This window comes from Larkinella sp. VNQ87 (genome assembly GCF_049445795.1).
In the GTDB taxonomy this organism is placed as follows: domain Bacteria; phylum Bacteroidota; class Bacteroidia; order Cytophagales; family Spirosomataceae; genus Larkinella.
Genome location: NZ_JBMSDT010000009.1, coordinates 284,675 through 342,345, shown reverse-complemented (window position 1 = coordinate 342,345; position 57,671 = coordinate 284,675). Strand labels below are relative to the sequence as shown.

The 57,671-nt window shown below is 51.3% G+C and carries 51 protein-coding genes (1 of these 51 cut by a window edge); 22 read left to right on the top strand and 29 right to left on the bottom strand.

The genetic code is table 11. From position 1 onward, the window contains the following. The first annotated feature begins 45 nt into the window (after nt 1–45). The 11 genes from ACO2Q8_RS17865 to ACO2Q8_RS17815 all read left to right on the top strand — a co-directional run bounded on the left by ACO2Q8_RS17865 (nt 46) and on the right by ACO2Q8_RS17815 (nt 13,380). Nucleotides 46–372 (top strand): hypothetical protein, encoded by a 327-nt coding sequence (locus ACO2Q8_RS17865; protein WP_423346211.1) that lies wholly within the window; start codon nt 46–48, stop codon nt 370–372. A 405-nt stretch (nt 373–777) separates the two neighbouring features. After that, complete coding sequence (locus ACO2Q8_RS17860; RefSeq protein WP_423346210.1) at nt 778–1,917, top strand: FIST signal transduction protein; 1,140 nt, start codon at nt 778–780, stop codon at nt 1,915–1,917. A gap of 4 nt (nt 1,918–1,921) precedes the next feature. After that, on the top strand, nt 1,922–3,445 hold the full coding sequence (locus ACO2Q8_RS17855; RefSeq protein WP_423346209.1) for an ATP-binding protein: 1,524 nt from the start codon (nt 1,922–1,924) through the stop codon (nt 3,443–3,445). A 27-nt stretch (nt 3,446–3,472) separates the two neighbouring features. Continuing rightward, on the top strand, nt 3,473–3,850 hold the full coding sequence (locus ACO2Q8_RS17850) for an Hpt domain-containing protein (protein ID WP_423346208.1): 378 nt from the start codon (nt 3,473–3,475) through the stop codon (nt 3,848–3,850). A gap of 297 nt (nt 3,851–4,147) precedes the next feature. Further along, entirely contained in the window at nt 4,148–4,561 is a 414-nt protein-coding gene (locus ACO2Q8_RS17845; protein WP_423346207.1) for a response regulator transcription factor, read from the top strand. Nucleotides 4,562–4,580: 19 nt separating this feature from the next. Further along, nucleotides 4,581–5,750 (top strand): sugar transferase, encoded by a 1,170-nt coding sequence (locus ACO2Q8_RS17840; RefSeq protein WP_423346206.1) that lies wholly within the window; start codon nt 4,581–4,583, stop codon nt 5,748–5,750. After that, nucleotides 5,729–6,682, top strand: a complete 954-nt coding sequence (locus ACO2Q8_RS17835; RefSeq protein WP_423346205.1) for a glycosyltransferase family 2 protein — start codon at nt 5,729–5,731, stop codon at nt 6,680–6,682. The genes ACO2Q8_RS17840 and ACO2Q8_RS17835 overlap by 22 nt, the downstream gene beginning before the upstream one ends. Before the next feature lie 11 nt (nt 6,683–6,693). Then, the gene (locus ACO2Q8_RS17830; RefSeq protein WP_423346204.1) at nt 6,694–7,902 is read left to right on the top strand and encodes a glycosyltransferase family 2 protein; all 1,209 of its coding nucleotides are present in this window, start codon (nt 6,694–6,696) and stop codon (nt 7,900–7,902) included. Nucleotides 7,903–8,469: 567 nt separating this feature from the next. Further along, nucleotides 8,470–12,291, top strand: coding sequence for a carbohydrate-binding protein (locus ACO2Q8_RS17825; protein WP_423346203.1), 3,822 nt, complete (start codon nt 8,470–8,472; stop codon nt 12,289–12,291). A 212-nt stretch (nt 12,292–12,503) separates the two neighbouring features. Next, entirely contained in the window at nt 12,504–12,923 is a 420-nt protein-coding gene (locus ACO2Q8_RS17820) for a hypothetical protein (RefSeq protein WP_423346202.1), read from the top strand. A 64-nt stretch (nt 12,924–12,987) separates the two neighbouring features. Then, entirely contained in the window at nt 12,988–13,380 is a 393-nt protein-coding gene (locus tag ACO2Q8_RS17815; RefSeq protein WP_423346201.1) for a response regulator transcription factor, read from the top strand. 129 nt (nt 13,381–13,509) lie between these two features. Here ACO2Q8_RS17815 and ACO2Q8_RS17810 read toward each other — a convergent pair whose 3' ends face one another. The 8 genes from ACO2Q8_RS17810 to ACO2Q8_RS17775 form a co-directional block, all read right to left on the bottom strand. Beyond that, on the bottom strand, nt 13,510–14,283 hold the full coding sequence (locus ACO2Q8_RS17810) for a glycosyltransferase family 2 protein (RefSeq protein WP_423346200.1): 774 nt from the start codon (nt 14,281–14,283) through the stop codon (nt 13,510–13,512). Between the two features lie 44 nt (nt 14,284–14,327). Next, on the bottom strand, nt 14,328–15,113 hold the full coding sequence (locus ACO2Q8_RS17805) for a glycosyltransferase family 2 protein (protein ID WP_423346199.1): 786 nt from the start codon (nt 15,111–15,113) through the stop codon (nt 14,328–14,330). 47 nt (nt 15,114–15,160) lie between these two features. Continuing rightward, nucleotides 15,161–16,453 (bottom strand): gliding motility-associated C-terminal domain-containing protein, encoded by a 1,293-nt coding sequence (locus ACO2Q8_RS17800; RefSeq protein ID WP_423346198.1) that lies wholly within the window; start codon nt 16,451–16,453, stop codon nt 15,161–15,163. Nucleotides 16,454–16,463: 10 nt separating this feature from the next. After that, on the bottom strand, nt 16,464–17,369 hold the full coding sequence (locus ACO2Q8_RS17795) for a glycosyltransferase family 2 protein (protein WP_423346197.1): 906 nt from the start codon (nt 17,367–17,369) through the stop codon (nt 16,464–16,466). A 23-nt stretch (nt 17,370–17,392) separates the two neighbouring features. Further along, complete coding sequence (locus ACO2Q8_RS17790; RefSeq protein ID WP_423346196.1) at nt 17,393–18,184, bottom strand: PKD domain-containing protein; 792 nt, start codon at nt 18,182–18,184, stop codon at nt 17,393–17,395. A 130-nt stretch (nt 18,185–18,314) separates the two neighbouring features. Continuing rightward, nucleotides 18,315–19,751, bottom strand: coding sequence for an MOP flippase family protein (locus ACO2Q8_RS17785; RefSeq protein WP_423346195.1), 1,437 nt, complete (start codon nt 19,749–19,751; stop codon nt 18,315–18,317). Nucleotides 19,752–19,772: 21 nt separating this feature from the next. Continuing rightward, entirely contained in the window at nt 19,773–21,983 is a 2,211-nt protein-coding gene (locus tag ACO2Q8_RS17780) for a GumC family protein (RefSeq protein WP_423346194.1), read from the bottom strand. 79 nt (nt 21,984–22,062) lie between these two features. After that, a complete protein-coding gene (locus ACO2Q8_RS17775; RefSeq protein WP_423346193.1) occupies nt 22,063–22,869 on the bottom strand; it encodes a TolC family protein in 807 nt (268 codons plus the stop codon). Nucleotides 22,870–23,258: 389 nt separating this feature from the next. On the opposite strand from ACO2Q8_RS17775, the gene ACO2Q8_RS17770 reads away from it, so the two are divergent. Both ACO2Q8_RS17770 and ACO2Q8_RS17765 read left to right on the top strand, forming a co-directional pair. Next, nucleotides 23,259–24,482: a glycosyltransferase gene (locus ACO2Q8_RS17770; RefSeq protein ID WP_423346192.1), complete on the top strand. Its 1,224-nt coding sequence runs from the start codon at nt 23,259–23,261 to the stop codon at nt 24,480–24,482. 15 nt (nt 24,483–24,497) lie between these two features. Then, nucleotides 24,498–25,118: an acyltransferase gene (locus ACO2Q8_RS17765; protein WP_423346191.1), complete on the top strand. Its 621-nt coding sequence runs from the start codon at nt 24,498–24,500 to the stop codon at nt 25,116–25,118. A gap of 90 nt (nt 25,119–25,208) precedes the next feature. Here the strand turns inward: ACO2Q8_RS17765 and ACO2Q8_RS17760 are convergent, their stop codons facing one another. Further along, nucleotides 25,209–26,672 carry an O-antigen ligase family protein gene (locus ACO2Q8_RS17760; RefSeq protein WP_423346190.1) on the bottom strand — a complete coding sequence of 488 codons (1,464 nt, stop codon included), beginning with the start codon at nt 26,670–26,672 and terminating at the stop codon, nt 25,209–25,211. Nucleotides 26,673–27,239: 567 nt separating this feature from the next. Between ACO2Q8_RS17760 and ACO2Q8_RS17755 the strand changes: the two genes are divergently transcribed. Further along, nucleotides 27,240–27,689 carry a response regulator transcription factor gene (locus ACO2Q8_RS17755; RefSeq protein ID WP_423346189.1) on the top strand — a complete coding sequence of 150 codons (450 nt, stop codon included), beginning with the start codon at nt 27,240–27,242 and terminating at the stop codon, nt 27,687–27,689. Between the two features lie 279 nt (nt 27,690–27,968). Further along, a complete protein-coding gene (locus ACO2Q8_RS17750) occupies nt 27,969–29,162 on the top strand; it encodes a glycosyltransferase (protein WP_423346188.1) in 1,194 nt (397 codons plus the stop codon). Between the two features lie 79 nt (nt 29,163–29,241). Here ACO2Q8_RS17750 and ACO2Q8_RS17745 read toward each other — a convergent pair whose 3' ends face one another. Then, on the bottom strand, nt 29,242–30,954 hold the full coding sequence (locus ACO2Q8_RS17745; RefSeq protein ID WP_423346187.1) for a GMC oxidoreductase: 1,713 nt from the start codon (nt 30,952–30,954) through the stop codon (nt 29,242–29,244). Between the two features lie 15 nt (nt 30,955–30,969). Continuing rightward, nucleotides 30,970–31,524 carry a gluconate 2-dehydrogenase subunit 3 family protein gene (locus ACO2Q8_RS17740; RefSeq protein WP_423346186.1) on the bottom strand — a complete coding sequence of 185 codons (555 nt, stop codon included), beginning with the start codon at nt 31,522–31,524 and terminating at the stop codon, nt 30,970–30,972. A gap of 350 nt (nt 31,525–31,874) precedes the next feature. On the opposite strand from ACO2Q8_RS17740, the gene ACO2Q8_RS17735 reads away from it, so the two are divergent. The 4 genes from ACO2Q8_RS17735 to ACO2Q8_RS17720 all read left to right on the top strand — a co-directional run bounded on the left by ACO2Q8_RS17735 (nt 31,875) and on the right by ACO2Q8_RS17720 (nt 36,308). Then, nucleotides 31,875–32,414, top strand: a complete 540-nt coding sequence (locus ACO2Q8_RS17735; RefSeq protein ID WP_423346185.1) for a DinB family protein — start codon at nt 31,875–31,877, stop codon at nt 32,412–32,414. A gap of 229 nt (nt 32,415–32,643) precedes the next feature. Beyond that, nucleotides 32,644–33,096 carry a carboxypeptidase-like regulatory domain-containing protein gene (locus ACO2Q8_RS17730; protein WP_423346184.1) on the top strand — a complete coding sequence of 151 codons (453 nt, stop codon included), beginning with the start codon at nt 32,644–32,646 and terminating at the stop codon, nt 33,094–33,096. After that, nucleotides 33,093–34,982 carry a TonB-dependent siderophore receptor gene (locus ACO2Q8_RS17725; RefSeq protein WP_423346183.1) on the top strand — a complete coding sequence of 630 codons (1,890 nt, stop codon included), beginning with the start codon at nt 33,093–33,095 and terminating at the stop codon, nt 34,980–34,982. Before ACO2Q8_RS17730 ends, ACO2Q8_RS17725 begins: the two co-directional genes overlap by 4 nt. 57 nt (nt 34,983–35,039) lie before the next feature. Then, complete coding sequence (locus ACO2Q8_RS17720; RefSeq protein ID WP_423346182.1) at nt 35,040–36,308, top strand: PepSY-associated TM helix domain-containing protein; 1,269 nt, start codon at nt 35,040–35,042, stop codon at nt 36,306–36,308. 1 nt (nt 36,309) lies between these two features. Here the strand turns inward: ACO2Q8_RS17720 and ACO2Q8_RS17715 are convergent, their stop codons facing one another. From ACO2Q8_RS17715 to ACO2Q8_RS17700, 4 genes are all read right to left on the bottom strand, one after another. Then, on the bottom strand, nt 36,310–36,948 hold the full coding sequence (locus ACO2Q8_RS17715; RefSeq protein ID WP_423346181.1) for a hypothetical protein: 639 nt from the start codon (nt 36,946–36,948) through the stop codon (nt 36,310–36,312). Between the two features lie 339 nt (nt 36,949–37,287). Further along, a complete protein-coding gene (locus ACO2Q8_RS17710) occupies nt 37,288–37,737 on the bottom strand; it encodes an Hsp20/alpha crystallin family protein (RefSeq protein ID WP_423346180.1) in 450 nt (149 codons plus the stop codon). Between the two features lie 211 nt (nt 37,738–37,948). Further along, complete coding sequence (locus ACO2Q8_RS17705) at nt 37,949–38,677, bottom strand: LytR/AlgR family response regulator transcription factor (RefSeq protein WP_423346179.1); 729 nt, start codon at nt 38,675–38,677, stop codon at nt 37,949–37,951. A gap of 15 nt (nt 38,678–38,692) precedes the next feature. Beyond that, the gene (locus ACO2Q8_RS17700; RefSeq protein ID WP_423346178.1) at nt 38,693–39,823 is read right to left on the bottom strand and encodes a sensor histidine kinase; all 1,131 of its coding nucleotides are present in this window, start codon (nt 39,821–39,823) and stop codon (nt 38,693–38,695) included. Nucleotides 39,824–40,098: 275 nt separating this feature from the next. Here ACO2Q8_RS17700 and ACO2Q8_RS17695 point away from each other — a divergent pair, with 275 nt between their 5' ends. The 3 genes from ACO2Q8_RS17695 to msrA all read left to right on the top strand — a co-directional run bounded on the left by ACO2Q8_RS17695 (nt 40,099) and on the right by msrA (nt 44,101). Continuing rightward, nucleotides 40,099–42,564 (top strand): TonB-dependent receptor domain-containing protein, encoded by a 2,466-nt coding sequence (locus ACO2Q8_RS17695; RefSeq protein ID WP_423346177.1) that lies wholly within the window; start codon nt 40,099–40,101, stop codon nt 42,562–42,564. 116 nt (nt 42,565–42,680) lie between these two features. Continuing rightward, on the top strand, nt 42,681–43,358 hold the full coding sequence (locus ACO2Q8_RS17690) for an SGNH/GDSL hydrolase family protein (RefSeq protein ID WP_423346176.1): 678 nt from the start codon (nt 42,681–42,683) through the stop codon (nt 43,356–43,358). Between the two features lie 86 nt (nt 43,359–43,444). After that, nucleotides 43,445–44,101, top strand: a complete 657-nt coding sequence (gene msrA, locus ACO2Q8_RS17685; RefSeq protein WP_423346175.1) for a peptide-methionine (S)-S-oxide reductase MsrA — start codon at nt 43,445–43,447, stop codon at nt 44,099–44,101. Between the two features lie 98 nt (nt 44,102–44,199). Here the strand turns inward: msrA and ACO2Q8_RS17680 are convergent, their stop codons facing one another. From ACO2Q8_RS17680 to ACO2Q8_RS17615, 14 genes are all read right to left on the bottom strand, one after another. Continuing rightward, nucleotides 44,200–44,511: a hypothetical protein gene (locus ACO2Q8_RS17680; protein ID WP_423346174.1), complete on the bottom strand. Its 312-nt coding sequence runs from the start codon at nt 44,509–44,511 to the stop codon at nt 44,200–44,202. Nucleotides 44,512–44,589: 78 nt separating this feature from the next. Next, nucleotides 44,590–45,798, bottom strand: coding sequence for a glycosyltransferase family 4 protein (locus ACO2Q8_RS17675; RefSeq protein ID WP_423346173.1), 1,209 nt, complete (start codon nt 45,796–45,798; stop codon nt 44,590–44,592). Nucleotides 45,799–45,935: 137 nt separating this feature from the next. Next, complete coding sequence (locus ACO2Q8_RS17670) at nt 45,936–46,688, bottom strand: glycosyltransferase family 2 protein (protein ID WP_423346172.1); 753 nt, start codon at nt 46,686–46,688, stop codon at nt 45,936–45,938. After that, nucleotides 46,685–47,260, bottom strand: a complete 576-nt coding sequence (locus tag ACO2Q8_RS17665; protein WP_423346171.1) for a WcaF family extracellular polysaccharide biosynthesis acetyltransferase — start codon at nt 47,258–47,260, stop codon at nt 46,685–46,687. The genes ACO2Q8_RS17670 and ACO2Q8_RS17665 overlap by 4 nt, the downstream gene beginning before the upstream one ends. Continuing rightward, nucleotides 47,220–48,143: a glycosyltransferase family 2 protein gene (locus ACO2Q8_RS17660; protein ID WP_423346170.1), complete on the bottom strand. Its 924-nt coding sequence runs from the start codon at nt 48,141–48,143 to the stop codon at nt 47,220–47,222. Before ACO2Q8_RS17660 ends, ACO2Q8_RS17665 begins: the two co-directional genes overlap by 41 nt. After that, the gene (locus tag ACO2Q8_RS17655; protein ID WP_423346169.1) at nt 48,140–49,291 is read right to left on the bottom strand and encodes a glycosyltransferase; all 1,152 of its coding nucleotides are present in this window, start codon (nt 49,289–49,291) and stop codon (nt 48,140–48,142) included. The genes ACO2Q8_RS17660 and ACO2Q8_RS17655 overlap by 4 nt, the downstream gene beginning before the upstream one ends. Continuing rightward, nucleotides 49,288–50,469 carry a glycosyltransferase family 4 protein gene (locus ACO2Q8_RS17650; protein WP_423346168.1) on the bottom strand — a complete coding sequence of 394 codons (1,182 nt, stop codon included), beginning with the start codon at nt 50,467–50,469 and terminating at the stop codon, nt 49,288–49,290. The genes ACO2Q8_RS17655 and ACO2Q8_RS17650 overlap by 4 nt, the downstream gene beginning before the upstream one ends. A gap of 17 nt (nt 50,470–50,486) precedes the next feature. Further along, the gene (locus ACO2Q8_RS17645; protein WP_423346167.1) at nt 50,487–51,833 is read right to left on the bottom strand and encodes an O-antigen ligase family protein; all 1,347 of its coding nucleotides are present in this window, start codon (nt 51,831–51,833) and stop codon (nt 50,487–50,489) included. A 153-nt stretch (nt 51,834–51,986) separates the two neighbouring features. After that, entirely contained in the window at nt 51,987–52,955 is a 969-nt protein-coding gene (locus tag ACO2Q8_RS17640; RefSeq protein ID WP_423346166.1) for a hypothetical protein, read from the bottom strand. Between the two features lie 7 nt (nt 52,956–52,962). Beyond that, the gene (locus tag ACO2Q8_RS17635; protein ID WP_423346165.1) at nt 52,963–53,991 is read right to left on the bottom strand and encodes a glycosyltransferase family 2 protein; all 1,029 of its coding nucleotides are present in this window, start codon (nt 53,989–53,991) and stop codon (nt 52,963–52,965) included. Continuing rightward, entirely contained in the window at nt 53,975–54,787 is an 813-nt protein-coding gene (locus ACO2Q8_RS17630) for a DUF5672 family protein (RefSeq protein ID WP_423346164.1), read from the bottom strand. Before ACO2Q8_RS17630 ends, ACO2Q8_RS17635 begins: the two co-directional genes overlap by 17 nt. Nucleotides 54,788–54,911: 124 nt before the next feature. After that, nucleotides 54,912–55,892 carry a glycosyl transferase gene (locus tag ACO2Q8_RS17625; RefSeq protein WP_423346163.1) on the bottom strand — a complete coding sequence of 327 codons (981 nt, stop codon included), beginning with the start codon at nt 55,890–55,892 and terminating at the stop codon, nt 54,912–54,914. Beyond that, nucleotides 55,889–56,956 carry an acyltransferase family protein gene (locus ACO2Q8_RS17620; protein ID WP_423346162.1) on the bottom strand — a complete coding sequence of 356 codons (1,068 nt, stop codon included), beginning with the start codon at nt 56,954–56,956 and terminating at the stop codon, nt 55,889–55,891. The genes ACO2Q8_RS17625 and ACO2Q8_RS17620 overlap by 4 nt, the downstream gene beginning before the upstream one ends. A 28-nt stretch (nt 56,957–56,984) precedes the next feature. Then, nucleotides 56,985–57,671, bottom strand: the 3' portion of a protein-coding gene (locus ACO2Q8_RS17615; protein WP_423346161.1) for a glycosyltransferase family 4 protein. The gene runs 513 nt beyond the window's last position; 687 of the gene's 1,200 nt are visible here — the last part of the coding sequence; the start codon falls outside the window, past its right edge; it ends in the stop codon at nt 56,985–56,987.

Genomic DNA, 57,671 nt, shown 5'->3' with positions numbered 1-57,671 from the left:
AATTCCGCTTATCTTGCAGACTTGTTCGTTGTCCCCTTCCATGCCATGAAAGTCAGCTCACCCCAGGTTGGCCGCTATTACTACGTCGGCAATGAACCGACGCTGTTCACCGAAAGCCTGCTGCGGGAGATTTTACCGCATCATAAACCGCAGCCTATTCGCCTGACGAAGCAGTGGTTGGCGAATTTTGGTTTCCAGCCGGATGCTTTCCGCCATTTCTGGTATTATCAGGACCTGAAGCTCGTGCCGGGACTGAACTGTTGGCTGTGTGTCAGCACCCGACGCTATCTGTACTATGTTCATGAATTGCAGGAATACTTGGCCGACATGAATCAGGCGGAATCACCGTTGGATACCCGAATCATAAATTGACCCACCCATACCACTCCTGGAAAAGCTCCTGAAAGCTGTTTCTACAAAATAGCACGATATTTGTTAGTTGAATAATTGTCTGGTAATTGAAGTTTCCGTTTCGGTTTTGCCATTTTCCCGTTTAGATTTTTAGTCTTCGATAAGGCATTGGATTAGGGTCTCCATTCTTGGGAAATTCTTTTTGATTTTTGTCTGATAATTTTACTTTCTTTGCAAAAAGACAGACTTTTCGCTGCTTTAAAGTTCTTCATTTAATCATACTAAGGGGCATATAGTATTTTTTTCTTAGATGATGTTACCAAAAAGTATCAACTAGTATATTTTTTGCTTGGAAATACTTATTATTTTTTGTCTTGCAATAAGTATAATTTCTTAGGCCCACCGTAGCTTTTTTTGCAAAAAAAGATGAAGGTTAATCAATCAATGTATAGCGGCCAGACGTGGAAGTCGCTTTCGGAGACCCCCGGTTTTAGGACTGACAATGCTCAGTTGGTTTTGGCTTTCGGTGAACGGCATTTACTGGAAACCGGTGATTTTTACGGGCAGCTCCGTTTGACTTACCCAATGGCGGATATCATTGTCAATTCGACCTCGGGTGAAATTTACCTCGATAAGGTGCACGACGATTCGGTGATCGTGACGGCGATTGAATTTGAGAAAACCCGCGTACGGGCCGTACAGATTGATATTCAGAAATATACCGAAAGTTATCAGGCTGGAGAAACGATTGCGCAATTGCTTGATGAACCGGACCTGGCAGCCCTGTTCCTGATTTCGGACGGCAGTTGGGTCAATGGGAGCGAACTGACCAGCGCACTGAACCAGTGTTTACACCGCCCTATTCCGATTTCGGGTGGCCTGGCGGGCGATGGGGACCGGTTCGAGCGTACAGTGGTGGGCCTGAACCAAAATCCGGCGGTGGGCAAAATTGTCGGGATTGCCTTTTACGGGGCACATTTAAAGGTTGGGCATGGGTCGATGGGTGGCTGGGATGTATTTGGACCGGAGCGCGAAGTAACCCAATCCAGCTATAATGTCCTTTATCGGATCGACGATAAACCCGCGTTGGATTTATACAAAGAGTATTTGGGAAAATACACGGAGCGGTTGCCCGGAGCGGCCTTGCTCTTTCCGCTTTCGATGCGGACAACGGCCGATTCAGAGCCTCTCGTACGCACCATTCTGACGATTGATGAAGAAGCCCGGAGTATGACGTTTGCGGGAGAGATGCCCGAGAAGGCCCTCGTCCGGTTTATGAAAGCAAATTTCGACCGGCTCATCGATGCATCGGCAACGGCGGCTCATACCTCCCTGAGCCAGTTGAACTTTGCCCCCGAACTGGCGATCCTGATTAGCTGCGTAGGCCGAAAACTCGTGCTGGGGCAACGAACGGAAGAAGAAGTGGAAGTAGCCCGGGAGGTATTCGGAAAGGATGCGGTCATAACGGGCTTTTACTCCTACGGCGAGATTTCGCCCCTGCAATCCAATGCCCGCTGTGAACTGCACAATCAAACCATGACCGTAACGGTCTTTTCTGAGAACTGATTCAATGGACGCTAATAACCTCCACAAACTGCTTGCCCGCCAGATTAACCGGTACCTTACGGAGGATTGTCTGAAGCATGATCGTTTTCAGCAATTTGTAAAAGCCGTCAATGAATCGTACCACAATTTTGACCGCGACAAGGAGCTGTTTGAACATTCGTCGTTTCTGAACGAACGCGAGTATGCTGCGATCAATCTAAAATTGAAGGAAGAGATTAGCCAGCGTCGGCAGTCGGAAGAAAAGCTGATCGAGGCCATCAAATCGATGGAGATTCCGGAAGGGGAGGAAATGCCGGAGTTTGGCCCTGAAAACCTCGTGACGCTGGTCGACTTCCTGCAAAAGCAGATCGATTACCGCAAACAGATTGAACAGGAACTGCGGACGGCCAAGGAAATTGCCGAAAGCGCCACCCTGGCCAAATCGGATTTTCTATCGATGATGAGCCACGAAATCCGGACGCCCCTCAACGGGATTGTGGGCATGACGTACTTGATGAGCCAGGAAGAGGTGCCGCCGTCGCTGGCCGAAAACATCAAAACCCTGCAATTTTCGATTGAACATTTACAGGCTCTGATCAACGACATTCTGGATTTTAGCAAGATTGAGGCCGGAAAAGTGGAACTGGAGGAAGCCGCTTTTGATTTCAAGCACCTCGTGTCTAACATCAAGCGGGCTCATCAATTTAAAGCGGAAGAGAACGGTACACGCATCAAACTGATGGTTGACGACGATATCCCGGATTCGCTCATCGGCGATTCCCTGCGGATCGGCCAGGTGTTGTCGAATCTGGTTTCCAATGCCATCAAGTTTACCAAAAAAGGGACGGTAACGATTGAACTGTCATTGCAATACAAAGACGATGATTATGCATCGATTTATGTGTCGGTGCAGGATACCGGAATTGGGATTGCGCTTGAAAAACAGAAAGCTATTTTTGAATTGTTCACCCAGGCGAATTCCGCGACCACCCGTCAGTTTGGCGGTACGGGCCTGGGGCTGGTGATTACCAAGCGATTGCTGGAATTGCATGGCAGCGAAATTGGGGTGGAGAGTGAAGAGGGGAAAGGGGCCAAATTCTATTTTACGCTCAATTTACGGGTCAGTTCGTTGCAAAAAACGGTATTCAATACTGTCGATGTCATCAATGAGCATACATTACGGGGTGTGCGGATTTTGCTGGTCGAGGATTACCCGGTGAATGTCAAGGTGGCGCTTAAATTTCTGCACCGCTGGGGCGTCCTGGTGGATGTGGCCGAGAACGGGCAGGTTGGCCTGGACAAATTCCGATCAGGTACCTACGACCTGATTCTGATGGACCTGCAGATGCCAATCATGGACGGGTATACCTCAACGGAACAAATTCGGGAAACGAACACCAACATTCCGGTGATCGCCCTGACGGCATCGGCCACCTACAGCAACCGCGACCGGGCGATTAGCGCCGGAATCAACGATTATGTAACGAAACCGTTTAATCCGAACGATCTGTTCCAGAAAATTGCCAAGTATTGCCACCGGCTAAACTAACGTTCTGCCAACACACCTTTTCCTAAAATGGACTCTTCTGTCACGCCCCGATCCGACGATCTGGATCGGCGACGGCTGTACCAGGTGTATGGCGACGATACCGACACCATCGCATCGTTCATTGCGCTCTTCCTGAGCGACGTGATTCCTCATTTTACAGACTTGGAAAACGAGCTTATCGGGAAGGAGTGGGGAGCGCTGGCCGAGAGGGCTCATCAACTCCGGTCCTGGCTGGCGATGGTCGGGCTGACAAAACTGGAGAACCAGTTACTTCACATCGAGGAACAGGCCCGTAACAACCCGGATGAGTGCGGCATCCGGCAGACATACACCACCTTCAGGGAGCAACTCAACCAGATGATTCCAGTCCTGATCCAGGAGGTCGAGCGGTTGAACCGGCGGTAACGCAGCTTTTCTGCCGGCCTTTCAAAACCCTTCGAGGTCCATCTGATTCGCTGAATAAATCAACGGCAAAAAAGATGGTGAATTTTTAATTGCCCCATTTAATAGCTTCCTGCTACTATTATTCAAAATTATTGGTAAATTTATCAGACAAAAAGTCGCTCGGTTTAGAAGTGTAGTACAGTTTTTGTAGTAGTCCTATCGGCCCACAGTCAACGAGGAATGAATTTATCAAACTGGTTTGTGATTGGCCATCTTTAACGCTGTTATCCCATCTTTATTCATTGCATTGATACGTTTATGGAAAACCAATACCATGTCCTGGTTGTCGAGGATGATACTTACATTCGGAAAGTTCTGCGCCATACGTTAAAGTCGGATTTTGAAGTCACGACCCTGACTAATGGGATTGAGGCCATGGATTGGCTGGAGTCGGGCAACGCGGTTGATATCATCATCACCGATTTGCAGATGCCGTACCTGAGCGGCCAGGATCTGATCCGGACCATCCGGGCCAGCACCCTGTTCCGGCAGGTTCCGATCATTGTTCTATCGACATTTACCGACAGTGCTACTAAAATTGCTTGTCTGGAACAGGGAGCGGATGATTACATGATCAAACCCTTTAATCCGCTGGAAGTACGGGCTAAAATTACCGCCATTCTGCGCCGGATGGGTGATAAAAACAGCCCGGCCCTGCCTACGTCTTTCTGATCCTTAGCATTCAACGCCCATGATGACGGCTTTAGTGAATGAAACCACATACCGGGTCTTATACGTTGAGAACGACCCCCAAATGGCCTCGACGTTTTACCAGGCCTTCCGCGAAACGGCGTCGATTACGGTTGTTAACAGTTTAGAAGAAGCCCTTTTTTGCCTGGAAGCCGACCACGATATTGATCTGGTGGTTTTTAATGATCGCCTGAACAGTACGTCCTTTCTCAACGCAATCCGGGACAATCCGAAGGCTGAAAAACTGGCAACTATCCTGCTGACGGCCCAGCCTGCAATCGACATCAGCGCCGAACCTTATCGGGGGCGGGTAATCGATGTCTTTCAGTATGGCTATTCGGAAGCGGCTTTCCAGACGCGGCTTTCGTACCTGAAACGGAAAAAGCAGTATACCGAGAGCGGGGCTAATATCCACAAATCGGCTCCGGTTCGAATGCCATTTGGCAAGCGGCTTTTCGATATTGTGGTATCGTTTACCCTGTTGCTGCTGATCTCACCGATCCTGCTCGTTGTCGCCATCCTGGTGAAACTAGACTCGAAAGGGCCGATCTTCTACGGCTCAAAGCGGGTCGGAATGGGGTATAAGGTATTCAATATGTACAAATTCCGGACCATGCGGACCGATGCCGACCAGATGCTGGCCAGCATGGCATCGCAGAATATGTACAACAAGCAGAAAGTGGAAGAACCGGCCGACCAGCTTTGCGAAGCTTGCCGACAAGCCGGGACTGCCTGCCAGCGGCCGCTTTTTCTGGACGATAAACAGGTCTGTGAAGAAATCCATTTCCGTAACGAGAAGGCCAAAGCCATGTTCTCGAAGTTCAAGGAAGATCCCCGCGTCACGCGGCTGGGGAAGTTCCTGCGCAACACGAGCATCGATGAACTCCCGCAGTTTTATAACATCCTGCGCGGGGATATGTCGTTTGTTGGAAACCGACCCTTGCCACCTTATGAAGCCGAAAAGCTCACGGCCGCCGGTTACGCCCGGCGATTTGCTGCTCCGGCGGGTTTGACGGGCCTCTGGCAGGTCACCAAAAGGGGGGGGGCGGCTGTTTCGGATCAGGAACGGATTCAGCTCGATGTTCTGTACGCCAAAAAATTCTCGTTTAAAACGGATTTGATGATTGTGATTCGAACCCTCAAAGCGGTATGGCAGAAGGAAAACGTGTAGGGGACGTACCGCTGGTTTCGTTGATTACCATCAATTACAACCAGGCTGCCGTCACCTGTGAAATGCTGGAATCGACCCGGCGGCTGAAATACCCTAATTTCGAAGTGATTGTCGTCGATAATGCATCGGCTGAAGATCCGACCGAGCGCATCCGGCAGGGCAATTACCCCAATGTGAAAGTGGTGGTCAGCCCTGAAAACCTCGGTTTTTCGGGCGGCAACAACCTGGGCATGAAACATGCTGCGGGGGAATATTTCTTTTTTCTGAACAACGATACGGAAGTGACGCCTGATTTGGTGGATCAGTTGCTGGCTCCGTTTCAGACCAATTCCCGCATCGGGATCGTTTGCCCCAAAATTCGTTATTACAGCCACCCGACCGTGCTGCAATACGCGGGTTATTTCCCGCTCAACAAATACACCGGACGGACCTGGGCGATTGGTCTGGGCGAAACCGACCGGGGACAGTACGATCAGTCCGGCCCGACCGACTTTGCCCACGGAGCGGCTATGATGGTCAGCCGCCGGGCGGTCGAACAGGGTGGTGCGATGGATGAATCGTACTTTCTGTATTACGAAGAACTGGACTGGTCGCTGCAAATTCAGCGGGCCGGTTTTCTGATTTATTACCAGGCCTCGGCCCTGATTTATCACAAGGAATCGATCAGCGTTGGGAAAGCCAGCCCAATGAAAGTCTATTACCAAACCCGCAACCGGCTCCTGCTCATGCGGAGGAACGTAAGCGGATTTCCCCTGTACGTCTTTGTGCTGTACTACTTCTGCATGGCCATTCCGAAAGCGGCTTTGGTCTACGCCCTAAACCGGCAGACACCGTACCTGGTAGCCCTGAAAAATGCCGTTCTGTGGCATTTTCAGCATAAAATTCGTCGCCCCGTCCAGGCCGTTACCCCGTCTGCCGTGGCGGTTTCTTAATTCAGATCATTATGGAAATCATTCTGATTGTTTGCGTAGGATTGGTGTTCTACACCTATTTTGGGTACGGCATCCTCGTCTGGTTGCTGGTAAAAATCCGGGGGCGCCGGCCAACGCCAAATTCCGGGCAGCTATTTACACCGGACGTTACGCTGATCGTTCCCGCCTACAACGAACTGCCTTGTTTACCCGACAAAGTCGCCAACTCGTTCGGGCAGGATTACCCCGCCGACCGGATTCAGTTCATGTTTGTTACCGAAGGCTCGACGGATGGCTCGGCGGAGTATCTGCGGAAAACCTACGGCTCCCGGGTCAGTCTGGTCGAGGGCAGCGAACGCCGGGGCAAGGTAGCCGCCATGAACCGGGCCATGCTGGAGGTGAAAACGCCACTGGCCATCTTTACCGATGCCAACACCATTCTGAACACCCAGGCCGTTCAGCGACTGGTCAGCCATTTTCGTGATCCGAACGTGGGCGCGGTGGCGGGTGAAAAACGCATTCTGACGAACGACAGCGAGTCGGCGGCTGGTTCGGGCGAAGGGTTGTACTGGAAGTATGAGTCGTTTCTGAAGCGGCTGGATTCGGAACTGCACACGATTGTGGGCGCGGCCGGTGAGTTGTTTGCCGTCCGGACCGAACTGTACGAACCCGTCGAAACCGATACCATCCTGGACGATTTCATCATTTCCCTGCGCATTGCCGGGCGCGGTTACCGGGTGGCTTACGAACCGGATGCCTACGCGATGGAACGCCCGTCGTTTTCGATTCTGGACGAACAGAAGCGCAAAGTCCGAATCGCAGCCGGCGGTTTTCAGTCCATCGCGCGGCTGAAGTACCTGCTGAACCCGTTTCGGTACGGCTGGCTAACGTTCGAATACGTTTCGCACCGGGTGATGCGCTGGGCGGTTGCTCCGCCTTGTCTGCCGCTAATTTTTCTGGCCAACGCCGGTCTGGCGATTCGTGAGTGGATGACTGAGTCGTCGGGCGGCTATGGCTGGACGGTTTTGTTCGGTCTTCAGGTTTTATTCTACGCGGCTGCCTGGCTGGGATATCGGTTGGAACAAAAAAATCTGCGCTGGAAACTGCTGTTTGTTCCGTTTTATTTTACGTTCATGAATGTCTGCGCCCTGGCGGGGCTGGTTCGGTATTGGAAGGGAAACCAGTCGGGAACCTGGGAGAAAGTTCGTCGGGCAGGTGAAGTAGAACTGAAAGCGCCTTAGTATAAATGTCATAAGAAGGCTGGCTATTAAATAGGGAATTTTCCGGGTGGCCGTGAGTAATAACCGCACAACCCACAGCATTCAGAATGCTTCTTCGATACTATTGTTTGATCTTCTAAAAATAGTCTCCGGATTTGGAGACTATTTTTTTTAACCATGCAGAACAGACATCGACTTTAATAGACAAATTAGTTGGTTTAATAGGTCACTATTTCCGATGATTTCCAATTAAAATGTACTTTTAGATGAAACTTTTCGGTTACTTAAGGAAAAAATAGGATTATTATAATTTATTTTTAAAAAGAAGCGGAAATAATTTACCATTTTATAATTAAGTATAGTTTTTTAATTTTAATATTTGACGCTGTTTTGTTTAACTTTACTTAAAAAAAGCAAAAATATTTTCCTGAAAGACCAAATTTTGTCAGGGTAAATCCTGATCAAAATCAATTAAGTATGGCCCTGATTTTGAGGTATGTCTGATAGGTTATTTGAATAGCCGTACCAATTTTTTATTCAATAACTCTAAAATTTAATCGTCTAGCTTACCACTCAAAATCACAAAACATGAAAAGAATTATACTGTCTCTACTGTGTATTCTTTCTTCCTACCTAACGTTCGCACAAAATGAAGAAAGAGTCCAATTTGTATCGGTAACACCCAGTGAGGAAACCGGACAAGATTATTCGCCCTGGCTCGATGATAATACCGCCAATCTGGTGGCTCCGGTCTGGACCAATAATTTTAAATGGGTCGATGTGACTCTGAAACTGGAAAAGAAAACGATTTTAACCCGTCTATCATTTTACGACGGTGAAGGGGTTTTTACCGACAAACCAGCATCGATCTACGCCATTAACGGAACAGAAAAGATTCTCCTGGGCACGTTCGAAGGCCCGACCTATATGACCTGGATCGATATGCCGCTCACGAAAGCGGTTTTTGCCGATGCCATCGTCATTCACAAATATTCAAATAACATTCCCCAGAAAATCAAGGCGTTTGGAAAACCCATAACCTCAATGGCGGCCTTTACGCCGGTTCCGGGCAAAGTGGAAGCCGAGAATTACGCGGGCATGAGCGGGATTCAGACCGAGAATACGTCCGATACCGGAGGTGGAAAAAATGTGGGCTGGATCGACGATAACGACTGGATGGACTACCACGTCAACGTAGCTTCGGCCGGAGTTTATACCTTGAAATTCCGGATTGCCAACGGCTGGGGGAACGGGCAGATCGAGCTGAAAACCTTCAACGGTACGGTTTTGGCCATGCTCAATGTGCCGCAAACCGGTGGCCTCCAAAGCTGGCAAACAATCTCTACGACGGTTAGCCTGAATGCGGGCGAACAGATCCTGCGGCTGCGGGCCATTGCCGGAAACTTTAATTTCAACTGGTTTCAGGTGGAAAGCCCCATACCAATACCCGGCAAGATTGAAGCTGAAAACTATTCCGCCATGTTCGGCATTCAGACCGAGAATACGACAGATACCGGGGGAGGAAAGAATGTGGGCTGGATCAATGACAACGATTGGCTGGATTACGCCGTCAATGTTTCGTCGGCCGGATCGTATGCTTTCCAGTTCCGGGTTGCCAAGCAGTACGGCGATGGAAAGATTGAAATCCGCAATGCCGCCGGAACGGTTTTAGGGTCCGTCAGCATCCCGTACACCGGGGGCTGGCAAAGCTGGGCGACGGTGGCCGATACGGTTTCGTTACCGGCGGGCAGTCAGGTCCTGCGCATCCACGCGGCAAAAGGTGACTGGAATTTCAACTGGTTCGAGGTCAAGTCGGTAGCTCCTGTAGCCGTTCAGTCGGTCATTACGTTTGCCGCCGTGGCCGACAAAACCGTGGGCGATGCGCCGTTTGATCTGGTCGCCACCAGCAACAACACTCAGACTCCCATTACGTTTGCCTCGTCGAACCCGGCAGTGGTAACAGTTTCAAATCAAACCGGAACCTGGAAGGCGACGCTGACGGGGGCGGGATCGGCAACGATTACGGCTTCGCAAACCGGAAACGCCAATTATCTGGCCGCTCAGAATGTGGCCCGGACGCTGCTGGTAAATCCGACCCCGACGACGCCCCCAACTTCGTCGACCGCCGTGAAAATTCCGATCGAAGCCAAACGCTGGTACCAGCTCAATAACGTGAGCAACGGGCTGGAAGGGCTGTTCGATGGCATTACGAACGTCGATGTCAACACCGGTTATGGGAAGGTGCTGAGCAACTTCGATGCGTATTATCCGCTGCTGCCGGGCGAAACGATGACGATTGAAAGCATTAAATTTTTTGATGGAGCCGGTACCTTGGGTGATAACCCCATGACTTTATCGGTCATTACCGACCAATGGCAACGCATTCCGATTGCGACGTTCACCGGACAGGAATACAACGGCTGGGTAGGACCGTATCCGAACCGCTCCATTTCCGGCGATGCCAAATTTAAGCTTGATGTGCCGATCAGCAACGCCCGCTACCTGGTGATCAACGCCTGGTGGGGCTACCCGACGGAAATTGAATTGTACGGTAGTTATACTCCGACAACCGTTCCGACGACACCGGTTCCGCAGAAATCCATCAAACTGAAAGACATGATGGGCGTCAATGCTTTCGAGTGGGATTTTGAAGACGGCCGGACGCCGGAGTTGATCGATGAAACCCGGATGAAGATGGTCAAAACCTTCCGGGGTATTCGGCACTACATGGACTGGGAAAAGCTGGAAGCGAATGAAGGGAAGTACACCTATAACCCGACGCACAGCGGAGGTTGGAATTACGACGCCATCTATGAACGCTGCAAAGCCGAGGGCATCGAGGTGCTGGCCTGTCTGAAAACCATACCCGCCTGGATGCAGGCGACATATCCGGCCGATCAGCGAGACTCAGAAAATGTACCGGTGCGTTATGGCAAAGATTTCTCCGATCCGCTTTCGTACCTCGAACAGGCCAAGGTGGGATTCCAGTACGCAGCTCGTTACGGGTCTAATCCGAACGTCAACCCGGCGCTGGTAACCGTCAACAGCGCCCAGCGCTGGAACGGCGACGGCATCAACACCGTCAAAATCGGGCTAGGGCTGATCAAGTACATCGAGTGCGAAAACGAGCGCGACAAATGGTGGAAAGGCCGGAAAGCGTACCAGACCGCCCGTGAATATGCGGCCAATCTCTCAGCTTTTTACGACGGTCATAAAAATACAATGGGGCCGGGCGTCGGGGTTAAAAATGCCGACCCAAACATGAAAGTGGTGATCGGCGGGCTGGCTTCGGCCTACGCCGGGACCGACTACCTGCGGGGCATGATCGACTGGTGTAAGCAATACCGGGGCTACAATCCCGACGGAACCGTCAACTTGTGCTGGGATGTGATCAACTACCACCTGTATCCCGACAATGCCAATTCCTCGCAGAGCGGAACTGCAAGCCGGGGCGTTGCGCCGGAGATTTCAGCGGCTGTAAACGTGGCGAAGGAGTTTGTCGAAACCGCCCATAAGTATTCCTATGATATGCCCGTCTGGATCACCGAAACCGGTTACGATGCCAACCAGGGTAGCCCGATCAAAGCCATTCCGATCGGGACTAAAAACGAGTATGACACCCAGGCCGACTGGATTCTCCGGACGGCGCTGTTCTACGCTCGTTCGGGTGTGGAGCGGGTATTCTTTTACCAGATGTACGACGACAACTTCCAGAGCCCGGTTCAGTTCAGTTCGTCGGGGCTGATCAACGCGAACTTTACCCGCAAACCGGCTGCCGATTTTATCCTTCAGGCCACGAAACTGCTGGGTGCGTATACTTACAAACAGACGATCAGTACCAATCCCATTGTCGACCGGTATGAGTATCAGGGAAAATCCGCGTTTGCGCTCGTGGTTCCTGACGAGGTAGGCCGGACGGCGCAGTACACGCTGAATCTGGGTACGGCGACATCCGCGAAGGTTTACACACCGAAGGCCGGGCGCGACACGGCTGATGTGCAGACGCTGACTACGGTTGGCGGGAAACTGACATTGACAGTGACGGAAACGCCCATTTTTGTAATTGCGTCCGATCAGGTGGTTACTTCATCTGCGTCGACCACCGCTACGTCCCGGCTTGGTTCTGCCGAAACGACGGCGATTTCTCTGCACCAAACCGTTCGGGTGTATCCCAATCCGGTGGTTGATCAGGTAACGATCAATCTGGAAAATGACAATACGCAGCCGCTGGAGATCAACCTGTTCAATGCCAGCCTGGGAACTTTGCACAAACAGGTAACGTCCGAGAAAACATCGGCCCGGTATTCCGGGACGCTCAACCTGGCGGGCTTGCCCGCCGGAATGTATATTCTGGAAGTCAAGCAGGGGAACGATCGGGCTTTTCGGAAAGTGATTAAAGCAGATAAATAAGGCAAAACAACGGTTAGAAAATGACAAAAACCGACCACGTCTGGTCGGTTTTTGTCATTTTTAGGAAATTACTTCGTGAAAAAAGCCATCCGGAAAATTACTTAACGGAATGCTTTGAAGATAAGAAAAAAAATAGTTATTTCCGCCTGATAATTGCCTGATAGAAATTTGATAATCAGGTTGCTAGTAAAGATATTACCACCGTACTAAGCATGAGCATTTCCGCGAACGCTGATCGACAGCAGAACTCCCCAGTACCCCCGACCGAATTACCTGAAAAAGACCGACCGCCCAGTCGATTAGACAAAGTCCTTCTGGCGGATTTATACGGAGGTGACTGGCCTTTTATCCAGGAACAGTATGCCTACTTTCAGGAAGAGTGGCCCGTATATCGTCAGGAAATGACTACCAGTCTGACAAACGGCCAGTCTATTATATTTGGGCAGCAGGTTCACAAATTCTCTTCCTCCCTTTTTGCTTTGGGAATAACAAGAACGGCCGACCGGTTGAAGCTCTTGAGTGAGCGCTTCGACCAGCTAACGGCTATTGAGCGAAGCGTCCGCTGGGCAGATCTTGTACAAGAGGTTGAAGAGGCCATTAGCGAGATGGTTCTGGAACAACAACCGGGCTAATGTTCAGCCAGAGTACCATTTCAGCTAATGGGTAGTTACCCCGTACCTCTTTTTATCCTCAACAATGGAAAACGCTTCACTTAAACCCCGCATTCTGGTCGTGGAAGACGATGCTCCTCTGCGCCGTTTACTCATTCATCGTCTTTCCATCGCCGGATACGGCGTGATGGCCGCTCAGAATGGCCTGGAAGCCGTCAGTTGGCTTGGCAACCCCGGCCATGCTCCCGATGTGGTGCTGCTGGATATATTTATGCCCATCTACAGCGGGCTGGATGTTCTGGCTAAAATCAAATCGATGGCCCAGAAAATGCCCGTTATATTGATGTCACAGGCCGAAATGCCCATTGCCCGCGAAGCCGTGCGGCAGGCTTCGCCGGATGCTTTCTTGGCCAAACCGTTTAAAATGGAGGAGTTGCTGACCCTGCTTGGTCAGTTCGTGGCTCCCGTTCCGGCTTAGAACAAGTTTTTTGGTTTAAAGTATAAAGTTTATCGTTTAAAAATCTATTGTGCTCATTATAAACCAAATCAATAGCCCGAAAAACAATAACCTTATACTAAAAACTATAAACTACTTTTGTCTGATTACTCAAAAGAGCAATTCGTAATTGTATTTAATTTGTCGGTAAAGCGCCCGGCCCCAGATCACAAAGAAGTTCGTGTTTTGGTGTCGCCAGTTGCTGCGGGTTACCGTGCTCGGTTCATCTTCGGAGTTCTTCTGCTCGAACATGGCATTAAAATCCGTTAGAAAGAGCCCTTTACCCTTCTTTTTAATGAAGGACAGACACATTCGATACTCGGTTTTATCTGACTTGATCCCCTCGACGTACCGGCCGAATTTATCCAGAAACGAGCTTCGCCGTAAGTGCGGATGGTCGCTGTAGTAGTAAATCTTGTTATAATCGCCGTACCAGGGTTTGTATAACATCCGGGAGTAGCCATTTTTGTACGGTTCCAGATACGGATAAGCGAAGTAGGCATAAAACCGGACAATGTCCAGCGTATCGTCTTCATTCATCATGGCTAAAGCATCCCGGAAATGTGTGGCAAATGCCGATTTTGGTATAAAATCTTCCTGAACGTATAGCGTATAGGGTGTTTTTACAGCTTCCTGGCCTTTGTTAATGTTATTGGCAAGGCCTTTGTTCTGGGGGGTTGTAATCAGACGGAATTTATACGGTTTTGCCAGCGATCGAAGGACCGTCAGATGCTCGGGTTTACTGCCATCGTCGGAAACAACAATGTCATCGAACGTACAGTTTAATTCTCGGAACGTACGTAACAATCGTTCCAGCGAACTGCTGCGGTTATAGTGCGTAATGAGCAGGGTTACACCCGGAAAATGCGTTGAGTCGGTCGTCATGGTATTCGGAAAAAAGCGGTGGGGAACGCGGGATAGAAAGGTGGTTACTCTTTCAGCATGGCCAATTCAAAGGTGTTTTTTAAAAGCCGGTATTTTAAATACCACCAGCGGGCAAAAAGCATCATGGGGTTCGTGCTTTCCCGCCAGTTAGCGCGGTTTAGGGTGCTTGGTTCGGAAGACGTATTCTTCTGGTCGAACATGCTCGTAAAATCGTTCAGAATGAGTCCCTTTCCTTTCTTTTTAATGAACGACAGGCACATCATAAATTCACTTTTATCGGAATGAATGCCTTCGATATAGCGACCAAATTTGGTTAAAAACGAACTTCGGCGCAGGTGCGGATGATCACTGTAATAGTAGAACTTCAAATGATTGGCATAAACCGGCCAAGATTTGAAAATCATTTTCGAAAAGTTCTGGTTGTATGGTGTCACATACGGGTACGGAAAGTAGGCATAAAACCGGATAATGTCCAGTGCGTTATCGCTGTTCATGATGGCCAGCGCTTCGTTGAAATAAGCAGCAAACGTCGCTTTCGGTACGAAATCTTCCTGTACATACAGCGTATACGGTGTCTTGACGGCTTCTTGCCCTTTATTGATGTTATTGGCAAGTCCTCTGTTTTTGGGCGTCGTCACCAATTGAAAATCAAACCGGTTATTTAGCGCCTGAAGCGCATTTAAATGCTCCGGGCGACTCCCGTCATCCGAAACGACAATGCCGCCGAAGGTACAGTTTAACTCCCTGAAAGCGTGCAATAACCGTTCCAGTGAACTGCTGCGGTTGTAATGCGTGATCAGTAAGGTTACTTCCGGAAAATGCGTTTCCATCGTGGTATCAACTAGTAGGTAAAATCAATCACTCTTGACCTATTTAATCAGCGTTGCAACAGCACCTGCCCGGTTTTTCGGTAATTTTTTACTTCGCGCGTAACATCGCTGCTTCGGTAGGTTATTTCCCAGGTATAAATGCCTTCCGGGCATGGTTTATCCCGGAATGTTCCATCCCAGGTAAGTTCCCGTGAAGTGGTCGAAAACATGACGCTGCCCCAGCGGTTGAAAAGCCGGAATTCGAACGTGAGCGTTTCATCCAAGTAAAGGGACAAGTCATCGTTAATCCCGTCGTCATTGGGCGTAAAAACATCGGGGATAAAAACCCTTGGGCTGGTGCATTCTTCCGGTGATAAAACCGTCAGGCTTACCGTATTGGAAACCGATCGGCAATGGCTGTCCGGGTCGGATAAGACATTCGGCGATTCGGTGCTTAGCAAGCGATAAAACCGCTGGCCGGTGTACGTAGCAACCAGCCGGTAAGTGGCATTAGTCGCGTTGGGCAAGTTTTGCCAGGTGCTTCCGTCTTCACTTTCCTGCCACTGGTAAACCGGGTTCGTATAGCCTGCGCCCAGCTCAGATTGTAGCCACTGGGACGAATTCTGGCAAATTTCCAGACTGGTTTGTTCCGTGCCCTCATAGGCTATTCCGAGGGCAGGATGACAGGGCCGGAACTGGATATCATCCAGCGCCAGATCGTTCCCGCAGCCGCCCGGCCCCTGGTTGATCAACTTGACCACTACCGTATTTTCGGCAGGAGGCATCGTAAACAGAATCGAATACCGCAGCCAGGTAGGGCTTGCCGACCGGCCGATTGAACCGGTCGTAAACATTTGCAGGGGTCGGCCATCGGTTCGGGCGATAGTCATGGTAATGTTCGGGTTGAGCGGGACCGGTTCGATGGCGTTGCAGCCGTCAGTTTGCATGGGACTCATCAGGTTCATCACCCACACCGAAAACTCGTAGGTGATGCCGCTGCACAATCCGCTAACCGACTTGCTGTAAAATTCGCCGGGCTCGAACGACGCATTGACGACGAGCATGGTTCCGTTCTGATCGCCGGGCGTGTGGTCTTCGGTGATCGGGTGCCAGCTTGTGGCGTAACACTCCGTGGAATGCACGACGATGTATTCTCCGTCGCCGGGGCAGCGGTCCGAGACAAACCGGTAGGTGGTCTGGCCCGGTTCAAGGGGTGTGGCGATGCGGTTTCCGAAGGTTTCGTTGATGATGGGTTCGCCTAAGGTGCCGGTGCAGGTTTGCGCAAAACCAACCAGGCTACGGGTTAACAGGGCCGTTAGCAACAGGAATGGAATTAGCAAACGGGCATCGGAACCAGCCATAGGAAATCCGTCACGAAGGCGTCGAACCGGACGCGGAAAATGAGAAACCCAGGTCCCGAATGGCCTGCCGAACGCGGCTCGTAAAGGCTTTGCCCAGGCTGCCGTCGGCCAGCAGTCGGCGGTCGCTCGTCCAGACCCGGGCCGCCGGATCGGTCACCCGCAACGTGCGGCCCTTGCCCTGTTGTTGCAGGGAAAGCGCCATCCACCCGTCTTCACACTTGCCCGACGGCGGGGGCTTGATCCCGGCAGCAATCAGTTCGGCCACCGAGCCTTCACGACCACTGTCGAGCGCAAAACCGCCGACCGCCAGCGCGTCGGCTCGCCGGAAGGCAAAATTGAACCCGTACACGTTCATGAATTCCTTGTCGCTGTACCGAATCTGGTTGATCCACTGCGCCGTTTTTTCGTACCCCAGTAGCGCCAGTCGGGAGGAGCGTGGGCTGGGCAGGAACGAATACAGCCCGTACGTACAGGCGATATCCGGGTTTTGCAGGGGGGCCGTCAGGGCTTCCACCCAACCCGACGGATACAGACAGTCGGCATCGGCATTGGCCATGTAGATGCCCCGGGCGGCTTCCAGACCGGCCTGCCGCGCAAACGCAACGCCAGGTCGGCGTTCGAGAATGGACCGAACCCCGCAGTAATCGAGGAGTTCCTGGGTGCGGTCGGCCGAGTTATTATTGACCACCAGCAGTTCCGTCGGGCGGGAAATCCGCTGTTCGGCCAGCGACGACAGCGTGTGCAGCAAATTGGCTTCTTCGTTATAAGCCGGAATCACGATGGATACTTCCGGCTTATCCACCGTAAAGCGAGCCAGACGAGCGCGTAGTTCCTGGAGCTGCCCCACCGCTACATGCTTGGGATCATAAACAAACGAATGTTTAGAGAGCCAGTTCGGTAAAAGAAAATTGCTCACGGCTTTGAAGCTTTAAGGCTGATTTATTGGGGTAATAATTTCATCCGGCACTCGCCATTTTTCACGGTGATGACCCCAGACCACGAACGGCTGGCGGTTCTTGCGTGAAAATTGTAGGTCCCCTCGGGCCCCTGGAATGTTACATAACCGTCCTGTCCGCAACTCGCCGGGGTACCGGATGCCTGGAAGGTGTTGATGACGCCCTGCATCGTACTACCGACGTACACTTCAATATCGCTGCTCCGACCGTTGGTCCAGAACATGACGCTGCCCGTGGTCGGAATTCCCGAAACCGACATACTGCGCGAAACCTGGTCGGTGCTGTTGCCATTTTTGGCGATCAGCCGGGCTGTAAAAACCCCGTTACTCTTGAAATCGATCAGAGGGTTGGCGTCGGTCGATGCCTGTCCATCGCTAAACTCCCACTGGTAGCGGTCGGCGTTGACGGATTTGTTGGTAAACTGAATGCGGCCCGGCACTGCGCTCACCGGCGCAAAGTCAAACGCGGCCGTCACGTATTTGACCAGGCCGGTAATCTCCACGCTGTTCGACACTTCGTCTTCACCGACGCCGTTTTTGGCCGTCAGGACGATGGTAAACGTTCCGTCGGTTTTATATTCAATTTCCGGCGACTCCTCGGTCGACGCGCGTCCGTCGCCGAACGTCCACTGGTAGCGGTCGGCGTTCTGGGATTTGTTCGTCAGCTTGATTTTGCCCGGCGAACCCTGCACTTTTTCTACCGAAAATTCGGCGATAGGCTGAGGGGTAATGTCGGGCTGACAACTGAGCGTAACCGTGATCAGGGCGATCAGCAATAAAAATCTATTAAGAATACTATTCGGCCTCATTTTTATTTTACCAGTATGTTGAATACGAAAGGTGATCTTGTTTTCCGGAACGGTTTTGAATAAACACGGACGCCATAACAAGTTTATATCGACAGTTTTATAAGGATTGTCGAAACGTTCTAATCTCCGGGAGTGACACTTTAAATTTCAGCGTTAATGCCAGGTAAATTACGCCACCGAGTACAATTTGAATACCGGTATTGACCACGCCGACGTAACCAATCAGCTCCTTGTAGGCGAAAATAACGGCGACCATCAGCAGACAGAAGCTAAGCGGTTTGATGATGTTTGCCAGAAAATCCCGGAAGAAACTGCCGATCAGGGAATGCGCAATGTAAAAGTTTAAAATCAGGCTCAGGAACGTGGTGGTCAGGTACGAGAACGCAATACCCGTCACCTGCCAATACGTTCCGAAGAAGTACAAAAGCGGTATTTTTATCGCCAGCGTCGCCAGGTTTAAATAGAACAGCAGATTTGGTTTCCCCTTGGTAAAAGCCAGGGTAAACAGCGGGTGGGCCAGGCAACCGAAGAAGCTTTGAAACACGAAAATCTTGATCAGGGGAATGGTATTATCCCAACCCGGCCCGTAGAAAAGCGGAACAACGCTCTCGGCGGTGATAAACAATCCGGCGAGCAACGGAAGATTCAGGTAGCTGATGATGTCGAGAATCTTGATGTACGAATTTTTTAATTCTTCGTTATTACCCTTCATTTTTGCCAAAACCGGGTAGGCAACCTGAAGAATGATCGGGTTTAATTTGTTGATTGGAAAAACCGCTAATTGGTAGGCAATGGTGTAATAACCCAGTGGCGTAACCCCCAGTAAACTCCCTACAATGATGTTATCCGCATTGGCCTGAATAAACCCAAGCAAACCGTCTCCCACGTTGAATAAGCCGAACCGAAGGTGATCATTGATTAGACGAATGTTGAAATAAAGGCTCGGTTTAAAATACTTGCGCCCTAGCAGAAAGGACAAGGTGCTTTTAACCAGGTGCATAATCAGGTAGCCGATGATCAGCGAGGTTTCGGCAAAACCGTTAAAAGCCAGCGTAATGGCGATCGATGTGCCGGTAAATGTGCCGATAATTTCGATAATGGCTACTGATTTAAACTGAAGCTCTTTTTGCAGGATGAACAGGAAAATCTGTCCCAGGTAATTGATGATAAAGTACAGCGAGGCCAGTTTAATGACTTTATCCAGCCGGGGCTCGTCGTAGAAATCAACAATGAGCGGGGCGCTGAAATACACAATCAAAAAAACCGTCCCGCCGAGTATCAAGCCCAGAAAATAGAGCGTGGAAAGAACCTTGGGATCACTCTCCTGCTTCGAAATAATCGAGTTGGAAAAACCGAGGTTGCTGAAAATGAAAAAGAAATTGATAATCAGCATACTGACACTGACAACCCCAAACACGGACGGGTCGAGCAGGCGGGCCAGGATGGAGACCTGCAAGAATTGGAAAACCGTCGAAATAACGGTCGAAACCGTGATCCATTTTCCGCCACTGATGGCCTGTTGTTTCGTACTCATGTGCCGGGGTCAGGAGGTCTGTTAGCTTATTTTTCCGTACTGGAAGGTGCGTTGATTTTCCAGCGAACGAAGTGTCCGCTGCACCGCAAGGGAGTGCTCGGGCTGAACCGGCCGTTGCTCGCTATCCAGCTTGGTTGGGGCATCGAGGTAGCTGCCGTCAACCCGGTTCAGCACTGCCAGCACCGGGTGCGACGCCACTTTGAGGTACATCTCCAACACTTTCTTTTCCGTCTGGCTCCAGAAGCTGTTGACATCCGTCACCAGGATCGACACAGTGCTCTGATTGATCAGGTAGAGCGGAATCGGGTTGCTGATCAGCGCCGGTATTTCCAGAATAATCCGGTCATACTGCGAAGCGTCGAACTTGGTTTCCTCGTCGAAGAGAAATTCAATTTCGGTCACATTCATCAGGTCGGAGCGACGGGTGTAGGGAAAGAACGTGACGCCTTCCTGTTCGATTTTTTCCTGGTTGTCGGCCAGCCGGGGGTAACAATAAGCAACCTGCTGGCCCGCTTCAGCATACACCCGGCTCAGGCTGTGGGCGGTCCAGGTCTTCCCCTGTTTGGAACGGACGCTGAACAGGGTAATGATGGGCGGGAAAGACTTGGTCCCCGTCGATCGGACTATTTCAAAGTTGATGGCGTTGCACAACTGCTCCAGCATACTGAGCGCCGTACGACCCGCTTTGGAGTTGATGGAAAACTGTTTAACAACCGGGAAAACAGCCGAAATAGGCCGCCCAATGAGCTTTTCGGCCTGTTCGGGCGAGCTGATTCGGCGGTCGAACCAGAATCGGAGCCCCGTCAGCACCAGCGCCAGGAACAGCCCCACCCCGAAGCCGAGGGCAACGAATAGCCAGCGTTTCGATTGGGCTTCGTACGGGAAATTCGGCGCATCGAGGACCGTCAAAGCACCATCCACCGCGATATCCTGCCGGTGGGTGATGGCCTGGTTCAGGTATTGGACCGAAGCCATATACTCCTTCTCGGCCAGTTCCAACTCCCGCTTCAACTGCCGCAACTGCGACTCGAGCGGGCCATATTCGTTGGTTTTGGTCTGGTATTCACTCATCCGCGATTTGAAGACTTCCAGCCGGGCTGAGGACTCTTCAAAATCGATCACTTTTTCCAGCCATTCGTTCAGCAGGGTGCGTTGCGGAATTCCTTCGGGCGAATTTTCGGCAGTCGAATAATTACGCGCCGTCGTTTTCAGGGCTTCCGTAGCCTGATCGACCCGGTTTTGCAGCCGGGAAATGACATTCTGAGCTTGTCCGTAAGCCTGGGCATTGATCAGCTGGCTCTGAGCCTCGGTCAGCTCAGCCTGTTTGGCTTTTAGGTCGCTGTTAGTTGCCAGCAGAACGCCCTGTTGCCCCATTCGTTTATTCAGGGCGTCCATTGCGGCTTTGGCGGCCCGGTTTTGCATCAGCTCCTTGTTGTAGTCGCTCGTAAACAACTCCCGGGAAGCCGCAGCATTTTTGGTTTCTTCTTCAAAATTCAGGACTTTATGCTGGACGTTGAAGGCTCTGAGTTTACTCTCGGCCTCATCCAGCTTCTTTTTCGCTTGTGCCGATTGCGTTTCGTAATAGCTGACAACGGAATTGGTCTCGGCGGTTTTGAGCGTGGTGTAGCGTTTGTTCAAAATCGAAATGGCGTAATCAAGTGTGTGTTTGGCCACCGCCGGATCGTCGGATTCGTACTCCATGTCGAGCATGTCGCTGGGGTTGCGACGGGATGCTTTCATTTTTTTGCCAATCACCCAAACCGAACAATAAGACTCTGATTTGAGCAGGAAATGCTGAACCGGGTTGTCGAGCGGGGAGCGCGTGAGGCTATCGATCCGTCGGTAAAGCGTCACATAATCCGCATTTTGTATCAGCGACCGGCGCAGGTTTTCCGGAATCGCCTGGCGAATGGCTTGAAAACCCGGTGCCGACAAAATCTTGCCGTCCGGTTTTTCCAGTGGCAGGTGCTGCGTCAACAGGCTAACCGCAATCTGGAGCCGCGTTTCCCGCGAGTTGAGGGTGGTAAGGAGGTTCTCGAAGGCTGCGCCCGAGTGATCGATAAAACCGGCCTGCTGATCTGTGAGTAACGAATAACCCGACGCCAGCCCCGTGTAGAGGGTGGCCTGTGATTTATAAAGCCGCGGATCGTCTTTCGTAAAAAAATACACCGAAACCGCGGTGACAGCGGGAATCAGGATAAACCAGAGTGCGTGCTGTTTGAGAAGACGCAAAAAAACTCGTGGTGTCATTGACTTTTTGATTAGGCTGTGTGAAAATGAGCCGTTTCGGTTTTTGTCAGAAACGCTCAGTTTATTTCCGTTTTAATTCCTGGAGCGGCACCCCAACGGCCAGTTCGAGGTAATAAATGTTTTTCAGAAATTCCCCCCGGGCTTGTTCGGTAATGGTCTTCGCCTGGGCGTATGCATTGCTGGCCGAAGCCAGTGTAGTCGGATCAAGGCGGCCCTGTTGCGAGTTGGCCTCGGCAATCCGATACACCGCATAGGCGGCCTGTTCATCCTGTAGCCGGACTCGCAGAATCCGTTGAGCAGTCAGCAAATCCTGGTAGAGGGTGAAGATGTCTCGCTTCAGTTGAAGCTCAACCGTCTCTTTTCGGATTAATGCTGTCTGATAATTGGCGCGGGCCTGGCGGATTTTATGCCCGCGACTGAACAAATCATAAAGACTGATTTGCAGACCCACCCCCGTTCGGTAACCGTTGGCAATCTGACCGAGAGCATCGGACCCAAACGAAGTGTTCGACAGAATGGCTTGATTACCAAAGGAATAGTTTGTAAAACCGGTGGCTGTTTGGAGGATCGCGATTTTGGAAAGTTTGTAATCTACGTTTTGGGTCGTGATGATTTCGTTTTCCAGCCGAACGAGAGGAGACTTGCTCACGGCGATTTTATAAATTTCGTCAAAGGACACGAGTTGTGCTCCCAAATCCCGTGAAACATCCAGATATAACGTATCACTGGCCGTAGAAATGGCAGCCGCGGTGGAGCGCGATTCAGGACTTTGGGCGAAAAGGAGCGAAGGGGACAGAAGCCAATAAAAAGGCAGTATGTTGCCTTTTTGAAATGTCTCATTTAACAGATTCCAAAATCTCGCTATCATCACAGAAAAATCGCCAATCGAATATCCTAAATTGCTATTATCAGAATTGAGTTAGCAAAAATAATACCATACTACCGGAGGTGTTTAGCCGGTTTTTTGGATGAGTTGTGCCCTATTTTGTTTTAAAATATTGATAGTAAGCTTATTAAATTGGTCGCGTCCTTTACAAATGTGAATATTAAGTGACATATTTATAACGGAATTGAAAATGTTGTTCAAAAGTTGGGGTATTCTCAGACAAGTTAGTAACCGGTTTTCGATTTCTAAAATTAAGCATACTATTTGCTTTACCTGACCGGAAGGAAAGCCGCCAATGGATAATTTATCAGACAATGAGTGGCGTAATGTTACAACAAAAAAATAGGTTTGCAATACATTCTCATACGATCATGAACAAACTGTCTGGCGAAATAAATTATGTTATTACATCTCGGCAACCATGGGAAGAAAAGCAGTTGGGCAGTAACATCCGGGATATGGCGCGAACCCTGGCGGGGAGCAACCCGGTTTTGTTTGTGAATGAACCCCTGGACTGGTCGGCACGGCTGTCCAAGAAATCGGGTCGGGCGCAGCGCCGGGACGAATTCCTCGCTGAAAATCAGGGGCAGCACCTGGTTAAAGCGGAAAATAATTTATGGGTGCTGTCGCCCCGTACATTACTCGGTTCGTTCAACTGGCTGCCCGATTCGGTGCTTTACGACTGGGCCAACCGGTTCAACGGTAACGTTCTGGCTAATGAAATCAAACAGGCCGTCGCGCAACTGGGCTGGAAATCCTTCGTTTTGATCAACGATAACGACATGCTCCAGGGCTTTTACCTGAAAGAGTTGCTGAATCCGCTGGTTTACGTCTATTATCTGCGCGATAACTTTCTGGCGGTGGATTTCTGGAAACGGCACGGCCAGCGGCTCGAACCGCTGTTGATGAGCAAGGTGGATATCGTGGCCAGTAATTCAATGTACCTGGCTAATCAGGCGGCTCGCTACAGCCAGCGCTCGGTTTATGTGGGTCAGGGCTGCGATCTGAAACTATTTACCCCCTCGGCGATCAAAGAAATTCCGGCCGACATCGCTGCGTTGCCGACACCGCGTATCGGTTATGCCGGAGCGCTGACCGGGCTGCGGCTCGACGGAGATCTGATCGGTGCCATTGCAACCCGCCGACCCGACTGGCAGATTGTGCTGATCGGGGCAACTGACGATTCGTTTCCGACCGATCGGCTGAAGGCCCTGCCAAACGTGACTTTTCTCGGGTCGAAAGCTCCGCACGAGATTCCGGCGTACCTGGCTGCAATGGATGTGCTGATTAACCCACAGGTTTTCAACGAAGTAACCATCGGTAATTATCCGCGCAAAATCGATGAATACCTGGCGATGGGAAAACCGGTGGTGGCCCGTAAAACCGAAACAATGGCTCTCTTCGAGCAGCATGTTTACCTGGCCGACAACACCGAAGAGTTTATTGCCCGGATTGCCGATGTTCTGAACGGTAAGGTACTGTCGACGCCCGAAGAACGGATTGCCTTCGCCTGGGAACACACCTGGGCCAATTCGGTCGGGATGCTGACCGACGCCATCGACCAGTTATTGGTTTCGCAGCCCCAGACGATCTGACCCCTCCGAAACCGTATGAAAGCGTATCTGGATCAGAATCCACGATTGAAACAGTTTGTTCACTGGTTGTTAATTCCCCGGAACGAGGCCCGTCCCCGGCTCTGGGTGAGCTGGCTGGTCAACCCTTTTCTTCATCAACGGCATCGCAGCTCGAAAGTCCGGGCTTCGGTTCGCCTTGACGTGTTGCCGTTCAATCCGTTTTCAATGGGCGAACACAGCGTAGTTGAATCTTTCAGTGTCGTCAACAACGGGGTGGGGCCAGTCCGGATCGGTGCCCGGTGTACGGTCGGGATCGGCTCGGTAGTCATTGGTCCGGTCACGCTCGGAAACGATGTCATCATGGCCCAGCACGTCGTTCTGTCCGGGTTGAATCACGGTTACGAGGACGTTAGCCGGTCGATCCGGGAGCAGCCGGTCGTAACCCGCCCGATCGTGATCGAAGATGAATGCTGGATTGGTGCCAATGTTGTCATCACGGCGGGTGTAACTGTCGGACGCCATTCGGTGGTAGCCGGCGGGAGTGTCGTAACACGGGATGTGCCACCTTATTCCGTGGTGGGTGGAAACCCGGCCCGCTTGTTGAAACAATACGACCCCGGCGAGAAAGCGTGGGTAAAACCAACGGTCCGGGTGTAAAACCACCCGAACCGGATTCCTTTCATTGCAATCCCTTTCTTCTGGTTTCCGTAAGTGATTTTGATATTTCTGCAATGATCTGAAAGCAGCTTAGAAGGGTTTTTCCTCTACCGGTTTCGAAAAACTCGTTTCCCAGCGGTAACAGGAGGTGAACAGCAGGGCATTGATGTAGAGCATCGCACTGGTCGGGAATTGGCCCAGGACCGGATTGGAATACCCCATGACCACGATGCCGACAAACACCGACAGCAATGCCCGCATCAATGATTTAAGCTCCGGATTCTTGAGGTTCCAGACACGGTACACGCCAATGCCGATCAGTGACAGGAGCATCAGGATGTACACCGTCAAGCCCACCACGCCCACTTCAATCCAAAGTTCGACATACCAGCTATCCGGCGCAATCTGCGAGGCCCAGTGCCAGGGAGTAAACCGTTGGCCGGTATCCATTGACGTGCTGATTCCGGCACCGAATGGCAAGTGTCTCAAGTAATTAGCCAGTTTCTCCTGGTTCTGTAACCGCAGCAGGAAGGAAGCATCTTCCATCGGATTCAGGGCGGTGCGCATCCGTTCGATCTGATAGTTGCCACTACCGATGGTGGTGTATTTCAGAATAAAAAGGAGCGGGGCCGCCAGGCAGATTCCGAGGACAATTTTAGGAATATCCCGCTTCATGAACAGGTAAAAACCGTAGCCGGCAATAAGTACAAAAAGCGCAGAGCGTGTTCCCGAAACCGCATAACCCCAGAAATACACTAGCAGTAGCAGGAGGGCACCCAGTTTACGCAGGTTCGATTTAGCTTCGAAGCACCAGATAAAACAAACCAGCGATGCGGCCGCCATCTCGGCCCCAAACTGGGAAGCATCGCTGTAAAACGACCAGCTACGCAAGTGACCAAATAAAACGTGCGTGGAAGCAGCCCCGGAGTTAAGCCAGATCGTTTCATTGACGGTCAGGCCGATGTATTGCTGTTTAAAGGCCCAGAGCGCGCCCAGTAGCGACCAGATCAACCAGGTTCGAAGAATGATCCAAATATCAGACCGGGTGATGTCAATCAGGAGCATCGTGCAGGTTACAATGAAAAAATGCAACGAGAAATAGCGGGCGTGAAAAAACCAGGCCGGCCGGTAGGGCGATTCGGGGTTGAAAAACTCCAGAACCGTATAAATCAGCCAAATGCCGACGAGGTAAAAAGCCGGATGATGTAGGCGCTTCCATTCCAGCCGCTGGTTGTTTAACAACAGACTCACGATGGTTAACCCTAGAATGCCATCGATGATTAAGCCGAACGGGATGCTGATCGGTAGAAACCGTGACAGGGCGTTGATCAGAAAACTCATCTGGACATACACCATAAACCCTACTTTGGGCTCAGCCAGGATACCGCCTACCAGCATCAGCCCCACCGGAAGGACCACAATTGCGCCTAGCGCCAACACACCTACTTTAGCAATCAGGAAGCCCGATGCCAGAGCGAGCAGCGTTCCCAGGACGCTGAACAACCAGTACTGTTTCTGAATTTGTTGGGCGACGGACGACACCTGATGTTGCATAGAATCAACTGAAAGCGGGCACTGGCTCCGGTTCGCACGCTTCGAAAGATAAACATACCCCGGATGACTTCCCGGCAAACCGGGTTGTGCAACTGAAAATCCAACACATATCGTGCCAAGGGACGGCTAGACTGGATTGGTCTTGGGTGTAATTACTCCGGTTTGTAACAATATTGAGATGGTTTTAACATTTTCTGCGGTACCAATACAAAGTTATCTGGAAATAACAACATACATAGGTTAAATTCGGCAAAGTGGCAAAAATAATTACACATTTTTTTGCCGCTTTAAAATTAAGTGTTTTCCTTTGTAGAGTGTTGGATAATTCAGGCTATATACAGCAGAATTAAGTCCGGAAAAGATGTTGAAAAGAGTTAATTTTCACACTATTTAATCCAATTTCAGCTTTCTTCTCCGTTCTGAAACCAACCTTTTAGAAATTCCAAAACTGACTGATATAATTGGTGGAAACGTTGTTTGAAATATTTGATAAGTGTTTTTACTTAGTATAAGTAATCAGGGTGTTGAGTAGATATTATTTCAATTATAACCCAAATATGTCCTACCATGAAAGTCCAAAAGTTAAATGTCCTCATCGTTGAGAGTAACCGCTTTCTTTTATCGATTTTACAGGAAACCTTTAAGTCTGACTGGAATGTGACCCTGGCTAGCAATGGGCTGGAAGCCATGGATTTGCTGGAGCGGGGGCTGCCGGTCGACTGCATTATTACCGATCTGAAACTTCCTAAATTTAATGGCTTGGAGTTGATTCGGATGGTTCGCCAGACAGGGCGCCATCAGGCGGTTCCCATTCTGGCATTGTCCGATTCGGGCGATAGCGCCACCCGGATCCAGTCGTTGGAAAACGGTGCCGACGATTGCATGGCCAAGCCCTTTAATCCGCTCGAAGTCCGGGCCAAAATCCGGGCGATGCTCCGACGGTCAGGAAATGCCCTGACCCGGATTACTAAATCCGGAAGTGCCGATTTTCAAACGGTCCGATTTACCCGGTTTTGACCAAGCGACAAGTATTTGTCGTTTTACCAGACAAAAATTACCTCTGTTCTACCCATAAATTAATGTGCCGGGGTGGGGATTTGATCACCAAATCTTCACCCTTTTTTTGTAAGTCGCTTCGCCAAACGGTTGAATGGTATATTATTTGCTGTCGAATGGTGGTCAATCCGATGATTTAGCCAGGGAATTTGGGAAGATGTAAAACCGTATTCCTAATAACCCTGTCAAATTATCAGACGAATTGATCGACTGTTTGTAGGGCGACAAGTATACCGTATCATGGATGTTCTGAGTTATCTGATCCTGGGACCGCTGGGGTTATACCTTGTTTTTAACGTCGCCTATCTGTTGCTGTTTGCGGTAGCCGGGCGGCTTGGGGGTAAAGATGATTTGCCCCTGTCAAAAACGGCTTCGCGGCTTCGGCGGATTGCCGTGCTGGTCCCGGCCTACAAGGAGGATCAGGTCATTCTTGATTCCGTACAGGCCAACCTCCGGCAGACGTACCCCGCCGATGCGTATGATATTTTCGTGATTGCGGATTCGTTTCGTTCCGAAACCCTCGAAAAGTTGGCTCGTTTGCCGGTTAAAGTGCTGGTAGTCAGTTTTGAGCAATCAACCGTTCAGAAATCACTGACCAAAGCGCTGGAATTGCTGTCCGAAGGTGTCTACGACATTGTGCTGGTTTCGGATGCCGACAATCACATGGCTCCGGATTTTCTCGACCGCATCAACCGGGCCTTCGACCAGGGCTGGCGGGCCGTGCAGGGGCATCGCGTCGCCAAAAACACCAACACCAGCGTGGCGGTTTTCGATGCCATGAACGAAGAAGTGAACAACCACCTGTTCCGGGGTGGGCAGCGGGCACTCGGTCTGTCGGCTTCGCTGATCGGCTCGGGCATGGCATTTGAACCCGAGACGATGAAGCAGGCGATGGGGCAAATCCGGTCGGTAGGAGGGTATGACAAAGAACTTGAGATGCTGTTGCTAACCCAGGGCCTCCGCATTGCGTACCTGAAAGACGCGCTGATTTACGACGAAAAAGTGCAGAATCTGGAAGTGTTTGAGCGGCAGCGGACGCGCTGGATTGCTGCCCAAGTGCATTTCGTGAAGCTGTATTTTCGGAGTGGTGTCGAGCAGTTATTCAAGGGTAACGTTCACGCGTTCAACGGCTTATTGAAAGGTTTGCTTATTCCCCGCATCTTATTTCTGGCGTTTCTATTTGCCGGAACGGTTTTCGGGCTGCTTCTGGGTCTGCAACCGGTTTTTCAATTTTTCGGGCTGTTGCTGGGGGGGCTGGCGTTGGCGCTGCTGATCTCCATTCCCGGTTACCTGTGGCAAAAAATTTCCTTCCGGGATCTGCTTACACTACCTCTGCTGATCTTCCGCATGGTCCGTTCGCTGCTCAAAATCAAAACCGCCAGTAAGAAGTTTCTGCACACCCCACACGGGGAGACGGCGGTGAAGGAAAATTGAGGTTGTTACACAGAGTTAATCAGAGAACATCAGGGTTTATCGGAGTGTTTCTCTGATTAACTCTGTGTAACACCCCTTCTTACAAATTCATCTTCTTCATCTCCTTCACCGCGTAATCCACGGCCCGGGCCGTGAGGGCCATGTACGTCAGCGAGGGGTTTTGCGTCGAGGTCGAGGTCATCGAAGCCCCGTCGGTGACGAAGACGTTCTTACAGTGGTGCATCTGGTTCCACTTGTTGAGCAGCGACGTCTTCGGATCTTTGCCCATCCGAGCCCCGCCCATTTCGTGAATGTCGAGCCCCGGATTCCGGCGGTCGTCACGGACCCGAATATTCTTGAAACCGGCCGCTGTGAACATTTCCGTCATCTGCTCCTGGTAATCCTTCACCATCTTATCGTCGTTGTCGTCGTAGGCAATCGAGATTTTCAACTGCGGAATGCCGAACGGATCTTTCAGGCTGTTGTCGAGGGCGACGTAGTTCGTTTCTTTCGGAATGGTTTCGCCCATCATGTGCGAGCCGACGTACCAGCCGCCCAGAGTCGGGTTCGCCAGGTTGTTTTTCAGGTCGACCCCGATGCCGTCCGAATTGGTGCGCGACGCCCGGCCCGCCGAAAAACCGGCCGCGTAGCCCCGTAGGAAGTCGGTTTCCTGCTTATAGACGTTCCGGAAGCGCGGAATGTACGGGCTGTTGGGGCGCCGTCCGTCCGTGGTCGAATCCGGAAAACCGTCGTATTCGCCCGAGATGCCCGCCCGGTAATTGTGGAAGGCCACGTACTTGCCGAGCACACCGCTGTCGTTGCCCAAACCGTTCGGAAAGCGGTTGGAGGTGGAATTCAGCAGCACCAGGTTGGTGTTCAGGGCCGCGGCATTGACGAAAATGATGCGAGCGTAAAATTCCATCATCTGCTTTGTCGTCGCATCGATGACCCGAACGCCGGTGGCTTTCCCTTTTTTCTCGTCGTAAATAATCGAATGAACGACCGAATGGGGGCGCAGCGTCAGTTTACCGGTTTTGGCCGCCCAGGGCAAGGTCGAGGCATTGCTGCTGAAATACCCGCCAAACGGACAGCCGCGCTCGCAGATCGTCCGGTGCTGACATTGGGCCCGGCCCTGTGCCGTGTGAATGGGCATCGGTTTCGTGATGTGGGCTGCGCGGCCCATAATCACGGGCCGGTCTTTGTACTTGGCCGCCATCTGCTGGCTAAAGTATTTTTCGACGCAGTTCCACTCATGCGGGGGCAGAAACTCGCCATCCGGCAAGGTCGGAATGCCATCCTTGTTTCCGGTTATTCCGGCAAACTTTTCGACGTGGCTGTACCATGGCGCCAGGTCGGCGTAGCGAATGGGCCAGTCGACGGCAAAACCGTCGCGGGCGGGGCCTTCGAAGTCGAAATCACTCCAGCGCTGGGTTTGCCGCGCCCAGAGCAGCGACTTGCCGCCAACCTGATAGCCCCGAATCCAGTCGAACGGTTTTTCCTGCACATACGGATGTTCGGCATCTTTCACGAAAAAGTGGGCTGATGTTTCGTTGAAAGCGTAGCATTTGCCCACAATCGGGTTCTCCTTCCGAACCGACAGCGGCAATTGGCCCCGGTGTTCCATTTCCCAGGTGTTGAGCATGGTGGTCGGATAATCCACGACGTGTTTGACGTCGCGGCCCCGTTCCAGCACCAGCGTCCGCAAGCCTTTTTCAGTCAGTTCTTTGGCGGCCCATCCCCCACTGATTCCGGAGCCAATCACGATGGCGTCATAGGTAGTGGCTTTGACCGCATCGATTGCAAAATTTGCCATATCAGTTGGAAGCAATTAGCGGTTTTGTTGAGGTTTATTGGTTGTATTCTTCGCCACGACCGGCACACAGCCGTAGTAATGGCCCGGAATCATCTGGTAATGAACGATATTGTTCATGACGTATTCGGAGGTCATGTACCCCCGAATGGTGAGCCCCTTTACGAGTGAGAAAAAGTCTTTCTGAACCGGCTCCGTCGACTGGCTCATGGCCTTGAGGAGTTCGGTGCGCTGGCTGGCGTCGAGCGAGGCAAACGGTTTGCTGTAGGTTTTCTGGGCGAGGGTGTCCACTTCGGCCAGTCCTTTCGTCAGGGTTTCCTGGGCCGACGGTTCCAGGCAATCCGTTACGATTTTCTGGATGAAGGTATGAACGCCCAGGGCTTTTGCACCGGGGGTATCGGTGGCCGGAATGATGGTTTCGGCGATGTCGGCCAACAGGGCATCGGCTTTGGGGGCCAAAAGCGTCGGTCCGGCCGGGATAGTGGCCGGGTTCCAGGTGTTGGCCCAACCCGGCAGACTGACCAGTCCGCCGATCGCAACTGCCAGACTTTGTAATGCTTTTCGTCTTTCCACGAGAAGGTTGTTAATATGATTTACGGTTTACTGTCTTCGATATTCAGTGTTCAATATTCATTATTCTTCTGGTTGCCACGAGTGACAACCGGATTTTTCCCGAAAGAACAACGTGTAGGAGTCGCTTGAGGTCAGGCGAGGGATTTTCCAAAAAATTGTACTCATTCAATTGCAGGCAGGAAATTATTCTGAACAAATATAGCAAAAAGTACAATGATTTGGGAGGGTTAGGTGCCGGATACAGGTGAGGTAGATGATTTGTGGGAGACGCGAACAAAGTGCCGGGAAGGTGAACTGAAACGGGCGGCTTTTTATTTATCAGTTATACACCTCAAACCACAAACACTCCGATGAGCCCGACTACTGTTGATCCCCGCAAATTTCCGATTGGTCCGCTTTCGCTACAGGATACGTACTCCTCGGACGAACTGGCCCATAACATCGCCATTCTGGTGGAAGCTCCTTCGCAATACCGGCAATTGGTTGAAAACCGGTCGGCCGATGAATTAGCCAAAACGTATCGGGAAGGGAGCTGGACCGTACAGCAACTCATTCACCACGTCGCCGACATTCACCTGCTTCATTATTTTCGGATGAAAAAAGCCCTTACCGAGCCGGATTACGATACGCCGACGCTCATCAACATGGATGGCTGGGCGGCTACCCCGGACGCTACCCTGGCACCAATCGAGGATTCGTTACAAATGTTCGAGACAATCAACCTTCGGTATTTATTCCTGATCCGGTCGCTGGACGAGGCCCAACTGGCCAAAGCGTATTTTCACCCGGTTCGGAAAATCCGGATCGATCAGGCGCAGGCCGTTGCCATGTCGGTCTGGCATGTGCAGCACCATTTGGCGCATATCAAACTGGCCCTGGGATTGCCATGATCGACAAGGAAGTTGTATGTCAGGGAGCTTTTAGCAATGGCTGCTAATTCGTAAAAATGATACTTTATTTATACTTTAGAACTATTCTAAATAATTGAGCTTTTATTTGGATTGAATCTAAACAGGGGGTAGGTTTGTGGGCGAATAGGGTTCATTTCCGTTGGTTAAAGGCAGTTTGCCAGACAGCACGGAGAGGACCGTTGAAGCACGTACAACCTACCAACACCCCATGAAGCTATCCATACAACTCTTTTTGTTTCTTTTACTAGCATTCACTTCCCTGGCTCAGGTCGATTTGTCATCCGGAAAGATCGAAGGGCAAATCCTGACAACGGACCAGCAACCGGCTCCCTTTGTTAATGTTCAGTTGAAAAATACCCGGATTGGAGTCGTTACCGACGAGTCGGGCCGCTTTTCCATTGCAACCGTAAAACCGGGGCAATACACGCTACTGGCAACCGGCGTCGGGTTTGAAACCCTGCGCGAAACCATCACCGTCGAAGCGGGCCAGACCACCCAGGCCCATTTTCAGATCAAGACGGCGGTGCAGCAACTGCAAACCGTTGAAATTACCGGACGGAAGGAAACCAGTTATAAAAACGATTACAGCTTCTCGGCCACCAAAACGCAGGTACGCTCAAAGACATTCCACAAACCATTTCGACGGTTACGAAAGAGTTGATTCTCGACCAGCAGTCGTACCGGTTACAGGACGTGGTGAAAAGCATTGCGGGCGTCAACCAGTTTTCGGTGTATGACGACATTTCGATCCGGGGCTTCCGGAATCAGGATAACCGTCTGCTCAACGGCCTGCGCTACGCCGGAAACTTCTGGTCGAGTCCGCTGCTGGTCAACGTCGAACGGGTAGAGGTCGTCAAGGGTCCGGCATCGGCCATGTTTGGCAATACCAACCCCGGCGGCACCATCAACATGGTGACCAAAAAACCGCTCGATGAACAGCGCTCGGGGGTTCAGGTTAGTCTGGGAAGCTTTAAAACCGCCCGGGCAACGGCCGATTTCACCGGTCCGCTCAACGAAGACAAAACCCTGCTGTACCGGCTCAATGTCGGCTACGAAAATTCGGGTTCGTTTCGTGACTATGTGTATTTCCGCTCGCTGGTCGTCGCGCCTTCCATCTCGTTTATCCCGAATCCGAAAACCCGGATCAACCTGGATCTGAACGTGCAGGATGTCAATACCGTCCTGGACCGGGGCCGAACGGTTTTCCAGGGTGAACAGAACCTGCGGGCTACCCCCATCAATTTTAACCTGACGCAACCCGGCGACAAACTGAATCCGAAACTGTTCTCGGCCGCGCTGTCGTGGAGCCAGAATCTGGCCAAGGGCCTGAATCTCAACGTGGCCTACATGCGGTTCCGCGAAGACCAGACCCTGACGGAGCACCGGTTTCAACGGTACATCACCCGCGACTCCATTCAGCTTAGCTACACCGACCGGATTGTCAATTATGTCAACGACAACGCAAATTTTTACCTGACCTGGCAGACGCAAACTGGTCCGGTCAGCCACCTGATTCTGGGCGGTTACGACTACGCAGCCTACGATTACAACTTCACGGAGAAATCGACCAGTTCGGCGTTTACTATGAACCTGAACCGGCCGACCTACCAACCGCGCGACGTGGCCAAATACACATTTACCTACAGCCCGCTGGCCAACAACCGCCAGGCTTACAACAGCCACGGGATTTACGTTCAGGACCAGATCAAATGGAACAACTGGCAACTGCTGCTGAGTCTGCGTCGGGAAAAATACACGGTTCCGACCACCGCAGCCGTTGCCCGGAGCTACGGGAAAGACATTGAAACCGAGGCTATTCTGCCCCGCGTCGGGCTGGTGTACAGCGTCAATAAAAATGTAAACCTGTATGCTACTTACAACCAGGGCTTTCAGGTAGCGGCCCCGGCCAATGGGGCCTTTCTGGACGTAACGCCCCCCAAACCGCTGACCAGCCGGTTGTGGGAAGCGGGGGCCAAAACCGAGTGGTTCGATAAGCGCCTGATGGCGACGGTGGCGCTCTATAATCTGGAACAGGAGAACGTGCTCGTCAATGCCAACAATCCCGCCCGACCCGATCAGCTCACGCAGCGCGGCCAGGAGCGGGCGCGGGGCGTCGAGTTCGAAGTGGCCGGAAATCCGGTGCCGAACCTGAGTATTCTGCTGGGTTATGCCTACAACGATGCGATCATCAGTCAGGACAATAACGAGCGGCTAGTGGGTCTGACCAAGGAAAATGCTCCGAAGCACTCCAGCATGTCGTGGATCAAGTACACTTTCACCGGCAAGCTGAACGGATTGGGCTTTGGCATCGGTCACAGCCAGAACTCGGTGCGGAACGGTTTTCGGGATGCCAACCTGGTAGCCGTGATCCTGCCCAGTTACGTGGTCTTCAACGCGATGGCCTATTACCAGATTCAGCGGGTGCGGCTGTCGCTCAACGTCAATAACCTGACCGACGAGGTGTACTTTACGGGTGGTTACAACTTTGAGCGTAATTTCCCTGGAGCACCCCGCAATTACCTAATGAGTGTTGCCTACACATTTTGATTCAAAACCGGGGCGCTTTCGGCAGGCTGCCCCGGTTTTACAACCTTTCGTTCGCTCATGAGTCTGAAAAAAATCGTCGGCAAAGTACACCTCTGGCTCGGGATGGTAACGAGCCTGGTGGTGGTGGTCAGCATGTTGGCTGCCGCCGTATTCGTCTGGGATGATGAGCTAACCGACTGGTATTACCGCGATTATGTGTTCGTTGCGTCCCAAAACCGGGTCGTACTTCCGCTCGATAGCCTGTATGCCAATGCCCAAAAAGCCGCCCGGGGGCGGGAGCTGGAAGGGGTACAAGTCTGGAATTCGCCGGAGCGGGCGTATGTTTTCACGACCTACAAACGCAACAAAACCGGTCCGGGCTGGACGCACTGGGATGATTACGTTTATTGGGATAAATTTTACGTAAACCCGTACACGGGCAAGGTGCTGGGCGTGGTGGATATGCTGCGCAACCCGGTCGACCTGACGCGTCGGTTGCATCAGAACCTCTTGCTGCGTTACGAGATCGGTCGCTACATCGTCGGCTTTTCCACGTTGTTCGTGATTTTGCTGGCCCTGACCGGGATTGTTTTGTGGTTTCCGAAAAACAAAGCCGCCCTAAAGCAGCGGTTTTCGATTAAATGGAAAGCCAAATGGCGGAGGGTGAATTACGACATTCACAACGTCGGAGGATTGTACACCCACCTGCTGATTCTGTTTCTGGCCATCACGGGGCTGGTCTGGACATTCCGCTGGTGGACCGATGGCATTTATCGCATCCTGGGCAACGATCCGAAAACCGTCTTTCAACAGAACGAACACCCGCAACCGGCTTTAACTAACCCAAGAACAGCCTTCCCGATGGATGCGGCTTTGCGGCAGTGCCAGCGCCAGCGACCGACCTGGACGGAAGCTAGTTTAACGTTTGAAAAACCGGAGGACGCGGGTAAAGCCGGCGAAATTGCGGTTTTTCTGCGTTTCAACGGCACCGCCTGGGATGCCAGCGACAACTATTACTACAATCGCCAGACCGGGGCTCCGATTCACCAAGTGCGGCACGAGCAGAAAACACTGGGCGCTACCTGGCGCAATTCCAATTACGCTATGCACGTCGGTAGCATTTATGGCTGGCCCACCAAAGTCCTGGCTTCGTTCGCGGCCCTGTTTCTGGCTAGCCTGCCCATTACCGGTTTTCTGATCTGGTGGGGGCGTCGCAAAAAACGGCCGAGGAACCTTGTCACTGCACAACCGATGGGGCGCGCTTCCCGCCCGGTTCAGGCATTTCCGCAACACCAGGCCGCGTATGCGCCCCGACGGAAAGACCAGCCCGCGATTAAGAGCAAGTGAGTCAAGTGATTCTGTTTAGAGTTATGTCTGACAATTGAGGTTCTGCCTTACTGATTATTCCCAACCGGTCCGTAATGTTTTTATCCGGAAGGCCATAAATGGCGATGCTGATGTAATCAACCACATCGGCTCCCGGCCACCACTCCATCGACCCACGGTCGCCCACGGGGCCCCAAACCCGCTTGATGTTCGGAGCTTTTGAGATAGCTCTGTGTACCGGAACTTCCATCTCCGGACACCAGCGTAGGTAAACTGGCTGTCCGGTGCGGGAAAGGGTTGTACAGAGTGTTTGAATGGCTGCGTTGTAATCCCCAGCCAGGAGGTCTTCGAGGCAGTTTTCAGGCGAAGAATTCGCCAGGAAAAGGGTAATCAATTGAGGTTTTTTGGAAGAAGAAAGGTCTTCAGTGAGATCTGGTCCGGATTTAGCCAGTGTAACATACCGATGTTTAATTGAAATGACGGATAAATTACCAAGCTGATGCTGCCGATCGTAAAGGCCGATAATCGCTTCGACCGAATCCTGATCAGTTGTAAGCAATGAGTCTGGCGGTTTTTGGAAAAAACGCCCCGGCTTTACGAGCAGAATGCCCAACGCCAGCAGAATAAGAATAAAAAAGGCGAGTCGTTTTTGAACCTTCATTTAAATTGATGCAATCGAGCGGGTCGTTTTTGCGTATTTATCAGACGGTATATTCGTGCAGATTGGCTTCCGGAAAGCGGGTTTATAAATTTGTCGAAATAAACAATCAATTTCTACTTAGGGATATTTTACGCTAAAGCTCATGCGTTCAAATTAATTTGTAATTAGCATACCGGGTTTTACTTAGCCAGGATCAAGAGGGAAGTAGTAGATGAATTTACTTCAGGAAAAAATACTAGTAAAGACTAAATTGTAGAAGTGATTAATTGGTAAATAGAGAACTGATACTAAAAAAACGACCCGCCCATTGGGCAGGTCGTCCCGTTTTAAAAAGAAAGCTTAACCAATTTCAATGCGCCGGGGCGCTTTCTGACGGGCTTCTTCCTTCTTGGGTATCGTCAGGTGCAACAAACCATTTTCGTAGCGCGCCTGAATCCCGTCGGCATCAACGACATCCTTGGGCAATTCAAAATTACGCTGGAACGATTGGTAACTGAATTCCCGGCGGGTGTAGTTTCCGGTTTGTTTTTCCTCGTTATGCTGTTTTACGGAGGAAATCGTTAACTGATTACCGGTCAGCTCAATCCTGAAATCCTGCTTTTCCATACCCGGCGCGGCCATTTCTACCTCAAATGCCTCGGTCGTTTCCCGGATGTTCACCGACGGAATGGTCGTCTGGGTAGATGAGAAATTACTGTTGTTCCAGTTAAAAAGATCCCGGCCAAAAAAGTCATCGAACAAAGCCGGAAATGCGGGATGCAAGTTCCCATTCCTTTTGATGAGTGACATAATTAACCTGCTTTTTAAAGTTAAACAAACGTAGAATGAACGTTTTGAAGGGGCGCCCCTTCAGAAACCGACTTGGCAAAGGGTATGCCAGACGCCTTTTTCGCGGAAGTAAAAACCGGACTTAGGGCTTATTTCTAATGGGTCGATGGTTAAAACTGAAATTTTGACAGGTTTATAGCAGAATAGTAGGTGAATCAAAACGTACGGGGGGTCATCTTTTCCACAATTTATCGGTCAGAATGTCATTCAGTACCTGATCGCGGTAGTTTCGGCTAATCGGAATGCGATGCGGCCCGATGAAAATTTCATTGCCTTCAAGGCCGTCGATTTTGTCCGTAGCCACTACGTAAGACTTGTGTACCCGAATAAAAGCCGGACTGGTCAGGTTCTGCTCCAGACTCTTCAGATTCAGCAGCGTGATGTATTTGCCCTTTGAAGTGAAGATGGTCACATAATTTTGCAGACCTTCTACGAACAGAATGTCGTCGAAGTAAAGCTTCTCGTATTTGTTACCGCATTTGATGAAGAAGTAATCCGCTTTTCCCGCAGCTTTCGCAGCGTTTTCCGGATTCGATTGGGTCAGCAGGCGGTGGTATTCCCGGGCCTTGTTGGCGGCTTTGAAAAAGCGGTCGAAGGTGATAGGCTTGAGCAGGTAGTCGAGCACATTGAGCTGAAACCCTTCCAGGGCATAACTCGGATAGGCCGTCGTAATAACCACTAGGGGCGGTTTTGGAACAATTTTCAGGAAATCAATGCCATTCATCTTTGGCATCTGAATATCCAGAAAAATTACATCAACCGCTTGCCGGTCGAGCAGGGTGATGAGTTCAAGCGGGTTTTCGCAGGTACCAACCAGGTCCAGGAAATCGACCTCGCGTACGTAATTGGCCAGCCCCTCCCGGGCCAGCGGTTCGTCGTCAATAATTACGCAGTTCATCATCAGGCCAGGGTTAGGTCAAACGGGTTGCAGGATAGGAGCCGGTACAGATGCACTCAGGTGCAATCGAAGGTGGATGGTAAAATCAGTAGGGCTGGGCTGGATAACCAGTTCATGTTGAGCGGGGTACAGAAGATCCAGTCTTCGCTGCACATTTTTCAAACCGATGCCGCCGTAGTGGATCAACTCCCGGGTTTGCTGAGGGGCTGTGCTGTTGGCAACAAAAAAGTCGAGTTGTTGTCCGACGACGGATAACCGGATCTCGATCCAGTTGGTTCGATCCGGTTGTCGGGAAACGTGTTTAAACGCATTTTCAACAAATGCCATCAGAATGAAAGGAGAAATGCCCAAATGATCGGAAAAACCGGCCTGTGATTCGAATACGACTTCTATGTTCTGGTTCTGGCGGAGCTTTTCCAGCTCAATAAAATTCTCAAGATAGGAAATCTCTTTGTCGAGCGAAATCTGCTGATCGTTGCATTCGTACAACTGGTAACGCAGCAATTCGGAGAATTTGGCGAGCGAAGCCGAGGCCATGTCGGGGTTTTTATGGATCAGGAAAAAAATGGAATTGATCGTGTTGAACAGAAAGTGAGGGTTAAACTGATTCTTAAGAAATTTCAACTCCGTTTCAAGCTTTTCTTTTTCGAGGAGTTGCTGCCGCCGTTCGGTCTGAATCCAGTTTTTGGTGAGTTTAATGCTCATGGCCAGCGTCATGCTGGCGACAGTGGAGGGCAGGGCGTTGCCCACAAAACGGTAAAAACAATTCGATTCGGTGCTGCCACCGTAGAGTTCGGCCAGCGTCCGGCCGGAAACGTACGCGCTGAAATAATACCCGGAAACGGTGCATAACGTAGCGACGGAAATGGTCAGGGCCAGGTAGAAGCCGTAACGGAAAAACCGGCTTTTTTCCAGATACGTCGGAATCAGGTAATACAAATTGAAGTACACCGCCAGCGCCTGAAAAAGCACGTAAAAGCTGTATTTGATGGCGTAGGGTAGAACAAACAGGGTGTTAAGCGCCTTGGCAGGATTGCCCAACCCAATAACCCACCAGAGGTAATGGTAGAGAAACCAGAACGGCAGGTGGTAAAGTTTGTATCTGAAAAACCAATTCGTGTAAGATTGGTCGTAGGGTAATACGCGCATCGTTGTTCCGCACGATTGGTTAGTAAAACCGTATCCGTCTCTAAAATACACGGATTCCGATCATTTATGTTAATCTCTTACACGAACCGGCTGAAATACTTGACCAACGTCAGCTCACCGCCGACGATCGGTAAATTTTTCCGGTTCAATTCTAACAAGCTGATTTCAAAGGTATTCCAAGCAACTGGTCAATAGGTTCTGGCCGGTGATCATTTCGTTTTCCGATTCATTCTCCCCTTGCCCTTCTTTGTTGCCGGTCTTAAACAACCGCAACGATGAAGCTGCTGTTACTCATGTTGATACTTTTGGGGGGTGGATTCCACGTCCTGGGACAGGTCTCCGGACGGTTTTTGACGTCTACGCGCCAACCCGTTCCGTTTGCCAACGTCTTATTGCTTCGGACTGCGGACAGCACCATGGTACTGGCTACGCAAACGGACGAGCAGGGCCAGTACCTGCTTGACCGGGTGGCTCCGGGCGCTTACAAACTCCGGGTGAGCAGTCTGGGCTATCAAGGCTGGGAGTCGCCGGTTTTTGAGTTGAGTGCTGCGCAGCCGCGCAAGGCCTTTGGTGAACACCTTTTAACGGAAGACGCCAGGCAACTGGGCGAGGTGGTGGTTCGGGGTGAAAAACCGGTATACCAGCAAAGCCTTGAAGGGTTGGTCGTGAACGTTGGGAGCAGCGTTTTGTCGAAAGGAAGCTCCGTTTTGCAGATTCTGGAGCGGTCGCCGGGCGTGGTGATCGATTACCGAAATGGCGGACTGATACTGAACGGGAAAACTGGGGTGACGGTGTTGCTCAACGGGAAACCCATGCGTATGCCCATTGAACAGGTAGTAGCGTTGCTCAACGGGATGAGCGCCGATGCCATCGAAAAAATAGAGCTTCTGACAACGCCCGGTGCCAAATACGATGCAGAGGGTAGCGCTGGGATCATCAACATTGTCCTAAAAAAGAGCGTAAAGCCCGGAACAAACGGGACGGTTTCGTTGACCGGTGGGTATGGATGGGGAGAAAAGGGCAGCGGGAGCGGAACCCTGTCGCACACGGCCGGAAACGTCAGCATCCATGCATCGTATTCCTGGCTCCGTGACCGGACTTATTCCAGGATGTTTGTCGACAGCCGGCAGCATATGCCCGCCCTGGGCGGTTCGCTGCATGTGTTGGCCTATGATACCACCCGGGCCTTGCAAAATAACCATGACCTTGTGATCGGACTCGATGGAAAACTGAACGCAAAAACTACGCTGGGATTCAGTGTAAACGGGAGTCAGAGTATACGAAAAGCTACAAATTTCAACCGGTTGTCGTATACCATTTTGCCCAGCGATTCCCTTTTGTTGTTTCGAGGTACTATCGATGGTCTGAACCGCTGGCGGAACCTGGTCAGTTCTTTCTACGCTGAACGAAAGAATCGGGAAGGTGAAGTCCTGAATCTAAATCTGGATTATTTGCTCTTTAACAACCAGAGTCCCACCGAAGTGTACGGTTCTTTCCGGAATGAAGATGGAAGCCCGGTCGGGACCAACGATAGCCTTTTTGCTCCCCGTCAGCGCGGTTTTGCCGATACTAAAATTCGGATTGGGGTGGTTAAAGTAGATTATAACCGGAAATTATCCACGAAACTGAATCTTGAAGCGGGAGCGAAAGCCACCTTTACCAAAACAATTAGCGAAGCAGGTCTTGAGAGCCTGCTGGATGACCATTGGGTCAATCGGAGTGAAACCGCCACTGCGCTGGTCATGCGGGAGGGCATCGGAGCGGTTTATGCGTCGGCCACTGCGCAGATCAGGCCAGCCACCAACCTGGTGATCGGCGTCCGGTACGAATTCTCCCGTACTACGATGAACAATCCGGAAACTGGCGCGGCTGTGGTTGACCGAAAGCTCAGTATGTTGTTCCCGAGTGTTTTGTTGACCCGCAAACTGAAGCGCGAATCGGAACTGCAGGTATCGTATACGAAACGGATCAGTCGACCTTCCTATACCGATTTGGCTTCTTTTGTGCGATACAGTGATCCTTCGGCGGTTTACACGGGCAATCCGATGCTGAAGCCAACGCTTACCAACACCCTCAAGCTGGGGCTGACATACCGTAATGCTTCGTTTGCTCTGTTTGTCAGTCGGGATGAAAATCCGATTGCCCGGTATCAGCTTTCGGAAGGCCCCGCCCGAAACCTGTTGTATGTTACTCCACAAAACATGCGCTGGCAAAATACCCTGAATCTGCAAATCAATCTGCCCTTAAAACCGACGACCGGGTGGGAGATGAATTATGGATTTACTGGTGGACTTCGGCAATTCAGCGTGGATTATACGCCTAAACCGGTCGATAAAAGCTACGTAGGTTATTCGTTAACTATGGGCCAGACGATTAAATTGCCCCGGCGTTTTACGGTTGAAGTAAGTAGCTGGTATAATTCGGCTTCATACAACGGGACGATTCGGGTCGGCGGAATGGGGGCGCTCAACGCCGGTATCAAGAAGGAACTGAAAAACAACCACGGAAGCCTTCAGGTATTGGTGACGGACCTGCTGCGAACGATGCGCATCAACGTCAGCTATGGATCGCTTACCGAAGAGGTTTTCGCAATTCGGAACCACGTCAGGATCGACACTGAATCCCGGATTTCCCCGGTGTTCAGACTAACATATTCACGCTCGTTTGGAAAAACCGTATCCAAGGACATGCCAGGTAGGAGAGCGACTGTCGGCGATGAACGCGAGAGGGTGCAAAATTAATGGTAACGTTTAACCCGTAATTTTGCAATTTTTGGACTCAATCATCGTTACTAAATCATTCCAGCTCAGCAATCCAATTTCACTCCTAAAGTAGAATCCGGCCTATTAATTTGTCAATGAACTGTATACCTGCTTCTTTCCTGCGTCTTGGAATTCTTTTACTTGTCTTTACTTTCTGGGGGTGTAGCGGCACGGGCGTAGAGCCTGACCGGTCTACGTCGGATATCATCGTTGGATGGGGAGACAGCCTGACCGAAGGCGTGGGAGGAACGCCGTATCTGGTCGAACTTGAACGCCTGTCGGGGTACAAGACGATCAATCAGGGTATTGCGGGGCAGACCAGCAAGCAGATTGCGGAGCGAATGTTGGCCGACAAAGAGAAACATTCCTACAATACCATCATCTGGGTGGGCCGTAACAACTACCTCGAACCGGACCAGATTAAAGCCGATATTGCCTCGATGGTGAAAGTGCTGGGCCACTCCCGGTATCTGGTGCTAAGTATTATCAACGGCCATAACGGTCCGGCTGAGCAGGTTTTTGGGCTGAATCATAAGGCCATCACTCAGTTGAACAACGATCTTTACCAGACATACGGCGATCACTACGTCAACGTTCACGCTTACCTGCTTTCGAAGTACGACCCGACCAGCATGGCCGACATCATCGATCATACGGATGATGTGGTACCGGCTTCGCTCCGGGCCGACGAACTCCACCTCAACTCGAAAGGCTACGCCCTGGTGGCCGAACGCATCAACCAGAGCATCAATATTCTAACCAACAAGAAATAAGCAAAAGCGATAAAACCGTGATTTGCAGGCCTGAATGAACAGGCTTTCGATGAATTTTGTTCATAGCGTATAAATCAATCAAGGCTATGAACAGTGTCAAAATAGGAGTGCTGGTACTGATTTTTTGGGCCGGTTGTACGACCGCGCAGACGCAGGATACGAACCCGGCTAAATTGCCCGCTTTAAAACCGGGTGAAGCGGTGGCGACTTTCGCGGGTGGCTGCTTCTGGGCGCAGGAAGAAGGCTTCGACCAGCTCAAAGGCGTTCGGGAAGTTATTTCGGGCTATTCCGGCGGGAACGTCAAAAATCCGACGTACGAGCAGGTCGGAACCGACGAAACCGGTCATGCAGAATCCGTCCAGGTCTATTATGATCCCAAGGTAATTAGTTACAACGATCTGTTAACGGCTTTTTTCGCGGGTCACGATCCGACGACGCTCAACCGCCAGGGGCCGGATGTCGGCCGCGACTACCGCTCGGTGGCGTTTTACCGGACGCCCGAAGAAAAGAAGGCCATCGAAACCGCCATCCAACGGGTGAATGCTTCGGGGCATTACAAAAATCCGGTGGTGACCGAAGTTGTGCCGTTCTCAGTTTTCTACCCCGCCGAAAAATACCACCAGAATTACGTCAAACTGCACCCCAACCAGCCGTACATCCGGTCGGTGTCGATGCCTAAAATTGCCAAGCTCCGCAAGGCGATGCACGGCAAGCTGAAAAGCGAGGATAAGCCGAATTCGTGACGGGTTTACGGTTTTCAGTTTACCGACATTTCGGTGTTCGATATTCGATATTCAATATTTTAAACATCGAATATTGAATATCGAACACGGTAAACCGTTTACAAATCCTCCGGATCGATCTCCAGCGTCAGGTCGTCGTTTTCGCCTTCGTACGCGATTGAATTCGAACGGTTTTCGGTGGTATTGATCGCCGTGTGCGTGTCGGTATAGAGCAGCGTATCCATCGCTTCGTCTTCGCCTTTGTTGTAAGGATCTTCTACACCGCCTACGCCCAAGTCCGTGTACATCGGGGCCGTATCGGCTTCTGAAAGCGGAGGAATATCGCTCTGATCGTTCGGGCCAGGTTGCCGGGAGCGGGTATCGGGTTTTGGGGCGTCATCGGTCGATGCCCCTTTGTTTTGATTTTCCATAATACAATCGTAACTGATGATGGAATCATAACCATCAAACGGATCGATTGTTGGCAGAAGGAAACCGCCGGAAGCTGATTATAGGTATTTCAGAATATTTCGTCCGGAAAAAGCGTTGACCAACTGGCTGAGGTAGAGACCTTTCCGGCGCGGTTTGTCGATGGCCTGAACGCGGGCCCGCATTTTTAACAAAACACCGATCGCCATATACAAAAAGAACATCCCGATCAGAATGAAGAGCGAAGCCGTGTTTGAAATATCCCGGTGGAACAGGAAGAACATGACCGTGTTGAGCAGCGAAACACCGCATAGAACCGCCGTGGCCGCTGCGTGCGACAGCCCATTGTCGATCATGATGTGGTGCATGTGATTCCGGTCGGCTGAAAAGGGGGAGCGACCCGCCATAATCCGGACCAGGAAAACCCGCAGCGTATCGAAAATCGGTACAATCAGGATCACGATGGCAATGATCGGGGCGTTGAAGAACGAGGTCGGATCGAACCGGAACGAATTGTTCAGGTTGATAAACCGCACGGCAAAAAACGACAGCAGAAAGCCCAGAATCAGTGAGCCGGTGTTGCCCATGAAAATCTTGCTGGTGTGCGAGAAATTAAACCGGAGAAAACCGATCAGGGCTCCGGCCAAAGTGAACGCCAGACACGCCATCGCAAAGTGATTCGTCAGCAAAAACCAGCTCCCGAAAGTCAGACTTGCCAGCGTCGAAATAGCCCCCGCCAGCCCATCGATCCCATCGATGAGGTTGATGGCGTTGATGATCGTGATGAAGATCAGGCAGGTGATCAGAATGGCAAACACATCGTTGATGTGATATAGGCCGAAAATTCCGTAGAGGTAATCAATCCGCAGCTTACCGAAAAAAATCAGAATCAGCGACGGCAGGACCTGAAAGAAGATTTTCTTATTTGGATCGATGCCGACCATATCATCTTTAATCCCGACGAAGAACAGAATCGACATGCCAACCACCGACAGGTTCGTGCGGTAAATATCCGTCTGGTCAATGGCGGGCCAGAGGAAGTAACTGATCAGAATAGCGGCAAAAACCGCAATGCCGCCGAACGTCGGGGTGGCGGTTTTATGGGAGCTCCGGTGGCCGGGCTTCTCCATGAGAAATTTCAGCTCCGAAATTTTGATGATAACCGGAATAGAAACAACCGCAACAAAACAGGCAACCAGGAACGACAACAGACACTGGTAAAGACCCAGTTGAAACAAATCATCCGTAAGCTTATTTTGGATATAAGCCAGAAGTAATTCCAGATTCATAGCGGTAGGTGTGATGATATGTCAGATAGTAAATTCACTGAACAGAGCGTAAATGTTACCGTTTTATAACTTTAGTACAATTAAAATTGACTATACGGCTGGAAATTTTATTAGGCGGTGCAAGAAACGCATTATATTCATAGCTTCGGCAATAGTTGATCCAATTTTCTCAGGGGCTTGAGTAAAACTGTAAAAAAGTAAGGTCGCAGGCCGTTGAGCCGCCAGGCTTCCCGGTCTTCGCGGTTGGCCCGCCAGCGGTTTTTCAGCCCCGCGTTGCTGATGCCGCCGGACCGCATGGCCACCAGTACTTCGGGCAAGTAGCTAAGTTTAATCCTGTGTTTATGGATGAACCGGAGGAGCAATTCGTAGTCCGACGAACTTTTTAGCTTTAGGGTATAGTTGCCGTATTGTTCATAAACCGACCGTTTGATGAAGCAGGTCAGGTGGGGGGGCATCCAGCCCCACAGAAAGGCACCTTCCCGGTATTCGCCCACCTTCCAGTAGCGGTCAATTTTCTCGGTATTATCGGGGTCGACGTAAATTTCGTCGCCATAAACCGCGTCGCAATCCGTGGTTTCGAACAACCGGACCACCTTTTCGACCACCTGATTGTGTTTGTAAAAATCGTCGGAATTGATGAACCCGATCACATCGCCTGTGGCCAGCCGTAGCCCCTTGTTCATCGCATCGTACAGCCCTTTGTCGGGTTCAGAAACGAAGCGGGTTATACGCGAACCGTACGACCGTACGATCTCGGCGGTGTTATCCTTCGAATTGCCGTCGATGACAATGTATTCGATATTCGAATACGTCTGGTTGAGCACCGATTCAATGCTGTCGCGGATGGTTTTGGCACCGTTGTAGACGACGGTAATGATCGTTACTTTCATGCAATTTCGCGGGTTTTGACCCAAACCGCCGGGTTTCCCTGGTAAATACCGTAGGCATCGAGCGAGCGCGTCGCCACCGATCCGGCCGTCAGAATGGAATGGGAATGGCAGGTGACACCCGGGCAGACCACCGAGTTTGCGCCAATCCAGACGCCATTTTCGAGGTGAATCGGTTTGACAAACAGGTCGAATGTCCGGATACGGTAATTGTGGTTGCCGGTTTCGAGCAGGGCTCCCTGCGAAATGCAGGCGTGGTCGCCGATGGTTACCTCGGTCAGGTTGTCGATCCAGACTTTCTCGCCAATCCAGACGTAATTTCCAATGGTGAGCAGCCACGGAAATTTGATGTTAACACCCGGTTTGATGGCCAGACCAACGCCGATTTTGGCCCCAAAAAGTCGCAAGACCAATCGTTTGAGGGCCATTGGAACGGGCAGATACGTATTGATGAAAACCGGGCTGACCAGAAACCAGAGAATGATTTTCCACTTTGGACCGGGCTTCCACCAGCTGTTGTCGTAGACCGACAGATCAGTGCTGGCCCGGCCGTTGGGCCAGGAGGTCTTTTCCATATTCTGTTCGGAAGAAATCAATGATTGCCTGTTTATCGGTTCCTACGCGGTGATAGACCTCGTAGAGTTTCGCATCGACCAGAAACCGGTACCAGAGCCCCTGCAAAAAGTGCCACATCAACCCCGGCCGACCGTCGATCAATCCCAGCCGCAGGAAATACCGGTAAAAAAAGTACAAAAACGGACGGGTGAACAGCGGCAACGACGCATACCGGAGTTTCAGATACCGTTTACGTTGTTCCTGCGTGCCAAACAGCTTCGGTTCCACCCGGATCGACTGGTCAAAGTTATAGCGAATGTTCAAAATATCGATGACCTCGCGGATGGCGTACAAATTATGTTTCTGTGTCCACCACGTTAAATTATTGAGGTTATGATCGACCAGATCGTGCTCGAACTGGATGGAACGCCCGGTCGAGAGCTTGATGTGTTCGTCCATCCAGGTTTCTTCGCAAACGCCCTGCCCGCTGCGCCAGAGCCGGAGCAGCCAGATGGGGTAGTAGTCGCCGTGCCGCATCCAGCGGTTCATGAACATCACCCGCCGTTTGACGTAAATCCCGCTTACATCCGTCGGAAGGCCCGCCAGCCGGTTATTGATTTCAGCCGCCAGTTCGGGTAACACATACTCGTCGGCGTCCATCCGCATGAGCCAGGCTGTTTTGAACGGCGTGTGCTGAATGCCGTAATTGAACTGCGTCGCGTAGTTGACCCAGGGGTTTTGCACAACCACCGCGCCCATGGCTCGGGCAATTTCAACGGTTTGATCGGTGGAAAACGAATCGACGATGAAAATCTGGTCAGTAAACGGCAACAGGCTGCCGATACAGCGGCCAATGTGTTTTTCTTCGTTATGCGTCAGAATAATAACAGAAACGTCGTTCATACCTGTTGCGGAACAAGCTGGTGATAAGCGTCGAGAACCTGGTTGGCCACCACGTTGATGTCGCACACTTCGCGGATCATGTGCTGGGCGTTGCGGGCCATCTGGGCGGCATCGTCGGGGTGATCGAGCAGGTAGGCCAGCCCGTCGCGGACCGACTCGACTGTGGTGTCACTGATCACGGCGGCTTCGTACGAACGCAAATAATCGCTGAAGCCGACGTTGTCGGTCAGGGCCGACGGCACTCCGCAGGCCAGCGCTTCCATAGCCGCCACCGAAAAGCCTTCGGAATAGGAGGGCAGCGTAAAAACGTCGGCATCGGCAAAAGCGGCCAGTTTCTGTTCCTTGATGAGCATTCCCGGCAACCGAACGCTATTTTGAAGCAGATTTGTTTCAATAAACTGTTGAATATCAGATAAATAGCCGTCGTCGGGGCCTGCCAGTACCAGGATGGCATCCGGATGTGTTTTCAGAAGCTGTTGAAAGGCGGGGAGCAATATGTCCAGCCCTTTCTTGATATGAATCCGGCTCAGAAACAGAATCATCGGCTGGCTGGCGCTGATGTGCTGCTGCTGGCGGAACGTGCCCCGGGCAGGCAGGTTCTGATATTCCGAAATCCGTAAACCGTTCGGAATAATCTGCACGTTAGGATGCTGCTCTCCCAGATACCGCCGGACGTCTTCTTCTTCCCGTTTGTTGTTGATCAGAATCAGGGGTGTTTGCCACAACAGTCGTTTCTGGAGCAGCCACGACATGATTTTTTTCTTCCAATAGCCCTGCCGGATGGTCCAACGGTCGAGCAAACCATGAATGGTGATAACTTTTTTGGCGCGGAGGGATACAAAAAAGGGCGCAACCGAGCCAAAGTGCCAGATGCCGTGAATGTGAATAATATCGTATTCGTTGCCGTGCTCGCGGAGATATTTGTATAAACCGGGTGAAAATTCAGGAAAAAACCGGGCGAACCAGTGCCGTTTGGTTTCCACCACCCGCACGCCGGGGGCCGTCGTGTACAGCACCTCGCCTTCGGACATCGGTGTCAGAATGGTAATTTGCTCACCCTGAGCGGCCAGTACGCTGGTATAATCGTAAATGATTCGGGGTGGGCCACCAATATTCCAGGAGTAGGCGCAGATGTGGAGAATGTTCATAAGGAAGCTTGAAATAACGACCCGCGACTCACTTTTACAAATCCTTCCATCATTTTCCGGGCCACGACCGACGGATCAAACGAAGCAATCAGTTGTTCAGAACGCTGTCCCATCAAGAACAGATCCGCCTGTCCTGTGGTGAATTGCCTTAATCGCTCAGCCAACTCGCCGGGCCGAAGGGGATCAAACCGGTAACCATTCTGCCCATCCTGCACCAGATCTGGCGCGCAGCCACAACGGTTAGAAACGACCACTGGCATCCCGCAGGCCATCGCTTCGTTGACGACCAGCCCCCAGGGCTCCGACAAACTGGGCAGCACCAGCACATCGGCCAGCGCCAGCGATTCAGGAACCCGGTACCAGGGTTGATTAGGCAAGATTTTGACCGAATCGCTCAGACCAAGTTGTTGGATCTGTGCTTGCAGGGCCGGTTTTTGGTCGCCATCGCCGAGCAGCAGCAAACCCCAGTCGACCGAAGCCGGTTTCGTTTGCCGTGCCTGGTGAAACGCAGCGAGCAAAGCCGTGAGGTTCTTTTCGGTGGCCAGACGACCCACGTAAATGAAGTTGTGCGGTTTTAACCCCATATCGGCTTGCCGGGCCAAGCGGTGGGGCGTGGCCTGATTATAGGTGTGCCGCAAGCGGGCATTATCGACCACGGCGTTGTTCGACACCAGAATTTTCTCCGGCCGAACTCCCAATTGAAGCAGGTAGTTGGCCTGCGGGGTTCCGAAGCAGAAAAAACCGTCGGCCAGCGCAATGACCCGGCTTTTTACCCACTCTTTTAAACCGGACCGGACCTGATCGACGGGCGTCGACTCGTTTTGAATAATAACTTTAGTGCCGTGCGCTTTCGCAAGGGCCATCAGCGCAATCTGGGCGGGGTCGTAATAGCCCGTCAGCAACATGACATCCGGTTGGTAGGTCCGCATCCGTTCCCACAAAGCCCGAAATTTAGCGGCTGTGCTTACCTCTTCGATGTATGTATCGAAAAGCAATTCGTAGCTGTACTGATCTGGCAACTGATCGGGTTTTCCCAGCTTAGCTCTAGACTGTTCGCTTTGAGCAATCTGCAATACGTGAACGGTGCTCTCGTAGAGGGGGGACAGACGGTGCAGTTCACTAAAAACCGTTGCCTTGTAGTGTGCCCACAGGATGTTGTGAACAATCAGTATCTTCATACAATCAGGGAGCAGCCTCAGACGGCCGGTGAAACCATCGGCTGCGACCGCAAATCAGGAGCGTAGAGGTGACTAATCCCGATAAACCGGATCATCAGGCAGAACGGGTGCCAGAACGAAATCTCGTAAGGGCGTCCGTTGGTAAATAACTGCACAAATAGCATGATGAAGAAGTACGCCAGAAAAATGGAAAGTGTATCGGTATTGTCACGCATCGTTTTCAGGCTGTAAAAAAGACACGAGAAACAGAAGGCCGCAAATGTTACAAAACCGAGAATGCCGTGATTAATCAACGCTTCCATAAGCGGTACATCAAGGTAGGTCGATTTATACCCCTGACCGGTGATGACAACATGGAGGTGCCCTTCCAAAATGTTACTCAGGTATTGAAAACTAGTGGCCCGATTTCCCGCCGACGCATCGAATGTGGCAGTAAACTGATTCTGGACTTTAATCCCCAGCAGGGCGTACACGTTTTCCATGTTTCGTTCAATAAAGGCCACCGCGTATCCGTACAGAATGGCAATCAAGTCGGCGTTGCGCTGCATGAACACGCTAAGCCCGACAAAGGCAACACCAATCAAAACCAGCGAGGCCGGACGAAACAACCCCCGAATAACCTGTTTGATCTGGCGCGGCCGGACGTTGAAGACAAAAAACAGGCCAATAATCAGAATCAGGGCCACAATGCTGGAGCGGGTTTGGGTCATGACCAGAATGCCCATCCCGAACACGCAGGCGAAAAACGACAGAATCCGGCCAAAAAAACCGGTGCTTGGCTGGAAAGCCCAGATGGCACAGGCAACGACGCTCATCAGGGCATTTCTGGCAAAAACGTGGGGGTTCCCCGTTCGGTATTCGCCCTCGCCAAACTGAATGGCTGCCCGTTGACCGATGCTCCAGGTGGGGTCGGTCAGGAGCGCATACACGAGCGCCAGGTTGGAAACTACGGTGAACGCGACGGTTATCGGAATAAATACCTTGATAATCTCATTGGGGATATTTACCAGCAAAAACAGGAACAGAACCACATAGATGTAGTAAATCGTGTCCATGGTCGCATCTTTAAACCATTGATCGCGAAAGAACGCCATGTGGAAAATAATCACGGCAAAAAAAAGTAACGCCTGTTTTAGTAGGGTCGTATTGAGCCGGTATAACTTGTACAGGAAATGAAAGGGGATCATCATAATGAATCCCAGAGCCAGAAAAGCCGCCGTAAAGGCTGTACTGCCAGGTGCCAGGCGTAGCGTTTCTTTAAAAAAGAAAATCAGGGGATAGCCGTCGATAACAATCATAATACCGACCACATACCGCATTAAATTCAGGTTGCGCCACGAAAATAATTCTGATAAGGACAGCATACGTTCTGGGATTTCAACGGTCTCAACCTTTTTAATGATTTAGTCTAACCGCTTTTCCAATTGGATTTTTTTGATACTCGTACAAATATAACGAAAAGTCCAGAGATGGCAGTGTGGAGCGAAACATCGAATACTAAATAACCATTCGAAGCTTTACGCCATCTTTCGGGGAACGTCAACGGTTTCGATAAATCTGACCGTTTGCCGTAACGTTTCGACGGCGTCTTTGCGCCAGCCCCGCAACGGTGGTTTATACGGTTGCTGGCCGTAAGCCGGAAGAACGCTTTGGAGTAACCAGTTTTTCTCTCCTTGTTGAACCCGGTTCTGGTAGGCGCGTAAAAGCTTTTTTACAGCCGGAAACGCCGACAGCCGAACCCGCGTCTGGGCCTGAAAGAAACCTTCCTGGTCGGCCAAACCTTTGAAGTTCAGAAATACCGGCGGGTTGTTCTCCGAAACTGGCCGTTCGTGTAGATTCCAGATTCCCACGTGCCAAGCCGGATTCTTAACAATCGTAACACCTTCAAACAATCCCGGCGTCAGGACCAGCCAGATTTGGTCCGTATACATGGCTTCACAAGGTCGGACAAAAGCTCGCTCCGGAACCCGGCTGCCCCACCAGTCCAGAAACCGGGTGGTTTCTGCACACCGGCGCAGGCCCAGAAAATCGGAACTGTACAAGCCAATATTCTGTACATATTTTTCATCCGGAAACGCCTTGTCCACCAGTTGCTTGAGCAAATGTGGCGTCAACAGCAGCGTTGCCTTCGTGTAGCGAGCCGATAAATCCGTTAGGGGCTGGTACAGATATACCGACGGATCGAGATAAATCAGCCAGTCGCTTTTGACCCGGTTTTGGTACAAGTGTTTAATGAACAACGGTTTACAGGCCGCCACAAACTCCGCCGGGGTGTATTGCTGCGAAAGCTGATCGCGGTCGGGCAGCGGTAGTTCGTCCAGCATGAGGAGCGGATACGGACACTGAAAACCGGCTGGCAGACGGCTGGCATCGTCACAAAGGCCGATGGTGAAGGAATCGGCGGGGTGATGGCGCTGCAAACTTTCGCCCAGTGCAAAAGCCTGGGGAAGTTGCCGAATTGTGCAAACCGTTAAAAACGTGTTCATCGTGTGGTTATTCAAGTAAATCGCCAACAGCCGCCAGATACGGCGCGTATCCGTTCGCATCCTGGTCGGCATAGCGATGGTAATTTCCGGTCACTAATTCTTTTAGTACTGGCCCAAGGCGTGCAAACCGGCTGCCGGGCATGGTGCTTCGCCGTTTGTAGTGAGTTAGGCGTCGGTCAAACTGCCGGATCCCGGGCGTCGGCACCGGAACCCGTTCGCGAAGTAAGTGATACAATTGATTCAACTGCTGGTATTTTTGTACCAATGGTTCCAGTTTTTCACTATGTGGCCGCGAAAACCGATCTTTCAGGCGCACCGCCTTTCCGGCTTCCGGCGGGCGGGTACCCACCTGCTGCTTTTCATGGGTTCGGTACCGGATCAGCGGTTTCTCGTAAAAATCAACTGTGCCTTTGGCGGCAGCCACCAGGGCCATCCAGCCGTCATAAATGTAATTCGGCAGTGTGGGAATGGGCAGCAAATCGGCCAGGAACCGGCGACGCATCGCCGATGTACAGCCCATCACCCGGTTGCCATCCAGCAACACTTCTATCGCTTCACCCCGGCGCCAGCGTTCCCGAATGGGCTCCGTGAACCGGACCGTATCCCAGAATAAACGACCGGTATCCGCCAGGTTCGCATCGGCAATGCGGGCGTTGGTAAACACCAGATCAGTGTCCGGATGCTGAAGCAAATACATTGTCAGAGTCTCCAGTTTTTCGGGGAGCCAGGCGTCATCCTGATCGCAGATGAACAGAAAATCGCCGGTGCAGAGCGAAAGGGCTTTTTCAAAATTCTTGTTGTAACCGAGCCGGTTTTCGTTCTTGATCAGCCGGGTCGGAAAAGGAGCCTGCGCGGCAAATCGTTTCAGAATCTCGGACGTCTGGTCGGTAGAGTCATCGTCGCACACCACCAGTTCGTCGGGCAACCGGGTTTGGGTCAGCAGGCTTTGCAACTGGGTGTCGAGGTAAGCGGCTCCGTTATACGTACAAAGCGCCACCGAAACCGTCGGTTGGGTCAGATCAGATGGTGTAGCCATACGATGCAAAGATAGGACGCCAATACTCGGTTCCGTGGATATTCCAGGCATGACAACCAAAGGGCAACCGGCCCTGATTGTAAACCTGAATCGCGCGTTCGGGGTAAAATTCGACCGAAAACCGCAGTGCCGTCCGGAAGTCCGGCACCTTCAATACCGGGAAATACCGGTTGACCTCGATGCCCCAGAAAACGTCCTCGTTGTACTGGTGGGCGTGTATTTTTTCGTAATTGGCGATCTTGTTCTGAAAGAAACGAATCCAGCGCAGCAGTGAGGGAACACGCCGGAGCGAAAAACCGCCGTTGCCGACGCCGTTCAGCGAGGTAATTTCGCGGGGAGTTACGCCATCTTCTTTTTTCAAATCGAACAACAAAGCAACCTTTTTCTTGATGTTGAACACGGTTTCGTCGCGCCAGCCGGTAAAGTCGCGGTCGCGGAGCCAGGGTGCACCGATGTATTCGTAGCCCTTCCGGCACCAGTCGGTCAGTTCATCCCGAAAGACAAACGCGTCGAGCTGGTAAATCAGCATGTATTCAAACGCCGTGAACGCCCGGTAAAATTCTTCCGACAACATCAGCCGGTTGTAGGTCTGCACATCCCGAAAGTAGGCGCTGTCAAAAGATTGAATCCGAAGCTGGGGGTAAGGTGTGGTCAGGTAAGACACATCCAGCGACTGCGGTTTGACCAGAATGATCGGATAATGCTCCAAAACCCGCAAACACTGCGTCAGCGCGATCTGCTCGTAGTCCGTTAGTGACTTCTGATACACGGGAATGACGACACAGGCAGAGGGCATATTAGTATATAGGATTCAGTTTATGGTTTTCGGGGGCAGTTTATCGTTTAGAGTTTAAAGTTGGTGTAACCAGGTGTCTGAGTTTACACTATAAACTTTAAACAATAAACCATATACTGCTTTATTATTTTTCGAGGGCCGAAATTAGCGCATTGAGCGGAGATTTCAGCGCCCGGCGGACTTTCTGGTAATACAGCATCTTCGGCGGTTTGATGTAAAAGCACGGATAGGTGCGGTACGTTTCGTTGTGATTATTAAGCAGACACTGCCGGTAATGCTCAAAGAGCGGCACCAGATCCGGGCGGGCGTCGAACGTAAACCGGTTCTGGTATTTCGAAATTTCCTGCGGTTTATGAATGCCGTAGCCGCTGTAGTGAAAAAACTGCAAATCGACGGTTTCGTTGATCCGCCATACCCCATCTTTCTGTGAAAATTGGCGTTCGTGCAGGTTCCAGTAGGCGGCATTGTAGCCCGGATGCTTCTCAATCCAGACCTTATCATAATAGATTGGGGCGAAATTGACCCAGTGCTGATCGACGAACAGGCCGTTGCAGAGGTCGATCCGGCACTCGTTCACCAGGCGTTTTTTCCACCACTGCACAAACCGGTTCGATTCTTCGGTTTTCTGTAAGCCGATAAAGCCCAGGTTGAAGGTGCCGGTGTTGAGGTGATTCAACTCGTTGGGAATCAGCCAGTCGTCGATGGGTTGGCAAATGTGGGGCGTCAACACCAGGTTATACTCGCCCAGATGCTTTTTTAGTTGGGTAAGGGGTTGAAAAACAATAATATCCGGGTCAAAATAAATGACTTCGGTGGCGTCCGGGTAGTTTCGGAAAAAGTAGTCGATGTAGAACGGTTTGACGGCGGTATTCAATTCCGTAATATCATACCGGTCGCACATGCCCGCAAAATCTTCAATCTCGATCTGATCCACTTCCAACATCGGGTAGTCGGGCAGGAGCGAAGCGGGCAAATTGGCCTGATCCAGCTTGTCGACCAGCCCGATGACATACTGCCAGTCGGGATTGGTTTGCCGCAGCGAATCGCCCAGCGTACGGGCTTGGGCCAGGTAATTGATGGAACAGATGGTGAACGCTAACGTCATGCCGCTGATTTTGAATACATAAAATACCGCTTTAGCTGGTTGATCGGCTTCTCGATCAGGAACCACGACAGGGAGGCCACGATCATGAGCAGCACAAAACTACTGACGAGGTGAATCCATGGATTATGGAGTGAAATCGGCGAAAATCGGCTCAGTTTGTTCAGCACAGTTCCCGTCAAGTGGCCCGATACGATCATGTGATAGAGATACAGGCCGTAACTGATTTTGCCCATGTAAATCAAGGCCGGGTTCATGAGGATCCGTCCCATCAGGCCCCGAAAACCCAGGCTGGCGTGAACGACGAAATAAAGCGACAACACTGCCAGGACTGTTCGTTGGAATGTTTTGAAAAAGCTCGTGCCGGGCTGTATCAGGATAAAGATGAAACCGGCCAGTGCCAGTAAGGTAGCCCAGAGCACCTGTCTTTTAAACGCCGGTATCTGTTCTGGCTGCTCCACGACGACATAACTCCACAACGCCCCGATGCCGAACGCATCCAGGCAAGTGGGGGTCAAGACGCCTTGCGAATTGCCGTTAAACGCCCACCACAACCGACTGCCCAAACCAAGGAGAATAGTGAAAATGATGACAATCCGAAGCTGCGCGCGCGGAGTCAGCAGAATGACCGACGGCCAGACGATGTAAAACTGTTCTTCCACCGACAGCGACCAGAGGGGCGAAAGCAGGTCGGCCCAGTTGCCGGTCTGGTGGAGCAGAATGTTGTAGCCGTAGAGGTAGTAATAAGCCGGGTGGTTGCTGATGTCTGACGTTTCAGGCAGAAACCGGTACACGAATGTGATGAACAGGTAATAAATCGGGAAAATACGCAGCGCCCGCCGAATAATGAAATTCTTGTAAACCTCTGAATGCGTTGTACGGCCCGTAAGTATCTGATTGCGGTTTTGGATCAGGATTTGGGTAATGAGAAAACCGCTGAGCACAAAAAACAACGTGACACCAATGGACCCGTTGGGTAATTGATTGATCAGTGTATCCTGCGGAATCCAGTGAAAAATCAGGACAAACGTCACGGCAAAGGCCCGTAATGCATCTAGTTGGGGCAAATGGCCGGCCGGTTTACTCACACTCATATCAAATTGCAGTTGTGGTCAATTGGTCGACAATGGCCATAAACGAATCCATGCTTCGGTCGGAAGAATGCCGTTCGATGACTTTCCGACGGAGTGTCTGGCCCATCGCCCGGCGTTGGGTAGCATCTTCAATCAGCGCACCGATTCGGCTGGCCATCGCAACAGTATCCAGGTACGGCACCACATAACCACCATCGGTTTCGACCAGTTCGGGCGCTCCGCCCGCGTGCTCAAAACAAACCACCGGCGTCTCACTCAAAGCGGCTTCCAGCACCACGAGCGGGTAGGGGTCTTCGCGCGAACAAAGTGCAAATATATCAAAACGGGTGGTATACCGGAAAACCTCGGGTGTCGGCTCAATGAGCAGGACGCGGTCGCTCAACCCGGCTTTTTGTAAATCCAGCATGAGGTCTTCGTACAGGTGGTTGCGCGGCATTCCGACCCAGACAAAATAAACCGGCCGTTCGGAATGGTCGTTAATGACCTGACGGGCCAGCACATTGAACAGGTCGTTGCCTTTGCGCCACTCGGCATTGCCGCAGCCGCCGATGATCAGGGCGTTGGCCGGAATCCCGTGCTGAAGCATCACATCGGGTAGCTGACGAGCCTGCTCAATTTTCTGCAACAGCGCCGGAATGTCGATAAGCTGGAACGTACTGATCTGCGCCGGGTCAAAACCGTACATGTC

Coding starts and splice junctions, on each gene's coding strand:
- ACO2Q8_RS17750 (WP_423346188.1), top strand. CDS start 27,969: ATGGATGTTCTGAGTTATCTGATCCTGGGACCGCTGGGGTTATACCTT.
- ACO2Q8_RS17825 (WP_423346203.1), top strand. CDS start 8,470: ATGAAAAGAATTATACTGTCTCTACTGTGTATTCTTTCTTCCTACCTA.
- ACO2Q8_RS17735 (WP_423346185.1), top strand. CDS start 31,875: ATGAGCCCGACTACTGTTGATCCCCGCAAATTTCCGATTGGTCCGCTT.
- ACO2Q8_RS17640 (WP_423346166.1), bottom strand. CDS start 52,955: ATGAACACGTTTTTAACGGTTTGCACAATTCGGCAACTTCCCCAGGCT.
- ACO2Q8_RS17665 (WP_423346171.1), bottom strand. CDS start 47,260: ATGGAAAAGACCTCCTGGCCCAACGGCCGGGCCAGCACTGATCTGTCG.
- msrA (WP_423346175.1), top strand. CDS start 43,445: ATGAACAGTGTCAAAATAGGAGTGCTGGTACTGATTTTTTGGGCCGGT.
- ACO2Q8_RS17810 (WP_423346200.1), bottom strand. CDS start 14,283: ATGACGACCGACTCAACGCATTTTCCGGGTGTAACCCTGCTCATTACG.
- ACO2Q8_RS17645 (WP_423346167.1), bottom strand. CDS start 51,833: ATGCTGTCCTTATCAGAATTATTTTCGTGGCGCAACCTGAATTTAATG.
- ACO2Q8_RS17720 (WP_423346182.1), top strand. CDS start 35,040: ATGAGTCTGAAAAAAATCGTCGGCAAAGTACACCTCTGGCTCGGGATG.
- ACO2Q8_RS17815 (WP_423346201.1), top strand. CDS start 12,988: ATGGAAAACGCTTCACTTAAACCCCGCATTCTGGTCGTGGAAGACGAT.
- ACO2Q8_RS17700 (WP_423346178.1), bottom strand. CDS start 39,823: ATGCGCGTATTACCCTACGACCAATCTTACACGAATTGGTTTTTCAGA.
- ACO2Q8_RS17690 (WP_423346176.1), top strand. CDS start 42,681: ATGAACTGTATACCTGCTTCTTTCCTGCGTCTTGGAATTCTTTTACTT.
- ACO2Q8_RS17675 (WP_423346173.1), bottom strand. CDS start 45,798: ATGAATCTGGAATTACTTCTGGCTTATATCCAAAATAAGCTTACGGAT.
- ACO2Q8_RS17760 (WP_423346190.1), bottom strand. CDS start 26,672: ATGCAACATCAGGTGTCGTCCGTCGCCCAACAAATTCAGAAACAGTAC.
- ACO2Q8_RS17660 (WP_423346170.1), bottom strand. CDS start 48,143: ATGAACGACGTTTCTGTTATTATTCTGACGCATAACGAAGAAAAACAC.
- ACO2Q8_RS17695 (WP_423346177.1), top strand. CDS start 40,099: ATGAAGCTGCTGTTACTCATGTTGATACTTTTGGGGGGTGGATTCCAC.
- ACO2Q8_RS17830 (WP_423346204.1), top strand. CDS start 6,694: ATGGAAATCATTCTGATTGTTTGCGTAGGATTGGTGTTCTACACCTAT.
- ACO2Q8_RS17635 (WP_423346165.1), bottom strand. CDS start 53,991: ATGGCTACACCATCTGATCTGACCCAACCGACGGTTTCGGTGGCGCTT.
- ACO2Q8_RS17630 (WP_423346164.1), bottom strand. CDS start 54,787: ATGCCCTCTGCCTGTGTCGTCATTCCCGTGTATCAGAAGTCACTAACG.
- ACO2Q8_RS17755 (WP_423346189.1), top strand. CDS start 27,240: ATGAAAGTCCAAAAGTTAAATGTCCTCATCGTTGAGAGTAACCGCTTT.
- ACO2Q8_RS17705 (WP_423346179.1), bottom strand. CDS start 38,677: ATGATGAACTGCGTAATTATTGACGACGAACCGCTGGCCCGGGAGGGG.
- ACO2Q8_RS17710 (WP_423346180.1), bottom strand. CDS start 37,737: ATGTCACTCATCAAAAGGAATGGGAACTTGCATCCCGCATTTCCGGCT.
- ACO2Q8_RS17845 (WP_423346207.1), top strand. CDS start 4,148: ATGGAAAACCAATACCATGTCCTGGTTGTCGAGGATGATACTTACATT.
- ACO2Q8_RS17840 (WP_423346206.1), top strand. CDS start 4,581: ATGATGACGGCTTTAGTGAATGAAACCACATACCGGGTCTTATACGTT.
- ACO2Q8_RS17625 (WP_423346163.1), bottom strand. CDS start 55,892: ATGACGTTAGCGTTCACCATCTGTTCCATCAATTACCTGGCCCAAGCC.
- ACO2Q8_RS17855 (WP_423346209.1), top strand. CDS start 1,922: ATGGACGCTAATAACCTCCACAAACTGCTTGCCCGCCAGATTAACCGG.
- ACO2Q8_RS17670 (WP_423346172.1), bottom strand. CDS start 46,688: ATGAAAGTAACGATCATTACCGTCGTCTACAACGGTGCCAAAACCATC.
- ACO2Q8_RS17655 (WP_423346169.1), bottom strand. CDS start 49,291: ATGAACATTCTCCACATCTGCGCCTACTCCTGGAATATTGGTGGCCCA.
- ACO2Q8_RS17650 (WP_423346168.1), bottom strand. CDS start 50,469: ATGAAGATACTGATTGTTCACAACATCCTGTGGGCACACTACAAGGCA.
- ACO2Q8_RS17860 (WP_423346210.1), top strand. CDS start 778: ATGAAGGTTAATCAATCAATGTATAGCGGCCAGACGTGGAAGTCGCTT.
- ACO2Q8_RS17850 (WP_423346208.1), top strand. CDS start 3,473: ATGGACTCTTCTGTCACGCCCCGATCCGACGATCTGGATCGGCGACGG.
- ACO2Q8_RS17680 (WP_423346174.1), bottom strand. CDS start 44,511: ATGGAAAATCAAAACAAAGGGGCATCGACCGATGACGCCCCAAAACCC.
- ACO2Q8_RS17770 (WP_423346192.1), top strand. CDS start 23,259: ATGAACAAACTGTCTGGCGAAATAAATTATGTTATTACATCTCGGCAA.
- ACO2Q8_RS17775 (WP_423346193.1), bottom strand. CDS start 22,869: ATGATAGCGAGATTTTGGAATCTGTTAAATGAGACATTTCAAAAAGGC.
- ACO2Q8_RS17800 (WP_423346198.1), bottom strand. CDS start 16,453: ATGGCTGGTTCCGATGCCCGTTTGCTAATTCCATTCCTGTTGCTAACG.
- ACO2Q8_RS17730 (WP_423346184.1), top strand. CDS start 32,644: ATGAAGCTATCCATACAACTCTTTTTGTTTCTTTTACTAGCATTCACT.
- ACO2Q8_RS17835 (WP_423346205.1), top strand. CDS start 5,729: ATGGCAGAAGGAAAACGTGTAGGGGACGTACCGCTGGTTTCGTTGATT.
- ACO2Q8_RS17805 (WP_423346199.1), bottom strand. CDS start 15,113: ATGGAAACGCATTTTCCGGAAGTAACCTTACTGATCACGCATTACAAC.
- ACO2Q8_RS17785 (WP_423346195.1), bottom strand. CDS start 19,751: ATGAGTACGAAACAACAGGCCATCAGTGGCGGAAAATGGATCACGGTT.
- ACO2Q8_RS17715 (WP_423346181.1), bottom strand. CDS start 36,948: ATGAAGGTTCAAAAACGACTCGCCTTTTTTATTCTTATTCTGCTGGCG.
- ACO2Q8_RS17745 (WP_423346187.1), bottom strand. CDS start 30,954: ATGGCAAATTTTGCAATCGATGCGGTCAAAGCCACTACCTATGACGCC.
- ACO2Q8_RS17820 (WP_423346202.1), top strand. CDS start 12,504: ATGAGCATTTCCGCGAACGCTGATCGACAGCAGAACTCCCCAGTACCC.
- ACO2Q8_RS17765 (WP_423346191.1), top strand. CDS start 24,498: ATGAAAGCGTATCTGGATCAGAATCCACGATTGAAACAGTTTGTTCAC.
- ACO2Q8_RS17865 (WP_423346211.1), top strand. CDS start 46: ATGAAAGTCAGCTCACCCCAGGTTGGCCGCTATTACTACGTCGGCAAT.